This window comes from Azonexus sp. MM2026_4, from assembly GCF_055901855.1.
In genome coordinates this window covers 3,430,674-3,484,385 of sequence record NZ_CM148380.1, presented here as the reverse complement: position 1 = coordinate 3,484,385, position 53,712 = coordinate 3,430,674, and the positions used below count along the sequence as shown (strand labels likewise).

General features: G+C 63.1%; 66 protein-coding genes (2 of these 66 running past the window's edge). 15 read left to right on the top strand and 51 right to left on the bottom strand.

The window, feature by feature from the left end:
- Positions 1-634: the 3' end of a diguanylate cyclase gene (locus AC0KWY_RS16405; protein ID WP_474026544.1), read on the top strand. Its footprint begins 992 nt before the window's first position; 634 of the gene's 1,626 nt are visible here — the last part of the coding sequence; its start codon lies beyond the left edge, outside the window; it ends in the stop codon at positions 632-634.
- A 42-nt stretch (positions 635-676) separates the two neighbouring features.
- Here AC0KWY_RS16405 and hemA read toward each other — a convergent pair whose 3' ends face one another.
- Complete coding sequence (gene hemA / locus AC0KWY_RS16400; protein ID WP_474026543.1) at positions 677-1,927, bottom strand: glutamyl-tRNA reductase; 1,251 nt, start codon at positions 1,925-1,927, stop codon at positions 677-679.
- A 147-nt stretch (positions 1,928-2,074) separates the two neighbouring features.
- On the opposite strand from hemA, the gene AC0KWY_RS16395 reads away from it, so the two are divergent.
- From AC0KWY_RS16395 to AC0KWY_RS16380, 4 genes are all read left to right on the top strand, one after another.
- The gene (locus tag AC0KWY_RS16395) at positions 2,075-2,641 is read left to right on the top strand and encodes an OmpA family protein (protein WP_474026541.1); all 567 of its coding nucleotides are present in this window, start codon (positions 2,075-2,077) and stop codon (positions 2,639-2,641) included.
- Positions 2,642-2,809: 168 nt separating this feature from the next.
- Positions 2,810-4,894 carry a methyl-accepting chemotaxis protein gene (locus AC0KWY_RS16390; protein WP_474026540.1) on the top strand — a complete coding sequence of 695 codons (2,085 nt, stop codon included), beginning with the start codon at positions 2,810-2,812 and terminating at the stop codon, positions 4,892-4,894.
- A 62-nt stretch (positions 4,895-4,956) separates the two neighbouring features.
- A complete protein-coding gene (gene dacB / locus AC0KWY_RS16385; RefSeq protein ID WP_474026539.1) occupies positions 4,957-6,366 on the top strand; it encodes a D-alanyl-D-alanine carboxypeptidase/D-alanyl-D-alanine endopeptidase in 1,410 nt (469 codons plus the stop codon).
- Entirely contained in the window at positions 6,363-7,058 is a 696-nt protein-coding gene (locus tag AC0KWY_RS16380; protein ID WP_474026538.1) for a hypothetical protein, read from the top strand. Before dacB ends, AC0KWY_RS16380 begins: the two co-directional genes overlap by 4 nt.
- A gap of 13 nt (positions 7,059-7,071) precedes the next feature.
- Here the strand turns inward: AC0KWY_RS16380 and AC0KWY_RS16375 are convergent, their stop codons facing one another.
- The 10 genes from AC0KWY_RS16375 to AC0KWY_RS16330 form a co-directional block, all read right to left on the bottom strand.
- Positions 7,072-7,476, bottom strand: coding sequence for a DUF4870 family protein (locus AC0KWY_RS16375; protein WP_474026537.1), 405 nt, complete (start codon positions 7,474-7,476; stop codon positions 7,072-7,074).
- On the bottom strand, positions 7,473-7,970 hold the full coding sequence (locus tag AC0KWY_RS16370; protein ID WP_474026536.1) for a GNAT family N-acetyltransferase: 498 nt from the start codon (positions 7,968-7,970) through the stop codon (positions 7,473-7,475). Before AC0KWY_RS16370 ends, AC0KWY_RS16375 begins: the two co-directional genes overlap by 4 nt.
- Complete coding sequence (ubiD, locus tag AC0KWY_RS16365) at positions 7,967-9,442, bottom strand: 4-hydroxy-3-polyprenylbenzoate decarboxylase (RefSeq protein ID WP_474026535.1); 1,476 nt, start codon at positions 9,440-9,442, stop codon at positions 7,967-7,969. The genes AC0KWY_RS16370 and ubiD overlap by 4 nt, the downstream gene beginning before the upstream one ends.
- Positions 9,443-9,463: 21 nt before the next feature.
- Positions 9,464-10,312, bottom strand: coding sequence for a flagellar brake protein (locus tag AC0KWY_RS16360; RefSeq protein ID WP_474026534.1), 849 nt, complete (start codon positions 10,310-10,312; stop codon positions 9,464-9,466).
- Positions 10,313-10,320: 8 nt separating this feature from the next.
- On the bottom strand, positions 10,321-11,193 hold the full coding sequence (ubiA, locus tag AC0KWY_RS16355) for a 4-hydroxybenzoate octaprenyltransferase (RefSeq protein WP_474026533.1): 873 nt from the start codon (positions 11,191-11,193) through the stop codon (positions 10,321-10,323).
- A gap of 10 nt (positions 11,194-11,203) precedes the next feature.
- Positions 11,204-11,542: a hypothetical protein gene (locus AC0KWY_RS16350; protein ID WP_474026532.1), complete on the bottom strand. Its 339-nt coding sequence runs from the start codon at positions 11,540-11,542 to the stop codon at positions 11,204-11,206.
- A 460-nt stretch (positions 11,543-12,002) separates the two neighbouring features.
- Entirely contained in the window at positions 12,003-13,883 is a 1,881-nt protein-coding gene (locus tag AC0KWY_RS16345; protein ID WP_474026531.1) for an MFS transporter, read from the bottom strand.
- A complete protein-coding gene (locus tag AC0KWY_RS16340) occupies positions 13,880-15,112 on the bottom strand; it encodes an amidohydrolase family protein (protein ID WP_474026530.1) in 1,233 nt (410 codons plus the stop codon). The genes AC0KWY_RS16345 and AC0KWY_RS16340 overlap by 4 nt, the downstream gene beginning before the upstream one ends.
- Positions 15,112-17,253 carry a bifunctional acyl-ACP--phospholipid O-acyltransferase/long-chain-fatty-acid--ACP ligase gene (aas, locus tag AC0KWY_RS16335; RefSeq protein WP_474026529.1) on the bottom strand — a complete coding sequence of 714 codons (2,142 nt, stop codon included), beginning with the start codon at positions 17,251-17,253 and terminating at the stop codon, positions 15,112-15,114. The genes AC0KWY_RS16340 and aas overlap by 1 nt, the downstream gene beginning before the upstream one ends.
- On the bottom strand, positions 17,253-17,519 hold the full coding sequence (locus AC0KWY_RS16330; protein ID WP_474026528.1) for an ArsR/SmtB family transcription factor: 267 nt from the start codon (positions 17,517-17,519) through the stop codon (positions 17,253-17,255). The genes aas and AC0KWY_RS16330 overlap by 1 nt, the downstream gene beginning before the upstream one ends.
- Before the next feature lie 489 nt (positions 17,520-18,008).
- Here AC0KWY_RS16330 and AC0KWY_RS16325 point away from each other — a divergent pair, with 489 nt between their 5' ends.
- Genes AC0KWY_RS16325 through AC0KWY_RS16315 form a run of 3 tightly spaced genes read left to right on the top strand, consistent with a single transcriptional unit; the run spans position 18,009 to position 20,951 of the window.
- Entirely contained in the window at positions 18,009-18,968 is a 960-nt protein-coding gene (locus AC0KWY_RS16325; RefSeq protein ID WP_474026342.1) for a site-specific integrase, read from the top strand.
- Positions 18,965-19,939, top strand: coding sequence for a tyrosine-type recombinase/integrase (locus AC0KWY_RS16320; RefSeq protein WP_474026527.1), 975 nt, complete (start codon positions 18,965-18,967; stop codon positions 19,937-19,939). The genes AC0KWY_RS16325 and AC0KWY_RS16320 overlap by 4 nt, the downstream gene beginning before the upstream one ends.
- Positions 19,932-20,951, top strand: a complete 1,020-nt coding sequence (locus AC0KWY_RS16315) for a tyrosine-type recombinase/integrase (RefSeq protein WP_474026526.1) — start codon at positions 19,932-19,934, stop codon at positions 20,949-20,951. The genes AC0KWY_RS16320 and AC0KWY_RS16315 overlap by 8 nt, the downstream gene beginning before the upstream one ends.
- A 175-nt stretch (positions 20,952-21,126) precedes the next feature.
- Here the strand turns inward: AC0KWY_RS16315 and AC0KWY_RS16310 are convergent, their stop codons facing one another.
- The 3 genes from AC0KWY_RS16310 to AC0KWY_RS16300 are packed head-to-tail and all read right to left on the bottom strand — an operon-like array spanning position 21,127 to position 22,487.
- Entirely contained in the window at positions 21,127-21,444 is a 318-nt protein-coding gene (locus tag AC0KWY_RS16310) for a nucleotidyltransferase domain-containing protein (RefSeq protein WP_474026525.1), read from the bottom strand.
- A complete protein-coding gene (locus AC0KWY_RS16305) occupies positions 21,441-22,082 on the bottom strand; it encodes a hypothetical protein (protein ID WP_474026524.1) in 642 nt (213 codons plus the stop codon). Before AC0KWY_RS16305 ends, AC0KWY_RS16310 begins: the two co-directional genes overlap by 4 nt.
- Positions 22,083-22,085: 3 nt before the next feature.
- Entirely contained in the window at positions 22,086-22,487 is a 402-nt protein-coding gene (locus tag AC0KWY_RS16300) for a hypothetical protein (RefSeq protein WP_474026523.1), read from the bottom strand.
- A gap of 758 nt (positions 22,488-23,245) precedes the next feature.
- On the opposite strand from AC0KWY_RS16300, the gene AC0KWY_RS16295 reads away from it, so the two are divergent.
- The 3 genes from AC0KWY_RS16295 (at position 23,246) to AC0KWY_RS16285 (ending at position 27,384) form a co-directional block, all read left to right on the top strand.
- Positions 23,246-23,722 carry a DUF6933 domain-containing protein gene (locus AC0KWY_RS16295; RefSeq protein WP_474026522.1) on the top strand — a complete coding sequence of 159 codons (477 nt, stop codon included), beginning with the start codon at positions 23,246-23,248 and terminating at the stop codon, positions 23,720-23,722.
- An 84-nt stretch (positions 23,723-23,806) separates the two neighbouring features.
- Positions 23,807-24,865 carry a PDDEXK nuclease domain-containing protein gene (locus AC0KWY_RS16290; protein WP_474026521.1) on the top strand — a complete coding sequence of 353 codons (1,059 nt, stop codon included), beginning with the start codon at positions 23,807-23,809 and terminating at the stop codon, positions 24,863-24,865.
- A 185-nt stretch (positions 24,866-25,050) separates the two neighbouring features.
- Positions 25,051-27,384, top strand: coding sequence for a penicillin-binding protein 1A (locus AC0KWY_RS16285; protein WP_474026520.1), 2,334 nt, complete (start codon positions 25,051-25,053; stop codon positions 27,382-27,384).
- Between the two features lie 69 nt (positions 27,385-27,453).
- Here AC0KWY_RS16285 and AC0KWY_RS16280 read toward each other — a convergent pair whose 3' ends face one another.
- Entirely contained in the window at positions 27,454-28,200 is a 747-nt protein-coding gene (locus AC0KWY_RS16280; protein WP_474026519.1) for a M48 family metalloprotease, read from the bottom strand.
- A 131-nt stretch (positions 28,201-28,331) separates the two neighbouring features.
- On the opposite strand from AC0KWY_RS16280, the gene AC0KWY_RS16275 reads away from it, so the two are divergent.
- On the top strand, positions 28,332-29,222 hold the full coding sequence (locus AC0KWY_RS16275; protein WP_474026517.1) for an alpha/beta fold hydrolase: 891 nt from the start codon (positions 28,332-28,334) through the stop codon (positions 29,220-29,222).
- Here AC0KWY_RS16275 and recG read toward each other — a convergent pair.
- Together recG and AC0KWY_RS16265 are read right to left on the bottom strand one after the other, a co-directional pair.
- Entirely contained in the window at positions 29,212-31,239 is a 2,028-nt protein-coding gene (gene recG / locus AC0KWY_RS16270) for an ATP-dependent DNA helicase RecG (RefSeq protein ID WP_474026516.1), read from the bottom strand. The two genes, AC0KWY_RS16275 and recG, sit on opposite strands and share 11 nt — an antisense overlap.
- 5 nt (positions 31,240-31,244) lie before the next feature.
- Positions 31,245-31,625, bottom strand: a complete 381-nt coding sequence (locus tag AC0KWY_RS16265; RefSeq protein ID WP_474026515.1) for a RidA family protein — start codon at positions 31,623-31,625, stop codon at positions 31,245-31,247.
- A 53-nt stretch (positions 31,626-31,678) separates the two neighbouring features.
- Here AC0KWY_RS16265 and AC0KWY_RS16260 point away from each other — a divergent pair, with 53 nt between their 5' ends.
- Positions 31,679-31,999, top strand: coding sequence for a hypothetical protein (locus AC0KWY_RS16260; protein ID WP_474026514.1), 321 nt, complete (start codon positions 31,679-31,681; stop codon positions 31,997-31,999).
- Here AC0KWY_RS16260 and AC0KWY_RS16255 read toward each other — a convergent pair.
- From AC0KWY_RS16255 to AC0KWY_RS16240, 4 genes are all read right to left on the bottom strand, one after another.
- A complete protein-coding gene (locus tag AC0KWY_RS16255) occupies positions 31,996-32,835 on the bottom strand; it encodes an SPOR domain-containing protein (RefSeq protein WP_474026513.1) in 840 nt (279 codons plus the stop codon). The two genes, AC0KWY_RS16260 and AC0KWY_RS16255, sit on opposite strands and share 4 nt — an antisense overlap.
- Positions 32,836-32,843: 8 nt before the next feature.
- Positions 32,844-33,365 carry a DUF2802 domain-containing protein gene (locus AC0KWY_RS16250; RefSeq protein WP_474026512.1) on the bottom strand — a complete coding sequence of 174 codons (522 nt, stop codon included), beginning with the start codon at positions 33,363-33,365 and terminating at the stop codon, positions 32,844-32,846.
- A gap of 6 nt (positions 33,366-33,371) precedes the next feature.
- Positions 33,372-34,451 carry an OmpP1/FadL family transporter gene (locus AC0KWY_RS16245; protein WP_474026511.1) on the bottom strand — a complete coding sequence of 360 codons (1,080 nt, stop codon included), beginning with the start codon at positions 34,449-34,451 and terminating at the stop codon, positions 33,372-33,374.
- Between the two features lie 62 nt (positions 34,452-34,513).
- Positions 34,514-34,909 (bottom strand): acyl-CoA thioesterase, encoded by a 396-nt coding sequence (locus AC0KWY_RS16240; RefSeq protein WP_474026510.1) that lies wholly within the window; start codon positions 34,907-34,909, stop codon positions 34,514-34,516.
- A gap of 92 nt (positions 34,910-35,001) precedes the next feature.
- Between AC0KWY_RS16240 and AC0KWY_RS16235 the strand changes: the two genes are divergently transcribed.
- Together AC0KWY_RS16235 and AC0KWY_RS16230 are read left to right on the top strand one after the other, a co-directional pair.
- Positions 35,002-36,798, top strand: a complete 1,797-nt coding sequence (locus AC0KWY_RS16235) for an ABCB family ABC transporter ATP-binding protein/permease (RefSeq protein ID WP_474026509.1) — start codon at positions 35,002-35,004, stop codon at positions 36,796-36,798.
- A gap of 115 nt (positions 36,799-36,913) precedes the next feature.
- Complete coding sequence (locus AC0KWY_RS16230; protein ID WP_474026508.1) at positions 36,914-38,455, top strand: SpoIIE family protein phosphatase; 1,542 nt, start codon at positions 36,914-36,916, stop codon at positions 38,453-38,455.
- A 64-nt stretch (positions 38,456-38,519) separates the two neighbouring features.
- On the opposite strand, the gene rplQ is transcribed toward AC0KWY_RS16230, so the two are convergent.
- The 30 genes from rplQ to tuf form a co-directional block, all read right to left on the bottom strand.
- Complete coding sequence (rplQ, locus tag AC0KWY_RS16225) at positions 38,520-38,921, bottom strand: 50S ribosomal protein L17 (protein WP_474026507.1); 402 nt, start codon at positions 38,919-38,921, stop codon at positions 38,520-38,522.
- A 57-nt stretch (positions 38,922-38,978) separates the two neighbouring features.
- Positions 38,979-39,953, bottom strand: a complete 975-nt coding sequence (locus tag AC0KWY_RS16220) for a DNA-directed RNA polymerase subunit alpha (protein ID WP_416693816.1) — start codon at positions 39,951-39,953, stop codon at positions 38,979-38,981.
- A gap of 24 nt (positions 39,954-39,977) precedes the next feature.
- The gene (gene rpsD / locus AC0KWY_RS16215; RefSeq protein WP_474026506.1) at positions 39,978-40,607 is read right to left on the bottom strand and encodes a 30S ribosomal protein S4; all 630 of its coding nucleotides are present in this window, start codon (positions 40,605-40,607) and stop codon (positions 39,978-39,980) included.
- A 12-nt stretch (positions 40,608-40,619) separates the two neighbouring features.
- Complete coding sequence (rpsK, locus tag AC0KWY_RS16210; protein ID WP_374326186.1) at positions 40,620-41,009, bottom strand: 30S ribosomal protein S11; 390 nt, start codon at positions 41,007-41,009, stop codon at positions 40,620-40,622.
- Between the two features lie 12 nt (positions 41,010-41,021).
- Positions 41,022-41,384, bottom strand: coding sequence for a 30S ribosomal protein S13 (gene rpsM, locus AC0KWY_RS16205; RefSeq protein WP_474026505.1), 363 nt, complete (start codon positions 41,382-41,384; stop codon positions 41,022-41,024).
- A 50-nt stretch (positions 41,385-41,434) separates the two neighbouring features.
- Complete coding sequence (rpmJ, locus tag AC0KWY_RS16200) at positions 41,435-41,548, bottom strand: 50S ribosomal protein L36 (protein WP_121458103.1); 114 nt, start codon at positions 41,546-41,548, stop codon at positions 41,435-41,437.
- A 75-nt stretch (positions 41,549-41,623) separates the two neighbouring features.
- Positions 41,624-41,842 (bottom strand): translation initiation factor IF-1, encoded by a 219-nt coding sequence (infA, locus tag AC0KWY_RS16195; RefSeq protein WP_028994205.1) that lies wholly within the window; start codon positions 41,840-41,842, stop codon positions 41,624-41,626.
- A gap of 4 nt (positions 41,843-41,846) precedes the next feature.
- Positions 41,847-43,169: a preprotein translocase subunit SecY gene (gene secY, locus AC0KWY_RS16190; protein ID WP_474026504.1), complete on the bottom strand. Its 1,323-nt coding sequence runs from the start codon at positions 43,167-43,169 to the stop codon at positions 41,847-41,849.
- A 16-nt stretch (positions 43,170-43,185) separates the two neighbouring features.
- A complete protein-coding gene (gene rplO, locus AC0KWY_RS16185) occupies positions 43,186-43,620 on the bottom strand; it encodes a 50S ribosomal protein L15 (RefSeq protein WP_474026503.1) in 435 nt (144 codons plus the stop codon).
- Between the two features lie 3 nt (positions 43,621-43,623).
- A complete protein-coding gene (rpmD, locus tag AC0KWY_RS16180) occupies positions 43,624-43,806 on the bottom strand; it encodes a 50S ribosomal protein L30 (protein ID WP_121458100.1) in 183 nt (60 codons plus the stop codon).
- 3 nt (positions 43,807-43,809) lie between these two features.
- On the bottom strand, positions 43,810-44,337 hold the full coding sequence (gene rpsE, locus AC0KWY_RS16175; protein WP_374326182.1) for a 30S ribosomal protein S5: 528 nt from the start codon (positions 44,335-44,337) through the stop codon (positions 43,810-43,812).
- A 26-nt stretch (positions 44,338-44,363) separates the two neighbouring features.
- Entirely contained in the window at positions 44,364-44,717 is a 354-nt protein-coding gene (rplR, locus tag AC0KWY_RS16170) for a 50S ribosomal protein L18 (protein WP_474029745.1), read from the bottom strand.
- A 12-nt stretch (positions 44,718-44,729) separates the two neighbouring features.
- Positions 44,730-45,260 carry a 50S ribosomal protein L6 gene (rplF, locus tag AC0KWY_RS16165; protein WP_474026501.1) on the bottom strand — a complete coding sequence of 177 codons (531 nt, stop codon included), beginning with the start codon at positions 45,258-45,260 and terminating at the stop codon, positions 44,730-44,732.
- Between the two features lie 12 nt (positions 45,261-45,272).
- Complete coding sequence (rpsH, locus tag AC0KWY_RS16160) at positions 45,273-45,671, bottom strand: 30S ribosomal protein S8 (protein WP_474026500.1); 399 nt, start codon at positions 45,669-45,671, stop codon at positions 45,273-45,275.
- Between the two features lie 14 nt (positions 45,672-45,685).
- Positions 45,686-45,991 carry a 30S ribosomal protein S14 gene (gene rpsN / locus AC0KWY_RS16155; protein ID WP_474026499.1) on the bottom strand — a complete coding sequence of 102 codons (306 nt, stop codon included), beginning with the start codon at positions 45,989-45,991 and terminating at the stop codon, positions 45,686-45,688.
- Between the two features lie 7 nt (positions 45,992-45,998).
- Positions 45,999-46,538, bottom strand: coding sequence for a 50S ribosomal protein L5 (gene rplE / locus AC0KWY_RS16150; RefSeq protein ID WP_474026498.1), 540 nt, complete (start codon positions 46,536-46,538; stop codon positions 45,999-46,001).
- Between the two features lie 9 nt (positions 46,539-46,547).
- Positions 46,548-46,865, bottom strand: a complete 318-nt coding sequence (gene rplX / locus AC0KWY_RS16145; RefSeq protein ID WP_474026497.1) for a 50S ribosomal protein L24 — start codon at positions 46,863-46,865, stop codon at positions 46,548-46,550.
- Between the two features lie 11 nt (positions 46,866-46,876).
- Entirely contained in the window at positions 46,877-47,245 is a 369-nt protein-coding gene (rplN, locus tag AC0KWY_RS16140) for a 50S ribosomal protein L14 (protein ID WP_028994194.1), read from the bottom strand.
- Positions 47,246-47,396: 151 nt separating this feature from the next.
- Entirely contained in the window at positions 47,397-47,663 is a 267-nt protein-coding gene (gene rpsQ, locus AC0KWY_RS16135; RefSeq protein WP_374326176.1) for a 30S ribosomal protein S17, read from the bottom strand.
- Positions 47,660-47,854: a 50S ribosomal protein L29 gene (gene rpmC, locus AC0KWY_RS16130; protein WP_374326175.1), complete on the bottom strand. Its 195-nt coding sequence runs from the start codon at positions 47,852-47,854 to the stop codon at positions 47,660-47,662. The genes rpsQ and rpmC overlap by 4 nt, the downstream gene beginning before the upstream one ends.
- Positions 47,855-47,856: 2 nt before the next feature.
- Complete coding sequence (gene rplP, locus AC0KWY_RS16125; protein WP_374326174.1) at positions 47,857-48,270, bottom strand: 50S ribosomal protein L16; 414 nt, start codon at positions 48,268-48,270, stop codon at positions 47,857-47,859.
- Position 48,271: 1 nt separating this feature from the next.
- Positions 48,272-49,057 carry a 30S ribosomal protein S3 gene (rpsC, locus tag AC0KWY_RS16120; protein WP_474026496.1) on the bottom strand — a complete coding sequence of 262 codons (786 nt, stop codon included), beginning with the start codon at positions 49,055-49,057 and terminating at the stop codon, positions 48,272-48,274.
- A gap of 9 nt (positions 49,058-49,066) precedes the next feature.
- Positions 49,067-49,396: a 50S ribosomal protein L22 gene (gene rplV / locus AC0KWY_RS16115; protein WP_416693827.1), complete on the bottom strand. Its 330-nt coding sequence runs from the start codon at positions 49,394-49,396 to the stop codon at positions 49,067-49,069.
- Between the two features lie 9 nt (positions 49,397-49,405).
- The gene (rpsS, locus tag AC0KWY_RS16110) at positions 49,406-49,681 is read right to left on the bottom strand and encodes a 30S ribosomal protein S19 (RefSeq protein ID WP_028994188.1); all 276 of its coding nucleotides are present in this window, start codon (positions 49,679-49,681) and stop codon (positions 49,406-49,408) included.
- 10 nt (positions 49,682-49,691) lie between these two features.
- Complete coding sequence (rplB, locus tag AC0KWY_RS16105) at positions 49,692-50,519, bottom strand: 50S ribosomal protein L2 (RefSeq protein WP_474026494.1); 828 nt, start codon at positions 50,517-50,519, stop codon at positions 49,692-49,694.
- Positions 50,519-50,821 (bottom strand): 50S ribosomal protein L23, encoded by a 303-nt coding sequence (rplW, locus tag AC0KWY_RS16100; RefSeq protein WP_374326170.1) that lies wholly within the window; start codon positions 50,819-50,821, stop codon positions 50,519-50,521. Before rplW ends, rplB begins: the two co-directional genes overlap by 1 nt.
- Entirely contained in the window at positions 50,818-51,441 is a 624-nt protein-coding gene (gene rplD, locus AC0KWY_RS16095) for a 50S ribosomal protein L4 (protein ID WP_474026493.1), read from the bottom strand. The genes rplW and rplD overlap by 4 nt, the downstream gene beginning before the upstream one ends.
- 9 nt (positions 51,442-51,450) lie before the next feature.
- The gene (gene rplC, locus AC0KWY_RS16090) at positions 51,451-52,089 is read right to left on the bottom strand and encodes a 50S ribosomal protein L3 (protein ID WP_474026492.1); all 639 of its coding nucleotides are present in this window, start codon (positions 52,087-52,089) and stop codon (positions 51,451-51,453) included.
- 110 nt (positions 52,090-52,199) lie between these two features.
- A complete protein-coding gene (rpsJ, locus tag AC0KWY_RS16085; protein WP_028994183.1) occupies positions 52,200-52,511 on the bottom strand; it encodes a 30S ribosomal protein S10 in 312 nt (103 codons plus the stop codon).
- 65 nt (positions 52,512-52,576) lie between these two features.
- Positions 52,577-53,712, bottom strand: partial view of an elongation factor Tu gene (gene tuf / locus AC0KWY_RS16080; protein WP_474026483.1) — the 3' portion only. The gene runs 55 nt beyond the window's last position; the window shows 1,136 of its 1,191 coding nt (coding positions 56-1,191); the start codon falls outside the window, past its right edge; it ends in the stop codon at positions 52,577-52,579.

Here is a 53,712-nt window from a genome sequence, read left to right as displayed (position 1 = left end):
GAACGACATCGTGCAGCAGGTCGAAGCCTTGCGCCTGGGCGGCGACCAGTTTCTGACCAAGCCGGTCAACCCGATCATCCTCGCCTCGGTCGTCAAGACCAAGATCGAGCGCTACCGGGAAATGCTCTATTCCGGCCAGCACGACAGCCTGACCGGACTGTTCAACCACTCGACCTCCAAGCTCCAGGTCGAGCGCATGCTCAACGCTGCCCAGGCCGGCGGCGAACTGGTGGTGGCGATGATCGACATCGACCGCTTCAAGGTAATCAACGACACCTACGGCCATCCGGTCGGCGACCAGGTGATCCGCAGCCTGGCCTGGCTGCTCCGCGGCCGGCTGCGCAACACCGACCTGGTCGGCCGTTACGGTGGCGAGGAATTCCTGATCGCGCTGCCCGACATCGACCCGGAGCATGCGGTCCGCCTGATCGACCAGATTCGCCTGGATTTCGCGCAACTGCCGCACGCCCATGCCCAGGGCACGTTGCGTGTCACCTTCAGTTGCGGGGTCGCCGCGCTGCCCGATTACCTGACCACCTCGACCCTGATCGAAGCCGCCGACGACGCGCTGCTCGAAGCCAAGCGCAGCGGGCGTAACCGTATCGTCCTCAACCGGCCGCCGGCCAAGGCCTGAACGGCGGGTTCACCACCGCGGATGGCGGAGCGGGGTCCGCCCTCAGTCGTTGCCGTGCAGGTGGAAGAGCCGTGCCACCGACTGCTGCAGCAGCCGCCGATCCTCGCCTTCCGCCGCACCGAGCGCACTGGTCGGCGCATGCAGAAACTTGTTGCTCAGGCGCTGCGCCAGTTGCTCGACCACTTTCTCCGGCGCCTCGCCGCGCGCCAGCAGCTTCAGCGCGTGCTCGACTTCGTGGCGCCGCATGCGCTCGGCCGAATCGCGCAGGGCGCGGATCACCGGCACCGTGTCGCGGGCGCCCAGCCAGCCGAGGAACTCCTGCACCCGCTGGGCGATGATGCCCTCGGCCTCGACCACCGCCGCCTGCCGCGACTCCATGCCGCTCTCGACGATCTGCGCCAGGTCGTCGACGGTGTACAGGAAGACGTCGTCGAGTTCGCCGACCTCTTCCTCGACGTCGCGCGGCACCGCCAGATCGACGATGAAGATCGGCCGGTGGCGGCGTAGCTTGACCGCCCGCTCGGCCATACCGAGGCCGATGATCGGCAGCGGGCTGGCGGTACAGGAAACGACGATGTCGTGTTGCGGCAGCGCCTCGCCCAGTTCGTCGAGACGGATGGCGCGGCCGGCGAAACGTTCGGCCAGTTCGCGGCCGCGTTCGACGGTGCGGTTGGCAACCGTCACCTGGCGCGGCTTCTCGGCGCAGAAGTGGGCGGCGCACAACTCGATCATCTCGCCGGCACCGATGAACAGGATGCGCTGATCGGCCACCGAATCGAAGATGCGTTCGGCCAGATGCACGCCGGCCGCCGCCATCGACACAATGTTGGCGCCGATCGCGGTCGTGCTGCGCACTTCCTTGGCCACCGAGAATGCCCGCTGGAACAACTTGTGCAACTGACTGCCGAGGGTACCGACCTCTTCCGCGGCGCGCACCGCATCCTTGACCTGACCAAGAATCTGCGGCTCGCCGATGACCATCGAATCGAGCCCGCAGGCGACCCGGAAAGCATGGCGCACGGCGGCCGACTGGTCATGGACGTAGAGATAGGGCGCCAGATCCTCGTACGCCACCCGGTGGTAGGCGCTCAGCCAGTCGATCACCTGCTGCGCCGATTCGGCGGCGCAGTAGATCTCGGTCCGGTTGCAGGTAGACAGGATCGCCACCTCGCCCACCCCCTTGGCCTGCGCCAGTTCGGCCAGCGCGTGCTGCAGCCTGTCGGCGCCGAAAGCGACGCGTTCGCGGATGGCGAGCGGTGCCGAGTGGTGATTGATGCCTAGGGTGAAGATCACGGGAAGCTGGCGTAGCAAAATTTGGTCAGCGATTATACACCGCCCCGAAAGGCCGCCCTCCTCGCCCCTTGCCGGCCAAGCAAGGGAAACTGGTAGATCGGGCCGAGAGCGGATATCATCCTGCGATTGCTTAGCTGCCCGACCACCATGCGCCCGATTCCCCTCATCCTGTTGCTTGCCTCCCTGCTCAGCGCTTGCGCCACCAGCAACGATCCCTCGCGTTCCCGGCAGGTTGCGCAGAGCGGCGCGCTCAAGGTTCACCCCGGCCTGCTCGGCCAGGCGGTACCGTCGGAACTGCAACCGGCAGCACCGGTCGTCGCCGCCGCCGAAACCGGCGAAAAGCCGATGCGCATGGACGAGGAAGGCCTGCGCACACAGCGCAGCGTCTATTTCGACCTCGACCAGGCGGCAATCAAGGCCGACTACGACCCCATCCTGCAGGCGCATGCCCGTTACCTGGCGCGCAACCCGCAAACCCGGGTGCGCATCGAAGGCCACGCCGACGAGCGCGGCGGCAGCGGCTACAACGAACGTCTCGGCCTGAAGCGGGCGCAGAGCGTGCGCGCCACGCTGCTCGGCCACGGCGCCGGCAGCACCCAGGTGACGGTCAAGACCTGGGGTAAGCGCAAACCGAAGCTGCTCGGACGCAACGAGGAAGCCTGGGCGGAAAACCGGCGGGCCGACGTCATCTACGAGCAGGACGCAGGCAAGTAAGACAAGAAAAACCCGGCATTTGCCGGGTTTTTTTTCGCACAGTGTTTCCGGACGGAAAAGCTGCACACAGGCTATTACTAACGTTATATATTTCACCGCTATCTTCGATCGCGACGTATAAAACACGACGAAGCCCCCCGGCCAGCGCGTGCAGCTCCAGGAATAGCAATGAAAAACAACCAGCCTGTCACCCAGAACGAAATCCGCCTCCCGAGCAACACTTTCATTGTCTCCCGGACCGACCTCAAGGGCAGCATCACCTTCGTCAACGACACCTTTGTCGAAGTCAGCGGCTTCAGCCGCGAGGAGTTGCTCGGTCAGAACCACAACATCGTCCGCCACCCGGACATGCCGGAAGCGGCCTTCGCCGACTTGTGGAAGACGGTCAAGGCCGGATTGCCCTGGCGCGGCCTGGTCAAGAACCGTTGCAAGAACGGCGATTACTACTGGGTCGAGGCCTTCGTCGTGCCGATCAAGAAGGATGGCCAGCCGAGCGGCTACCTGTCGATACGCTCGCCGGCACCGGCCGACAAGCGGGCAGGCGCCGATGCCGCCTACCGGGCGGCCGGTCAGAAAGGCCCGCTGCCGGCCAGCGGGCGCAAGTCGCTTTCCCTGCGCAGCCGCATCTGGCTGGCGATGGGCGGGCTGGTCGCCCTGATGCTGACCATCGGCCTGGTCGGCCTGTCCAACCTGAAAAGCACCGATGAACAACTGAACGCGATGTATCGCGACAACCTGGTGCCGTCGAACCTGGTCAACCGCATGATGTTCCTGCTCTCCGACAATCGCTCGCAGATCATGCTCGCCCTGCAGCACGACCCGGGCAGCCCGTTCGCAAAACTGCACGACCACCCGCTCGACAACCACATCGAGGCAACCCTGAAGAATCGCCAGGAGATCAACGGCCTGCTCGAACAACTGCAAGGCATCAAGCTCAGCGACAAGGAAACGGCGCTACTACAGAAATTCGGCGAAGTCCGCGAGCGCTACTCCAAGGAAGGCATCAATCTCGCCCGCGAGCAGCTCAAGCAAGGGCAGTTCATGGACACCAACATCACCCTGCTGCGCAGCGTCAATCCGCTTTACGCCGAGATGCAACGGGAAGGCAACGCCCTGATCCAGGAAATCGCCAGCGCCGCCAACGCCCGCTACGAATCCGCGCTGGAGCATTACTACTGGGTACGCAACTTCAGCATCGGCCTCCTGCTGGGCGCCGTCCTGCTGACGCTGATCGGCGGCTCGCTGCTGGTCCGCAGCGTCGTCGGCCCGATCCGCAAGGCGATCCACCTGTTCGACCGGATCGCCGAAGGCAAGCTGACCGACGAGATCGACATCGACGGTCGCGACGAGCCCGGCCTCCTGCTGTGCAACCTGGGCATCATGCAGAACACACTGAAGGCGATGCTCGACGAAATCAACAGCGCGTCGCTGGCCATCGACACCCGCTGCCGGCTGCTGGAAAACCAGATGCGCCAGGTCTCGGTGCAATCGGAACAGCAACAGGCCAGCGTCGAGGGGGTTGCCGCGGCGACCGAGGAATTCAGCCAGTCGGTCCAGGAAGTTGCCGCCAACGCCCAGGATACCGCCAGCGCCGCCAGCCAGTCGCAACAACGGGTCAACGAGAGCAACGCCAACATCAGCCAGAGCATGGCGGCAACGTCGCGGGTGGTCGATGCGGTGACCGCCTCCAACCGGATCATCGACCAGCTCAACCAGTCGATCGCCAAGATCGGCGACATCACCGGCGTCATCGCCGAGATTGCCAACCAGACCAACCTGCTCGCCCTCAACGCCGCCATCGAAGCCGCCCGGGCCGGCGAACAGGGCCGCGGCTTCGCGGTCGTCGCCGACGAAGTGCGCAAGCTCGCCGAACGCACCACCAGTTCGACCGCCGACATCAACAAGACGGTCGGCGAAATCCAGTCGGTGACCGCGCGGGCCGTCGCCAGCATGGATGTCGCCTCGCAAGAAGTGGAAAACGGCATCGGCAAGCTGCGCGACAGCGTCGCCGGCCTCGAGGAAATCACCCATTCGTCGAGCCAGGTTTCGCAGATGGCCGGGCAGATTTCCGACGCCGCCCGCCAGCAGGGGGTTGCCAGCGAGGAAGTAGCGGTCAGCATGCAGCAGATCACCGACCTGATCGAGCAGAACACCAGCGCCGCCCGCCAGGCCAGCCAGGCTGCCGGCGAACTGATGCAGACCTCGCAGACCCTGGCGAAACTGATCGCCGATTTCGAATTTCACCGGCGCTGAATCCTTGCTGGCGGCGTAAAATCGGGGGCTCGACGGACCCCGATTCTCTTTCCGGAATAGCGATGCCACGCATCCTGCAAACGCTGTTTGCCCTCACCCTGCTACTGCTTGCCCCCGCCGCCAGCGCCCAGCTACCGCCGGGCGTCGCCCAGGCACTGCAGGCAGCCGGCATCCGCGACAGCGGCGTCGCCGTCATCGTCCAGCCGCTCGACGCCGCCGCCCCGCTGCTCGCCCACAACGCCGAGACGCCGATGAACCCGGCGTCGGTGATGAAGCTGGTCACCACCTACGCCGCGCTCGACCTGCTCGGCCCGGCCTACGTCTGGCAGACCGACGCCCTGGTCGAACGCGAACCGACGGCCGGCGTCCTTGCCGGCAACCTCTACCTGCGCGGCAGCGGCGACCCCAAACTGAGCAGCGACCAGCTCTGGTTCCTGTTGCGCCAGTTGCGCGTGCGCGGCATCAACCGCATCGCCGGCGACATCGTCCTCGACCGCAGCGCCTTCGCGCCGGTCGAATTCGACCCCGCCGCCTTCGACAACAAGCCGCAGCGCGCCTACAACGTCGGCCCCGACGCGCTGCTGCTCGACTTCCAGGCGCTGCGCTTCACCCTGCAACCCGACGTCGCCCGGCCGCGCATCCTGCTCGAATCGCCGAGCGCCGACCTGATCGTCGACAACGGCCTGCGCACCAGCAACGGCCCCTGCCCCGGCGACTGGCGCGACCGCATCCAGCTCAGCGTCAAGCCGCAAGCCGGCGGGCACCGCCTCGAAGTGCGCGGCAGCTATGCCAACCGCTGCGGCGAACGCGCGCTCAATCTCGCCCCGCTTTCCGCCGACGCCCACGCCGACGGCCTGTTGCGCGCGCTGTGGCGGGAACTCGGCGGCCGCCTCGACGGCCACGTCCGCAACGGCCGCACCCCGGCCGGGGCGATTCCGCTCGCCCACCAGGAATCGCCACCGCTCGCCGACCTCGTCCGCGACATCAACAAGTACAGCAACAATGTGATGGCCCGCCAGGTCTTCCTCAGCCTCGGCAACGACGGCGGCGCGGCCACTGCCGAACAGGCGCGGCGGCGCATCGCCGCCTGGCTGACCACGCGCGGCCTCGACTTCCCCGGACTGGTGCTCGACAACGGCTCCGGCCTGTCGCGCCAGGAGCGGATCAGCGCCGGCCAGCTCAACCAGCTTCTGCTCGATGCCTGGCGCAACCCGCTGATGCCGGAGTTCATCGCCAGCCTGCCGCTGGCCGGCGTCGACGGGACGATGAAGAAGCGTCTCAACGGCAGCCCGGTAGCCGGCCGCGCCCACATCAAGACCGGCACCCTCGACGGCGTGCGCAGCGCCGCCGGCTACGCCCTCGACGCCGCCGGCCGGCGCTACGCGCTGACCTTCCTGATCAACGACGCGCAGGCCCAGGAAGGCGGCGCCGCGATCGACGCCCTGCTCGACTGGATCGCCGCCCGGCAATGAGCCGCCCCGCGCTGCCGGCGGCCTGGCTCGACGCCGCCGGCCTCAACCGGCACTACGTCTTCGACCTCGCCACCCTGCCCGACGAACTGCTCGCCCCGCTGGCGATCGCTCCCGGCGAACGGCAACTGATCCTGCTCGGCCACGCCGGCCGACGCCTCTGGGAATGCGTGCAGGCCGCCGGCATCGGCGGCGATCACCCGATCGACGACTATACGGTGGCGACGGTCGATCGCTTCTTTGCCGGGCATTGCGCGGCTTGCCGCTACCGCACCGTCTATCCCGGCAGTGTCGCGATTGGCCTGCAGTCGCTCGGCAGCCTGGCCGGCTGGCATCACGCCTCGCCCTTCATGGTCGGCGTCGATGCCGTCTGGGGGAGCTGGCACGCCTACCGCGCCGCCATCGTCGCCGACAGCGATTTCCTGCCCGGCGGCAGCGCCGGCGGCGCCAATCCCTGCATCGACTGCGCCGGTCGCCCCTGCCTGGCCGCCTGCCCGGCCGGTGCTGCTGGCGAGCCCTTCCGGCTCGCCGCCTGCGGCGACGAACGCCTGCGCCCCGGCTCGCCCTGCGCGCGCAGTTGCCTGGCGCGCCTGGCCTGCCCGGTGGGCAGCGCTCATCGCTACGACGACGCGCAACTCAGTCACAGCTACGGGCAGTCGCTGGCGATGCTGGAAAGCTGGCGGCGGCAGCGCTGACCGCACGCTTGAATCAGGCGTTGATCGTCTCGCCGGCGTTGAGCGCCAGCCAGCCGCGAATGACGCGGTAGGCGACCCAGAAACCGAGGCCGAGGATGAGCAGGAAGGCGATCGGGATGCCGATGATGGTGATCACGAACAAGCCATAGACACCGAGCCACAGCACGGTGAACCAGAAGGTCCGGATCTGCCAGCGGAAATGGCTCTCCAGCCAGGTGCCGCGGACTTCGCTGCGCATCCAGTAGTTGAGGAAGACGGCGAGCAACGACGGCAACCCGAAGACGAAACCGCCAACGATGGTCGCCGACGAAGTGACCCCGATCAGTACGGCGATCGCGTGCAGGCCGTAGATCAGGTGGGTGACATTGACCAGCGACGGACGGACGCCGCCGGGGCCGGATTCGATCGGTGGGTTCATGGCTTCTCCTCGGCCAGCATCTTCTGCAGGAACAGCGCCTGGCCGGCGGCCGGGTCGAGCACGTAAGGCGCGAAACCGGCGAGCTGGTAGGAGGCCATCGCCTTGTGGTTGTTCGACAGCACTTCCAGCGTCAGCTTGCAGCAGCCGAGCGCGCGCGCCTTGGCTTCAGCCCAGGCCAGCAGCGCCTGGCCGATGCCCTGGCGGCGGCGCTCGCGGCGGACGACGATGTCGTGGATGTTGAGCAGCGGCTTGGCGGCGAAGGTCGAAAAGCCGGCGAAACAGTTGATCAGGCCGACCGCTTCGTCGCCGGCCAACGCCAACCCGCCGTGGAAGAAAGGCACGCCCTGCAGGCCGTCGACCAGCGTTGCCTTCACTGCCGGCTTGAGGCCGTTGCCGCCGCCCATCGGGTCCTGCGCATAGTGGTCGAGCAGGTCGAGCAAAGCCGCGGCGTGGGCGGCGTCGTTGAGGTCGAGATCGATGACGCGCAGGCTCATAGGCCGAGGCTCCCCCAGAGGTTGTCGATGCGTTGCTTGACGTCGGTGTCCATGACGATCGGCCGCCCCCATTCGCGGTTGGTTTCGCCCGGCCACTTGTTGGTCGCGTCGATCCCCATCTTCGAGCCGAGGCCGGCGACCGGGCTGGCGAAGTCGAGATAGTCGATCGGCGTGTTGTCGACCAGCGTTGTATCGCGCACCGCGTCGAAGCGCGTGGTCATCGCCCAGATCACTTCCTTCCAGTCGCGGATGTCGATGTCGTCGTCCACCACGACGATCGTCTTGGTGTACATGAACTGGCGCAGGAAGCTCCAGATGCCGAACATGATGCGCTTGGCGTGGCCGGGGTAAGCCTTCCTGATGCTGACGATGGCCATCCGGTACGAACAGCCCTCCGGCGGCAGGTAGAAATCGACGATCTCCGGGTACTGCTTCTGCAACAGCGGCACGAAGACTTCGTTGAGCGCGACGCCCAACACTGCCGGCTCGTCGGGCGGCTTGCCGGTGTAGGTGCTGTGGTAGATCGGGTTCCGGCGCATGGTGATGCGGTCGATGGTGAACACCGGGAAATCCGCCTGCTCGTTGTAGTAACCGGTGTGGTCACCGTAGGGCCCTTCGAGCGCCTTCTCGCCGGGATGGATATGGCCTTCCAGAACGATTTCGGCGGAAGCGGGCACTTGCAAACCGGAGCCCAGGCACTGCGTCAGCTCGGTCTTGCCGCCGCGCAGCAGGCCGGCGAACTGGTATTCGGAGAGGCTGTCCGGCACCGGCGTCACCGCGCCGAGGATGGTCGCCGGATCGCAGCCCAACACCACCGCCAGCGGGAAAGGCTGGCCCGGGTTGGCCTGCTGGTGGTCGCGGAAATCGAGCGCGCCGCCGCGATGCGCCAGCCAGCGCATGATCACCTTGTTCGGCCCGAGCACCTGCTGGCGATAGATGCCGAGGTTCTGCCGCGCCTTGTGCGGCCCCTTGGTGACGACCAGGCCCCAGGTGATCAGCGGCGCGACGTCGCCCGGCCAGCAATGCTGAATCGGCAGACGCGACAGATCGACATCCTTGCCCTCCCAGACGACTTCCTGGCAGGGCGCGTTGCTGATCTTCTTGGGCGCCATGTTGAGCACCTGCTTCAGCACCGGCAGCTTGTCCCAGGCGTCCTTCAGGCCTTTCGGCGGTTCCGGCTCCTTCAGGTAGGCGAGCAGCTTGCCGACCTCGCGCAGCGCCTGCACCGATTCCTCACCCATGCCCAGCGCCACCCGGCGCGGCGTGCCGAACAGGTTAGTGAGCACTGGCATCTCGTGCTGGCGCCCCCGGGTATGGGGCTTTTCGAAAAGCAGCGCCGGGCCGCCGGCGCGCAGCACGCGGTCGCCAATCTCGGTCATTTCCAGATGGGTGTCGACCGGCACGGCGATGCGCTTCAGTTCGCCGGTCTTTTCCAGTTGCGACAGGAAGTCGCGCAAGTCATGGTATTTCAAGAAGACTCCGTCGCCCGGGGGTCACACTTCGCCGAGCAGCATGCCGTAAACATAGGCCGACAGCGCGAAATGGGCGTGGCTGTCGGGCTCGACGAAACTCAGGCCCCACAGCACCGGCATCGCCGGATCGTCGCGGTTGTCGGCCAGCGAGCGGATTTCGCAGAGCACCGAGAGGTAGGTTTCCAGCCCCTGGATGGCGAGCTTGAACTTGAGGCGGACCTTCTCGCCGATCGGCGCCAGTCGGTGCTTGGTGCGCAACGCGGCGCCGGTGGCGCTGAGGTTGCAGATCTTGCCCGAGGCCTGCGGCGCCTCGCGGTCGACGAACTCGATGGCGGCGATCATCTGCACGTCGATGCGCGGGCTCTTGCGCACTTCCTGGACGCGCAGGTCGCGCGGGTAGGCCAGGTGCATGTGCGGGAACGGCACCGAGGTTTGCTTGACCAGCGTCGTCGAGAAGGCGAAGGCGCGCTGCCCGGAGAAGAAGCGGCCGACGAAGGATTGTCCGTCGCGCAGCATCATCAGGCCGCCGGCGCTTTCCGGCGGGGTGACGATGATTCCCTTGTTCTTCTGGTAGCCGATCAGGAAGACGACGTAACGCGGCTGCTCCGGCGAAACTTCGAGCTGGATTGCGTCGCCGACGCGGATGCGCGAGGTGTCGAAGGCGACATCGCGCGACTGCTTCTCGGCATTCGACAGCAGCCGGTAAACGCCGGGGGAAACCAGCGCGTCGATCGCCTCCAGCGAATCGAAAATCTCGCCCTGACGGCGAATCTGCTCGCGGCTCTCGTTGTAGAGATTCCAGCGTAACGGCTGGCCGACGACGATGTCGCCCAGCCCGACCCGGGCAAAATTCCCCTCACTCACTGCCATGCCTTACCTCATACCCAGTAACTGGCGACCAGCCCCGCGAAAATCGCGGCCCCTACCCGGTTGTTGTCGAGGAAGGCCCTGAAGCAGGGCATCCGTTCCCGAGCGCGAATCCAGAAGAAATGCCTGAGCATCATACCTGCGGCCAGCGCCAGCCCCAAGTAGTAGGGCCAGGCCAGAGCGCGCTGCACGCCGATGGCGGCGAGGATGGCCAGGGTCGCCGCATAGCAGGTCATGACGGCGGCGACGTCATAGCGGCCGAAGGTGATCGCCGAGGTCTTGATGCCGATCTTCAGGTCGTCGTTGCGGTCGACCATCGCGTATTCGGTGTCGTAGGCGACCGCCCAGAAGATGTTGGCGAGCAGCATCCACCAGGCCTCCGCCGGCACCGTCGCGAGTTGCGCGGCGTAGCCCATCGGGATGCCGAAACCGAAGGCGATGCCGAGGTAAGCCTGCGGGATGGCGAAGAAGCGCTTGGTGAAGGGATAGCTGGCGGCCAGGAAGACGGCGGGAATCGACAGCCAGATCACCAGCGGCCGGTCGAGCGCGACGACCAGCGCGAAACTCGCCAGGCAGAGCGCGGCGAACAGCGCCAGCGCTTCGCGCGTGCTGACCCGGCCGGCGGTCAGCGGCCTTTCCCGGGTGCGCTCGACATGCTTGTCGAAATCGCGGTCGGCGTAGTCGTTGATGACGCAGCCGGCGGAACGCATCAGCAAGGTACCGAGGGCGAAGACCCAGACGACGATCCAGTCCGGCCGCCCGTCGGCGGATAGCCACAGCGCCCAGAAGGTCGGCCAGAGCAGCAGCAGGGTGCCGATCGGCTTGTCCAGCCGCATCAGCTTTTCGTAGAGATCGAGCCGCTCGCGCAAAGCCTGCCAGTTCATGCCCTGCTCCTCAATGGACCGCCGGCCGCTGCGCGCGCTGCCAGGCGATCACTGCCTGCCCGGAATGCGCCAGGATGGCCTGGAAACGCTCGGCCGGCAGCGCCTGGCGCAGCGCGGCGAACAGGCTCTGCGTCGCTTCCTGTGCCACCATCGATGCCGAATTGTCCTGCAGCAGGCGGATCTGGATGCTGGCCAGCGCATCGGCGAGCAGGCGCCAGCCGAGTTCCGGCATGCGCTGGTCGAGCGCCAGCATCAGGCCACCCAGCGGGCGGACGATGTTTGCCGCCTGTTCGCCGGTCTCGCAGGCCGCCATGGCGTGCCACAAGGCGAGGTGGATGGCACGCCGCAATTCGATCTTGAAGTCGATCGCCGCCGCCTCGTCGCCGTCGAGTTGCGCGAAAAAGCGCTGGAAACGGGCGTCGACCTGGGCGTCGAGGGCGCTGCGCAGGGCGCCGACCAGCGCCGTCAGCGCCGGGATCGCCGTCGAACTGGAAGGCCTGGCTGTAGGCCAGGCCCCACTGGTCGAGGCCGCTGATCAGCAGGGCCAGGCGCAGGGCGCGCCCGTCGTCGCTGCCGGCGGCCCGGCACCAGTTGCTGCAGCGGCTGCCGAGATCGGCAAGACGCGCCGTGTCGTCGGCGTCGTCGCTACTCACCGCCTGCCGGAAAACGCCGGCAAACACATCCTGCGCCATGCGCGCCGCCTGGCGCTGCAAATCGGCATCGGCCAATCCCGCCAGGGAGTCGGCGGGAATCGACGGAGAAACACTCATCTTCAAATCCACGACATGAAAAGCGCCTATTCTAACCGCTCAACGGCGCTCGCCCCGGAGCGCCAGCACGCTTTCGAACAGTCGCTCCGGCGTCGCCGCCGCGGCATCCAGCGGCGCCCCGACCTTGAGCCCGATGGCCGAGAACATGCCGCGCCGGAACGGCGTCTTCATCGCCACCCCGTCGATGCGCGAGAAGAAGCTGCCCCACAGCCCGGACAGCGCCATCGGCACCACCGGCACCGGGTTGGCGGCGAGGATGCGGGCGGCGCCCGGCCGGAAAGGCTGCAATTCGCCGTCGGCGGTAATCCCACCTTCCGGGAAGATGCCGACCAGTTCGCCATTGGCCAGCGCATTCGAGACCTCGGCGAAGGCCTTCTCCATCAGCGCCGGGTCTTCCTTGGCCGGGGCAATCGGGATCGCTCCGCAATGGCGGAAGACGAAGCCGAGTAGCGGCGTGCGGAAGATGCGGTGATCCATGACGAAGCGGATCGGCCGCGGCGACGCCCCCATCAGGATCACCGCGTCGGCGAAGCTGACGTGGTTGGCGACGAGCAGCGCCGGGCCGTCCAGCGGAATGTGCTCGACGCCCTCGCTGCGCAGCCGATAGACCGCCTTGACCAGCAGCCAGGCAACGAAGCGGAGCAGGAATTCCGGCACCAGGCCGTAGATGTACACCGCCACGGCCGCGTTGAGCAGCGCCGCGATGCCGAACAGCGCCGGAATCGACAACCCGGCGCCGAGCGCCGCCGCCGCGCCGAGCGCGCCGACGACCATGAACAGCGCGTTGAGGATGTTGTTGGCGGCAATGATCCGCGCGCGATGCGCCGGCTCGCTGCGCGACTGCACCAGCGCGTACAGCGGGACGATGAAGAAGCCGCCGAACATGCCCAACATCAGGAGGTCGAACAGCACGCGCCAGACCGCCGGCAGACTGAGCAAGGCGGTCAGCTCGTGCGCCGTGGTACCGACCAGGCCGACCGGCGAGGCGAAGTAGAGGTCGATGCCGAACAGCGTCAGGCCGATCGAGCCGAAGGGCACCAGGCCGATCTCGACGTGCTTGCCGGACATCCGCTCGCAGAGCAGCGAGCCGACGCCGATGCCGACGGTGAAGATGGCGAGCAGCAGCGTCACCATCGTCTCGCCGCCGCCCAGCACGTTCTTCGTGTAGGCCGGGAACTGGGCCAGGAACAGCGCGCCGTAGAGCCAGAACCAGGAGGCGCCGAGGATGGAGAGGAAGACGCTGCGGTTGCCGCGGGCGAAGTTGATGCTGCGCCAGGTCTCGCTCAGCGGATTCCAGTTGATCCGCAGTTCCGGCGCCGGCGGCGGCGCCTCCGGGATGCCGCGGCTGTAGAAATAGCCGAGCACGGCGACCGCCAGCCCGCCGACGGCGATCCACATCGGCTGGGCGACGCTGCCGGCGAGCAGGCCACCGGCCAGGGTGCCGACCAGGATGGCGACGAAGGTACCGGCCTCGATCAGCGCGTTGCCGCCGACCAGCTCGTCGTCGTGCAGGTGCTGCGGCAGGATCGCGTACTTGACCGGCCCGAACTGCGTCGATTGCAGGCCGAGCAGGAACAGCGCGGCGAGCAGCCAGACCAGGCTGTGCAGCGCGAAACCGACGGCGGCGATGCCCATGATGAGGATTTCCAGCAACTTGGAAAAACGCGCCAGCGTCGCCTTGTCGTACTTGTCTGCCAGTTGCCCGGCGGTTGCCGAAAAGAGGAAGAAGGGCAGGATGAAGATGCCGGCCGCCAGGTTACCCAGGAGTTCCGGCGCGAGCGTGGTCCATTGCGCCGCCTGAAAAGTCAGCAGCACGACCAGCGCATTCTTGTACAGGTTGTCGTTGAAGGCGCCGAGGAACTGGGTGCCGAACAGCGGCCCGAAACGTTTTTCCTTGAGGAGTCCGAATTGTCCGCTCATGAGGGCTGGCCCGAAAAGATGCGGCGGGTATTGAAGACCGCCGGCGAGAAGGAATGTCCCTGCCAGTTGAGCAGGCGCTTGAGGACGAAATCGAAGAGTAGCGGATTGTGCTCGCGCAGCGCGTCGAGATCGGCGACGGCGGCTTTCGGCAGCAGCCCGGCGCGGGCCAGCGTCAACGCCGAAATCAGCGGCAGGATGCCGGGCAGCGGGTAGTCGGAACCGTGCAGCAGACGCTCGTGCAGATCGCCGCGTTCGAGCAGGGTACGGATCACCGCCGGCTGGCGATTGCGCAGCGCGATCGCCGAGATGTCGCCGTACAGCAAGTCCTTGGCGCGCGGCTCGGCCATCGCCTTGAGGAAGAGGTCGAAACTGGGGCGCACGCTGCCGTCGTCGTCGAGATCGCGGCCCATCGTCGCGCAATGGGCGACCACGACCTTGACGCCGAGATCGAGCGCCCGGCGCAGACGCAGCGGGTTGCCGAAGACCTGCGTGTCGCTGCCTCGCACCGCCTGCTCCTCGCCGCAATGGACGATCAGCGGCGTGCCGGACTCGGCCAGTACGCGGTAGAAGGCATCACACTTCGCGTCCGCCGGGTCCATGCCCTGCGCTGCCGGCAGCCACTTGACGGCGCGGGCGCCGCCGGCAATTGCCTGGCGCAGGTCGTCGACTGCCGTCGCGTGGTAGGGATGCAGCGACGCCACCCACTCGAAGCGGGCCGGGAATTCCTGCGCCAGCTTCGCCGCCCAGGCGTTCGGCACGTAGAAGGCCGAATGTTCCGGGTGCGCCTGGCCGGCCGCGTCGTGGAAACGTTCGAAGGCGAAGAGCATGACCTTGAAGCCTTCCGGCATCGCCTCGCACAGGTTGAGCAGGCGCGCCGTGTAGGCGGCATCGACGGCACCCGGCGCATCGTGGGCGCAACCGGCGTTCATGTAGAACAAGCGCTGCGCGTAGTGCAGCGGGTGCAAAGGCGAGGACAGTTGCGGCCCGACCTCGATGCCGCTGCCGCCGTCGCCCAGCCCGGCGAGATGGACGTGGCAGTCCCACAGCCCGGCCGGATCGATGCCGGCCCAGGCCTGCTTCAGCCAGGGACTGTCGAGCAGGCGGACGGGAATCGCCGCGCGACAGGGATTGACCACCACCGGTTTGGCCAGGCTGGCACCGGCGGCGACCAGGGCACCGCCGGCCGCCAGCAGGCCGAGCCAACGGCGGCGTTGTGGATTGAATTGCATCAGGCGGCCTCCGCCATCTGTTTCAGCGTCACGTAATCGATCTTGCCGGTGCCGAGCAGCGGCAGCGCCTCGACCACCAGGATCTTGCGCGGCACCGCCAGTTCCGGCAGGCCGAGTTCGCGCGCCTTGCCGGCCAGCATGTCGCGACTCAGCGCCGGGTCGGTGGTGAACAGCACCAGCGCCTCGCCCTTGCTCTCGTCGGGCTGGCTCGACACCGCGTGCGGCTTGTCCGGCGCAGTGGCGACGGCGAGTTTCTCGACCACTTCCAGGCTGACCATCTCGCCGGCGATCTTGGCAAAGCGCTTGACCCGGCCGACGATCCTGACGAAGCCCTCGTCGTCGATGTCGACCACGTCGCCGGTGTCGTACCAGCCGTCGCCGGCATCGGAAACCGGCGGCTGCAGCACGCCCGGCTGTTCGGCCTTGAGGTAGCCGGCCATCACATTGGGGCCACGCACGTGCAGGATGCCGCCGTTGACGATGCCCGGCACCGGCACCAGCTTGTGCTCGATGCCCGGCAGCAGGTTGCCGACGGTGCCGGTCCGGTAAGCCATCGGCGTGTTAACCGCCAGCACCGGCGCGGTTTCAGTGGCGCCGTAACCTTCGAAGATGCGCACGCCGAACTTTTCGAACCACTGGCTGCGCACCGCTTCCGACAGTTTTTCGGCGCCGGCGACGACGTAGCGCAGGCGATAGAAATCGTAGGGATGGGCGAACTTGGCGTAGTTGCCGAGGAAGGTCGAGGTACCGAAGAGCACGGTGCAGTTGCGGTCGTAGGCGACTTCCGGGATCACCCGGTAATGCAGCGGCGACGGGTAGAGGAAGAGGTTGGCGCCGGTCAGCACCGGCAGCAGCGCGCCGGCGGTGAGGCCGAAGCTGTGGAAGATGGGCAGCGCGTTCAGCACCTTGTCGTCGACCGAGAAGTCGATCACCGCGCGAATCTGCGCGATGTTGGCGAGGATCGCCCGGTGCGGCAGCACGACGCCCTTCGGCTTGCCTTCGGAGCCCGAGGTGAACAGCACCACCGCCGCATCCTCCGGCGAAGCGTGCAGTTCGAAGGCGTGCGGGAAACGGATCGCCCACAGCACCAGCCACAGCTTGTCGGCGAGGCCGATGCGCTCGCGGATGTCCTCAAGATAGAGCAATTCGACGCCCTGCAATCCGGCCAGCTTGTCGCCGAGCTTGGCCTGCTCGACGAAGGCGCGCGAAGTGACCACCGTCTTCACCTCGGCGGCGGTGCAGGCGGCCTGCATGGCGTCGGTACCGGCGGTGTAGTTGAGCATCGCCGGCACGCGCTTCCGGGCGGTAAGGCCGAAGATCAGGCCGATGGTCGGCACCAGGTTGGGCAGCAGCAGGCCGACCTTCTCGCCCGGCCGCGACACGCGCTCGATCTGCCGGCCAAGAATCAGCGCCATCTTCAACAGGTCGTTGTACGAATACTCGATCTGCTTCACATCCTCCAGCAAGCGCCGGCCGCGCCCGTACACCCGGGCCGCGTCGCACAGCGCGCCGTACAGCGTCTGGTTCGGGCGCGAAGCGAAGATCATCTCCTGCATCAGCTTGCGCATCTGCTCGCCGGACTTGCGCCGGCGCTGCTTGGCGGTGGGCGCCTCGGGCATCGGGAAATGCGCTTCCGGCAGCACGGTCAGGCAAATTTTCGGGAACATCACCTTCGGGTAACTGCCCGACAGGCGCGAGAAGTAGGAGCGCGAGGCGCCATCGACGCGCACCGGGATCACCGTCGCGCCGGTCTTGGCGGCGACGAAGGCGGGGCCGTCGTAGACCTTCATCAGCGAACCGGTGCGGGTGATCCGCCCTTCCGGGAAAATGACCACCGGCCGCCCAGATTCGATCAACCGGATCACCTTCTTCATCGCCATCGGGCTGGTCGGATCGACCGCCAGGTAATCGACCTGCGACAGCAGCAGGCGGAACCAGAAATTGTTGGCGACGCCGGTATGCACGACGAAAACCGGATCGAGCGGCAGAAACAGGCCGAGCAGCAGGCCATCGAGGAAGGACTCGTGGTTGGCGACGATCAACAGCTTGCGCTGCGAGAAATCGGACTGCCGGAAGCGCACGTCAACGCGAAACAGCAGGCCGACCAGCAGCCGCAGGAAAGGACGCAACAAGGCACGCATCAGGTGGACTCCCGGAGGTAATCGAGCACGTTGGTGAAAGTGGTTTCCAGCGCCTGGCGGTCGATCCAGAACCACACCTCCTTGCCGATCTTCTCCGAAGCCAGCACCCCGGCCTCATGCAAGACCTTCAGGTGATGCGAAACGGTCAACCGCGCCAGCGTCGACACATCGGCAATCTGCCCGACATTGAGCCGCTCACCCGGCTCGAACAGCAGCAGGATGCGCTGCCGATGCTCGTCGCCCAGGGCAACGAAAATCTTGGACATGACGGCCCACTGGGGGGGAATGGTTTGGCTGTAGTCGGTTTTCATGTCGATAAGTTTAGTTATATCGACATGATGGAGTCAAGGGGAATTTCGAGAAGTGCTCTCGTCCGCAGCTTAAGTTGAGACTTTCGCAGCTTAGGTCGAGATAGCAAACATCGGCGTCACAATGGTTTCCAAGGGTTCTCAGCAGCTGAGAGCCTCAGAATCACGTAAATCTGGGAACTTGAGTTTTGCGAACACGTTTGAGAAGTCCCACCTTTCCAGCCGACTAGAATCCAATCAAGAATGGCACTCTCTTAGGCTGGATATCGGCCTTATGTAGAACTCTACATAAGGCCGATTATGCAGAGCCCCCGATTATGTGGACTTGCCAGAGAGTGAAGCCGCGAAAGCGGCGCCATTTGGGGCTTGGCGGCGACTGATATCGCTGAGAGGTCAACATAATTTTCGCGGTCGTCTGAAGTGGTAATTCCACTTCAGGAGGCCGTTATGAACCAAGTCACTCTGTCACCAGCGGCGCCAAGCGCCCGCCAATCCGCTGCGCAGTCGGAACAAATTTCCGAGGAGTTGCGCCGCTACGACGAACACCTACGCAATGTACGAGGGCTGGCGGCGGCAACGCGTGTCGATTTGATTCGCGTCGCAGGCTGGCTGCTGCGGCAACAGTTCGAGGAAGGTGCCGTCGATATGGCCAAGCTACAGCCCGACGATGTTCGCCGATTCCTCGCCAGCCAACTCGACGCCCATCGAACTGCCTCCAACGCATCGCGGTTGGCGGCGGCGCTTCGAAGTTACTTCCGATATCGGACCACCTGCGGCGACCCGGTCGGCAGACTGACAGCTGTCATCACGAACCCGGTTCACTGGAAGCTGGCGTCCTTGCCACGCGCCCTCAAGCCGGACGAAGTCGAGCGCCTGCTGAACTCGTTCACCGCCGATCGTCGTTGGCCGAAGCGGGGCTATGCCATCGTCCGTTGCGCCCTGGACATGGGGCTGCGCTCCTGCGAAATCGCGCATCTCATGTTGGCCGACATTGACTGGCATGCCGGCACGGTGACGCTGCGCGGCACGAAGTCGCTGCGGCAGGACATCCTGCCCTTGCCGATGGAGACCGGCCAAGCCTTGGTCGACTACCTGCAACACGAGCGACCCACCGCAGTCAATCCGGCCGTCTTCGTCCGGCACGGGGCGCCGTACGATCAACCCATCACTCCGAATGCCATTCGGAACGTAATTCGCCGTGCCTACCACCGCATCGGCCTTACCCATTCCCGCTCGCATGCCCTGCGCCATACCCTGGCATGTCGCCTGGTGGAGAGCGGCAGCTCGCTCAAGGAAGTGGCCGATGTCCTGCGCCACCGTTCACTGAGCACGACGCTGATCTACGCCAAGCTCGACACGCCGAAGCTGTCCGCCGTGCCGCTGCCCTGGCCGGGGAGCGGATCATGAGCCGGCGCATCAGCCTGCAGGCGAGAATCAACGACTACCTTGCCGAGCGCCGTCGCCTGGGCTTCGAGTTGCACTCGCGGGACACGCTCCTGGCAAGTTTCGCCCGCTACGTCGCCGGTCAACATCACCGAGGGCCACTGACCGTCGATCTCATGGCGGATTGGGCACGGCGCGACAAAGGAAACCGGGGAACACCAGGCACCTGGGCGCATCGCTTGGCGTTGCTGCGGCCCTTTGCCCGCTACCTGAAACAGTTCGAGCCCGATACCGAGGTGCCGGATGAGTTGATCTTCGGTCCGGAGCCGGGACGGGTTGCGCCCCACATTTACCGCGAGGACGAGATCGTCGAATTGCTGGCGGCGGCTCGCCAGCTCGGGCCTCGCGGCAGTTTGCGCCCGATGGCCTTCGAGACGTTGTTCGGACTGATGGCTTCGACCGGACTGCGGGTCTCCGAGGCCCTTCACCTGCGCGACGCCGATGTCGATCTCAAACGCGGGATGCTGACCATCCGGCAAACCAAGTTCGCAAAGTCCCGGCAATTGCCGCTGCACCCGAGCACGGTCGAGGCATTGGCGCACTACCGGTGGCAACGCACCCGGCATGTTCCGAGCACCGGCGACACCCCGTTCCTGATCAGCAGCCGTGGCCGGCGGCTGGGGCAGCCGCTCGGCGACCGGCAGGCCCACCGGGTCTTCAATGCCTTGCGGGACAGCCTCGGCTGGGTCAATCGCGGGGCGCATGAAGCGCCACGGCTTCATGACCTGCGCCACACCTTTGCCGTCCGGCGCCTGATGCGCTGGCATGCCGAGGGAACCGATATCGATCAGATGATGCTGGCGCTGTCAACCTACCTGGGCCACGCCGAGATCTTCTACACCTACTGGTATCTGACGGCCGTTCCCGAATTGATGGCGCTGGCCGGCGGCAAGTTCGAGCACTTCGTCGATTTCCCGGGAGACGGCGATGAGTAAGGCCAAGCCCCAAAAATCGCCGCCGTCATTTGCCGCGCTCGTCCAAACCTACTTCACCGAGCATCTGACGCAGCACCGGGCGTTGAGCCCGCAAACGATCGCTGCCTACCGCGATGCCTTCATGCTGTTTCTTGGGTTTGCCGAGTCCCGTCTCGGCAAGACGCCGACCACGATGGCGCTGGCCGACATCACGCCGGATCTGATCATGGCCTTCCTCGATCATCTGGAATGCCAACGACACAATTCCGTGCGTAGCCGCAATGCCCGTCTGGCGGCGCTGCGGTCGTTTCTGAAATTCGCCGCCCACCGGGACGTGTCGTCGTTGCAAGTGATTGAACGCGCCCTCGGCGTTCCCGTGAAACGCTTCGAGCGACCGATGTTCGGCTACCTGTCTCGCGAGGAAATGCTGGCGGTGATCGGCACGTCGGACGGAACCTGGACCGGCCAACGCGATCAGCTGCTGTTCCTGCTGCTCTACAACGTCGGCGCACGCGTTTCGGAAATCACCGCGGTCAAGGTCGGCGATGTGGTGCTCGAGGCGGGCGCGGCTTGCGTTCATCTGCATGGCAAGGGCCGCAAGCAGCGCAGCGTTCCACTGTGGCGCTCGACCATCAAATCAATCCGGGCCTGGCTGAAAGTGAATCCGCAGTTCGATGCAGCGTCAGCGCTGCTGCCCAATCGCGATGGCCAAGCGATGTCACGATCCAACGTAGCGAAGCGTTTGGCGCTGGCGGTACAAGCCACCGCTGAAACTCTCCCCAACTTGGCAAAGCGGCACATCTCGCCTCATTCCATTCGCCACACGACGGCCATGCATCTATTGCAGGCCGGCGTCAACATGAGTGTGATCGCACTTTGGCTCGGCCATGAAAGCCCGGAAACAACCCACCAATACGTCGAGGCTGATCTGGCGATGAAGGAACGCGCTCTGGCTCGGCTGCAGGAACCCAAAGCAAAAATCTGCCGCTACCGTGCACCTGACTCGTTGACCGACTTCCTGAAAACGCTTTGATTATGTGGAGATCGGAATTCGCGCCTGCCGCTGCCATCCAGCGGTTGGCGAGTGATCCAACTCGAAGCTCCACATAATCGGGGGCTCTGCATAATCGGCCAAAGCTGACCTTGGATTGCAGGCTGGAATCAGGCTGCAAGTTACCGCTGACCGGCCGGTCAGCGGCTAATGGCGTTCAATGACCTCTCGTCGTCGTAGGAGGGCATCGGAAGATGGCGGTGCTCTGTTGTAGTTTGATTGCATTGATCGCCGCAGCCTCGTCAAAGGTCAAAAGAGCCAGATGAAGCGGCAACATAAGTGAGTCTGGGTCAATTGCCTTCCGAAGAGCATCAGCCTGAGCGTCGCTGTTACAGAGAATCATCAAATCGATGTCCGCTGCGTCAAGCTTGTCACGATTGACTGAGCCAAACAGATGCCATTCGGTTCCGTGAGTTGCTGCCCCAAGTGAAACAGCGAGCTGCTTAAGGCTTGCAACGACTCTGGTACGAATCATTTGGCTAGATGCTGCATGAGCGCACTAAACGTAAGAGCCTGTGCACCTATCGATTCAGCGGCTGTCTTCGCCTGGTCGGTTATCGAGCCGTAGCTTGATGACTTTACTACGACATCAAAGTTGCCGATGCGAGCTCTGGCATTGCGTACGTCTTCGGCGCTCATGTTGTATGTATCGATGACCGCTACGGTGACGCTTGTGCCATTTCTACTGCGGACCGCAAAAACACTGTCGTAGACGTATGAGACCGATGCCACATTCTTGTGCTGCTCCATGGCGTTTATGAAGAACCCCATGTTCTTGTCGCGAAAGAGATTGGCAGCTTTTGTATCTGCTGCACGGGCTATGTCACCCAGCGTGCCAAATGCGGCAGGAACGTTATGAATGAAGTCAATGGCTTCTCCACTCCATAATGTCGCTGAGGGGACGTTTACCACCAAGTCGGGCTTGGTAGCACCTGAAAAGAGAGCCTGTGCATCCGAGAGTTGAATCACGTTCTTGACGCCCAGCACAGCGACCAAGAACGTGTATTCGTCCTTTGCCCTAACGACCAAGAAATCCTCCGGAGTTCGATCTACGACCTTTACGCGCTCCTCTGTAGCAAGCTTATTCACCACCCAATCGGATACGGTGCCCATACGTCAGTTCTCCAGAATCGTAGACAAGTCTTCAGGGAAGCGAGATGCATCCTGTCTGTTGTCCTCAATGTGGAAGGCCTCGAGGTCATCAACATGCTGACGAAATAACTCCAACGTTGATTTCTCATTGTCGTTAAGTAGATGGCGGTTAGCATCGAGAACCGCGAGTAGTCGCCGGTTGTTGGGCAGAATGCACGAAATCATTTTCCGCTTCCATCGCTCAGCGGCGCCGCTCTCCGGATTACGAGCGGCTTCAATGTGTGGTCCATACTGTTGAAAGATAACAAGGTTCTGGGCAAGGAGAGGTTCCACGACTTGGCGAGCATCAGCGCGGTCTCCAAACTTCACAGCACCGAACAGTCCTTGAAGCTTATTCGCGTGTTCGCGCTTCCATTCGAGCATCATCGTGTCTGGGAACGCATCTGGTGCCTTATCCACCATCGTGTGACAGTTTGCGCAGAGCACTACCAAATTCTCGAAGGCCCCTCGTTCCTCCACGCTGAGATTTGGGTTGCCTCTGGGCCCGCCATCGTTTGCAGCAAATACATGAGCCATCTCGGCAACGTGGACGGATTCACCCGCTGCATCGACAAAAAGCTCTTTTAAGCAACTAGGGTTCTGACAATAGCCGGCTGAGGCGGCAAATAGTTGAACGCTGCGTATGTGCGTCTGGGGAAGCAGCCCCCCTGGAGCAAGCCATCTCGATTTCCTTTCCCATCTGGCATTGCTGACATTCTATTCGAGCAATGCTGGCAGTGACTAAGGTAGGGTGCCGTCCTACGCCACAGTCGAAAACAGTGATTTGCGATTTTGCGGCTGAACGGCAAGTGACCAGCGCATTGCCGTCCGATTCAGGCCAGAAGATCAAGGTCTGCTTTGGCCGATCAGCGGAAGCTGGTTAATCAGCTATGCATCCGACGAAATCCCCAATGTTTGAGGCGAGTACAGGGTGGCTAAACAAACCGAGGCTCAAGTTGAGTTGCGGAGAACCGGAAAAATCTCAACTTAAAGTGCAAAAGCGTGATGACCTAGGTTTGCGAGACTCAACAGCGGACACCGGAATACAAGGAGCCTCTATCTCGATTTAAGCTGCGGACAAGAAGTGCTTCATCCCCGCGACAACTCGGCTAGACTGGAGTCCTGGCGAACACCGCAACCACGCCATGTACTATCTTCACTGCACCAAGAAACTGCTTGACCGCACCAAGCCCACACCGCCCACTGCCGACGCGAGCACGACGCAATTGGGCAACTGGTACGCCACGGCATTGTTCTCCCGCCCGCAACTTGCCCTGCTGGTCAACGAACAAACCCTGCTCCCCGTCCTGCTACCACTGGCCCCGGCGGCAACGCTAACTGACCGCTTTCCCCTGCAACTCGCGCAAATCCTCGCCGCACATGGGATCGCCGAAATATTCATTGAAACCGAAATGGCACTGATGCAGGAAGTCAGCCACGCAAAAACCAGCAACCGCAGCGTGCTCGGCATCATGAACCAGTTCGCCTACCAGATCGAAAGCCAAACTGACCGCGACGATCTCCTGGCGCTCTCGCTCAAACTATCGAAAACACCCTGCGGTCCGCTCTACAAGGGGGCAGTCTTCCCGGACAAGGCGCTGAAGGAACTGGTGCTGCGATGAAAATGCAGAACCCGGAAGACTCCGTGACTGGCACCTCCCTCTGCTGATGAACGGCCAGGTCACGCTGACGTAAAGGAGACCCGCATGAGCGATCAACCCAGCCTGCCGCAACCCCTGCTCGCCGCGCTGCGCGAGTTGATCGCACAGGGCCGCCGGCGCGCCCTGCGGGCGGTGGACACGGTGCAGGTGCAGACCTGCTGGGAAATCGGCCGGCATATCGTCGAATTCGAACAGGGCGGCGAGCATCGTGCCGCCTACGGCAAAAAGCTGCTGTCCAGTCTGGCGGAAAACCTGACCCGCGAATTCGGCAAAGGCTTCGATGCCTCGAATTTGCGTTACATGCGGCTGTTTTATCAGGCCTTCCCGATCTGTGACGCACTGCGTCACGAATTGAGCTGGACCCACTACCGCACGCTATTACGCGTCGAGAGCGCGGATGCCCGGCAGTGGTACATGAACGAAGCCGTCACGCAAAACTGGAGTTCCCGCGCACTGGAACGCCAGATCGGCACCTTGTATTACGAACGCCTGCTGCTGAGCGACGACAAGCCGGCGCTGGTAGCCGAAGCCGATGCCAAGCTGCAAGCCCTGAAACAAGCGCCGCGCGAATTCATCCGCGACCCGGTGATGCTCGAATTCCTCGGCTTCCCGGGCAGCGGCAGGCTGCTGGAATCGACGCTGGAACAGGCGTTGATGGATAAGTTGCAGGCTTTCCTGCTCGAACTGGGCAAGGGCTTTGCCTTTGTCGCCCGCCAGCAACGCATCAGCACCGAAAGCAAGGATTTCTACATTGATCTGGTGTTCTACAACTACCTGCTCAAGTGTTTTGTGCTGATCGACCTGAAAACCCATGAGCTGACGCATCAGGACATCGGGCAGATGGATATGTATGTCCGCATGTACGACGAGCTTAAACGCGGCCCGGATGACAACCCCACCGTCGGCATCCTGCTCTGCGAGCACAAGGATCATTCCGTGGTGCGCTACTCGGTGCTGCACGACAGCGAGCAGCTGTTCGCCAGCAAATATCGCCTGATCCTGCCCAGTGAAGAAGAGCTGCGCTGCGAGATCGAACGCGAGCGGGCGATTCTGGACGAAGCCCAAAATACTGGACAGAACACTCCTGGAGAAGGGCTGGCATGAGCATGGGCGCTGTGCCAGGGATTTTCCGACGCAATGCGCCCCCCATCGTCCGCTCTTCGGGCGCTCAAGGCGTTTGGTCAATGCCCCCCCAAAACGACCACGCAGCCAATCCCATTCCCGCCCCGCTTGTCCTAAACTGCGCCCTCGGCTGACTGCTTTGCCGCTTTCTCGATCAGGATCAACGCGTGAATTTCTTCTCGACCGCCGTCAAGTTTCTTGCCCTCCCCTTTGCCCAGGCCAATTACCGCACCGATTTGCGGCGCACCTTGCTGGCGCTGGCCGCCGTTGGCTTCCTGGCGATGTTCGTGCTGATCGGCGGCATGCTGCTGAGCATCCTGCCCCGTTTGCCGTCGCTCGACCTGGTAACTGATTACCGGCCGAAGATCCCCTTGCGCATCTACACGGCCGACGGCGCGCTGCTGGGGGAGTTCGGCGAGGAGCGCCGCGACTTCACGCCGATCCAGGAGATTCCGCCGCTGATGAAGGACGCCTTGCTGGCGATTGAAGATGCGCGTTTCTACGAACACGGCGGGGTCGATTACCACGGCGTGGCGCGAGCGGTGGCGGCGGGGCTGACCGGCGGCATGCGCCAGGGCGCGTTGACGATCACCATGCAGGTGGCGCGCAACTTCTTCCTGACGCCGGAGAAGACCCTGCGCCGCAAGCTGACCGAGGTGATGCTGTCCTACCGCATCGAATCGGCCTTGAGCAAGGACCAGATCCTTGAGCTGTACATGAACCAGATTTACCTCGGCCAGCGCTCCTACGGTTTTTCCAGCGCCGCCCGCACCTACTTCCGCAAGCGCCTGCCCGAGCTGACGCTGGCCGAGGCGGCGATGCTCGCCGGCATTCCGCAGAACCCGGCCAAGCACAACCCGGCAGTCAATCCGGCGCGCGCCAAGGCGCGCCAGGAGCTGGTGCTGAAGCGCATGCTGCAACTGGAGAAGATCACCCAGGCGCAGTTCGCCGAGGCCGTCGCCCAGCCGCTGGCGGTCAGCCAGAGCCTGCAGTTCGAGGCACACGCCGACCACGTCGCCGAACTGGTGCGCCAGGAGCTTTTTGCGCGCTACCAGGGCGCCGCCTACACCCAGGGTTTCAATGTCTACACCACGCTCGACAAGGCCGGGCAGAACGCCGCCTACGAATCGCTGCGGCGCAACGTGCTGGCTTACGACCAGCGTCACGGCTACCGCGGCCCGGAAGGTTTCGTCGAGCTGCCAGCCGACGCCGACGAGCGCGAGGAAGCGATCGACCAGGCGCTGGCCAAGCATCCCGGCAGCGACAAGCTGATCGCCGCCGTCGTCACCGAAGTCTCGGCCAAGCGCGTGCGCGCCGAACCGGCCTTCGGCGACACGCTGGAGATCACCGGCAACGGCCTGCGCTTCGCCGCCCGCGCGCTGCAGCCGAAAGCTTCACTGGCAGAGCGTATCCGCGTCGGTTCGGTGATCCGCGTCAGCCAGGACAGCAAGGGCCACTGGGCGATCGCCCAGATGCCGGAGGTGGAAGCGGCCTTCGTCGCCCTCGACGCCGAGGACGGTTCCTACCGGGCGCTGGTCGGCGGCTTCGATTTCTACCGCAAGCAGTTCAACCACGTCACCAGCGCCTGGCGCCAGCCGGGGTTGACGATCAAGCCTTTCGTCTATTCGGCGGCGCTGGAAAAAGGCTTCTCGCCGGCCACGCTGATGAACGATGCGCCACTCTCGCTGCCCGGCGGCGCCGACGGCCAGCCGTGGGAGCCGCGCAACGACGACGGCTACGACGGCACGCTGACGCTGCGCCGGGCGCTGGCCCGCTCGAAGAACGTGGTCGCCGTGCGCCTGCTGCAGGCGATCACGCCGCAGTATGCGCGCGACTACCTGACGCACTTCGGTTTCGACGCCGCCAAACACCCGGACAACCTGACGCTGACGCTGGGCAGCGGTTCGGTGACGCCGCTGCAGATGGCCCAGGCCTATGCGGTGTTTGCCAACGGCGGCCACACGGTCAGCCCGCGCCTGATCGAGAAGATCACCGACGCCCGCGGCCAGGTGCTGTGGGAAGCCCCGGCGCCGTCGAAGGAAGAGAGGCAGCCGGTGATCGATCCGCGCAACGCCTTCATCATCGACAGCATGCTGCGCGAAGTGGTGAGCAGCGGCACCGGCGCCGCCGCCAGCCAGCGCCTGGGGCGCAGCGACTTGGCCGGCAAGACCGGCACCACCAGCGACGCGGTCGACGGCTGGTTTGCCGGCTACGCCGCCAAGGTGGTGGCGGTGGCGTGGATGGGTTACGACCAGCCGAAATCGCTCGGCGCCCGGGAATTCGGCGCCACGCTGGCGCTGCCGATCTGGGCCGACTACATGCGCCAGGCGCTGGCCGGCAAGCCCATCACCGAGCGGACGGCGCCGCCGGGCGTCTCCTACGTCGATGGCGACTGGGTGTACGACGAGTTTGCCGGCGACGCCGGGGTCAAGGCGCTGGACGTCGAAGTCTCGCCCATCGACAGCATCCTGGACGCGATGCGTAAGCTGTTCGGCGAGTGATCGCACCGGCCGCGGCGCGGAGTTTGCGCCCCGGGCCGGCCGGCCAACCCGGGCGAAGTGAGTGCCAGCTTAGATCTGGGCGCGGATGCGGTCGGCGCGCTCGCGCGGGCTGGGGTGGGTGGACAGCCAGGAGGCGTTGTTGCCGCCCAGTCCTTCCAGCTTTTCCAGCGCACTGACGCAGGCCTGCAGCGGATACTGCTTTTCGCGCATGAAGGCGAGCGCGCGGTCGTCGGCTTCGTTCTCGTTGGTCTGCGAATGCTTGGAGCGGACCACCTGCTCGAACAGGCTGCCCAGCGCGGAATCGGCGACCCCGGCGGCGGTACCGCCGGTCGAGGCGACGGCACTGCGCAGCGCGCTGGTGCGCAGCGCGGTCTGGATGCGCGCCTTGGTGTGACCGGCCTGGATATGGCCGATTTCGTGGCCGATCACGTAGCGGATTTCGTCGTCGCTGAAACGGTCCATCAAACCGCTATAGACGCGGATGACGCCGTTGGCCATGGCGAAGGCGTTCACTTCGGAAGACAGGTAAGCCTTGATGTTGAGCGTCAGCCCATCGTAGCTGCTCAGCCCTTCCGACAACTTGGTGATGCGTTGGCCGTAGGGCGAGAAGGAACCGGCAAGCTGGTTCTGGCGATCGGAATTGGCGGCCAGACGGTCGAAGTAGACGCGCAACTCGGAATCGGAAATGGTTTCCGACTGCAGGAGACTGCGACCGGCGTCCAGCGCCCGCCCCCAATTGAACTGCGCGCTGGCTTGATTGACGAAGCTGACGCCGGAAAACATGGTGGCCAGCAGGACAAAATCGCGACGTTTCATGAATGCTCCCTGACTTTTGCTTGGTTTGGTATGCCGGCATTATATGCCTTTGGCAATACCAGGGCATCGCCTGCTGACGTATTTGCCACATCGGCTAGAATCGGCGGCTCGATCCCGTGATTTCACCAAGCATGCAGCCTTCCCGATCCGAATTCCTCGACGTCAACGGCGTCCGCCTGCACATCCGCCGCTGGGGTCGTGCCGACGCCCCGACGCTGTTCCTGCTGCACGGCTGGATGGACGTTTCCGCCTCCTGGCAGTTCGTCGTCGACGAACTGGCGCAGGAGTGGAACATCGTTGCCCCCGACTGGCGCGGCTTCGGCCAGTCGCAGTGGCTGAACCGGCCGTATTTCTTCGCCGAGCACATGGGCGACTTGGCGGCGATCATCGACCGCTACGCCCCGGACCAGGCGGTACGCATCGCCGGCCACAGCATGGGCGGCATCCTCGGCACGCTGTACGCCGGCATCCGGCCGCAGCGCGTGCAGCGGCTGGTGTCGCTGGAAGGCATCGGCATCGCGCCGACCACCGCCGACATGGCGCCGGCCCGCTACCGGCAGTGGCTGGAGCAACTGGAAGAACCGCCGCGCATGCACGCCTATCCCGACCGCCAGGCCTTCGCCCGCCGGCTGCTGAAAAGCGACCCTTACCTGACTGAGGAACGCGCCGAGTTTCTTTCCCGCCACCTGGCGTGCATCGGCGACGGCACCAACCGCCAGGGCGAATTCCGCCACGGCGAGATCTGGAACGGCGACCCCTGGCACAAGGCGACCTCGCCCTACCTGTTCCGCCTTGAGGAATCGATGGCGATCTGGCGCGAAGTGAACTGCCCGGTGCTCTGGATCAGCGGCCGCCAGTCCTGGGTCGTGCGCGATTTCGCCGCCCGCCCGGGCGACTGGGAAGCGCGCCGCGCCTGCTTCGCCGACATCCGCGAAAGCTGGATCGACGACGCCGACCACATGCTGCACCACGACCAGCCGGCACAGGTGGCGGCGCTGATCGAGGACTGGTTCAGGACTTGAGCAGTTCCTCGCGGGCGCCGAGCCAGCGCTGCAGGTGTTTTTCGGCCAGCGCCGGGTGGCCGGTGAGCATTTCCTCAGCGATCTGGCGCGCCATTTCGACCAGGTCGGCGTCCATTTCCAGGTCGGCGTAGCGCAGCAGCGGCACGCCGCTCTGGCGGGCGCCGACGAATTCGCCGGGACCACGAATCTGCAGGTCCTGGCGGGCAATCTCGAAACCGTCGGTATTCTCGAAGATGATCTTCAGCCGCTGGCGGGCGATTTCGCCGAGCGGCCCGGCGTAGATCAGCACGCAGCTCGACTCGTACTGACCACGGCCGACCCGACCGCGCAACTGGTGCAGTTGCGACAGGCCGAAGCGTTCGGCGTGCTCGATGACCATCAGGCTGGCGTTGGGCACATCGACGCCGACTTCGATCACCGTCGTCGCCACCAGCACGTCAATGTCGCCAGCAGCGAAGGCGCTCATCACCGCCTGCTTCTCGTCGGCCTTCAGGCGGCCGTGTACCAGGCCGACGGTCAAGCCCGGCAAATCGGCGGAAAGTTGCGCGTAGGTTTCCTCCGCCGTCTGCAACTGCAGCGCCTCCGACTCCTCGATCAGCGGACACACCCAGTAGGCCTGGCGACCTTCCTCGACGTGTTTCTTGACGAAGCCGACGACATCCTGACGGCGGTTGTCGGCGACCAGCCGCGTCTTGATCGGCGTCCGACCGGGCGGCAGTTCGTCGAGCACGGTGACGTCGAGGTCGGCGTAGTAGCTCATCGCCAGCGTGCGCGGGATCGGCGTCGCCGACATCATCAACTGGTGCGGGTTGCTGCCCTTCTTGCGCAGCGCCAGGCGCTGGGCAACGCCGAAGCGGTGCTGCTCGTCGACGATGGCCAGGCCCAGCTTAGCGAAGTCGACACCGTCCTGGATCAGCGCGTGCGTGCCGACCACCAGTTGCGCGTCGGCCGCCGTCGCCGCCAGTTGCGCGCGCTTGGCCTTGGACTTCAGGCTGCCGGACAGCCAGGCGACGCGCACGCCGAGCGGCTCCAGCCAGTCCTTGAGTTTCAGGTAATGCTGCTCGGCGAGGATTTCGGTCGGCGCCATGAACGCCGCCTGCCAGCCGGCAGAAATCGCCTGGCAGGCCGCCAGCGCGGCGACAATGGTCTTGCCGGCGCCGACGTCGCCCTGCAGCAGGCGCTGCATCGGGTAAGGCTGGGCGAGGTCGCCGGCGATCTCGGCCATCGCCCGCAACTGCGCGCCGGTCAAGCCGAAGGGCAGGCGGTCGAGTAGGCGGGCGCCGAGGTCGTCCCGCGCCACCAGCACCGGCGCGCCCTGCTCGCGGCGGGCGAGGTAGGCGCGGCGCAGCGACAGTTGCTGGGCCAGCACCTCGTCGAACTTGACCCGGCGCCAGGCCGGGTGATTGCGCGCGTGCAGCGTATCGACGTCGGTGCCCGGCGGCGGCCGGTGCAGGAAGTGCAGGCTGCGCGCCAAGCCGGGCAGTTTCAGCCGCTGGCGAATCTCGTCGGGCAGCGTCTCGGAGAGGTCGCCATCGGCCAAGGCGCGGCCGATCAGCTTTTGCAGCGCCGAGTTGGCAAGCCCGGCGGTGGACGGGTAGATCGGCGTCATCTCGCTCGGCAGCGGCTCGCCTTCGGCGATCTTGCGAAAACGCGGATGCACCATCTCCAGCCCGAAGAAGCCGCCGCGCACCTCGCCGAAAGCCCGCACCCGCGCACCGGCGCTGAACGCCGCCTGATGGTTCGGGTGGAAGCTGAAGAAGCGCAGCGTGATCTCGCCGCTCTCGTCGTAGGCGCGGACGACCAGTTGGCGGCGCGGCTTGAACTGGATTTCGCTGTCGGCGACGCTGACCTCGATCTGCACCGGTTCGCCGGCAAAGGCGCGGGCAATCGGGGTGACCCGGGTTTCGTCCTCGTAGCGCAGCGGCAGATGGACCAGCAAATCGGCCTCCGTGTGGAGGCCGATCTTGGCCAGCTTCTTCTTCAGCGCGTCGGAGGCGCGGATCGGCGCCTGGGACATGCGGATCAGCCGAGGAACATCACCGCGTCGGCTTCGACCAATGCGCCACGCGGCAATTCCTTGACGCCGACGGCGGCGCGCGCCGGGAAGGGCTCGCTGAAATAACGGGCCATGGTTTCATTGACCTTGGCGAAGTTGCCGAGGTCGGTCAGGAAGACGTTGAGCTTGACCACGTCGGCGAGCGTCCCGCCGGCCGCTTCGGCAACCGCCTTGAGGTTTTCGAAGACGCGAACGATTTGCCCGTCGATGCCGTCTACCATCTGCATGGTCGCCGGATCGAGACCGATCTGCCCGGACAGGTAAACGGTGTCGCCGACACGCACGGCTTGCGAATAGGTGCCGATGGCGGCCGGCGCATGCGGCGTGGCGATGATGGTCTTGGCCATGTTGCGTTCCTCTTGGTGATTTTGCAAAACCGTTATTCTAGACCCGAGCTTCCATGAACCCACGCATCGAATCCCTGGAAAAACTGCTTGGCGGCCCGCGCGATGGCGCGCTGCTGCGCTTCTCGCTGGGCAACGAGTACCTGAAGGCGGACGCGCCGCGCCAGGCGGCGGACTGCTTCCGCGCCGCCGTCGACCGCGACCCCAATTATTCCGCGGCGTGGAAGGCGCTGGGCAAGGCGCTGGCCCAGGCTGGCGAGAGCGCCGCGGCGGCGAACGCCTACAGCGACGGCATCCGGGTGGCGGAAGCGCGCGGTGACATCCAGGCGGCCAAGGAGATGAAAGTCTTCCTGCGCCGGCTGCAAAAAAGCGCCTAGCGATTGCCCTTCGGCTCGACGAGCAGGCTTTCGATCCCCAGTTCGCGCAGCTTCGCCTGCGCCTCGGCGGCTTCGCGGCGGGTCCGGAAAGGACCGACCTGGACCCTCGCTTCGATCTGCGACGGCACGCCATTCAAGGTCAGCCGGGCGTGCAGTTCCTCGGCGCGCTGGGCGCTGGCGAAAACGCCGGCCTGCAGGACGAAGCCGGAGAACAGGCGGGGTGCCGCCGGCGCTTCACCAGCCAGCGGTCGCGCGGCGGCGGGCGTGGTCTTCAGTACCTTGGCTGCCGGCACCGTCGTCGGCGCCGACTGCGGCGCGGCTGACGTCGGCGGGGCGGTTGGCCGCGCCGTCGGCAGCGGTTGCGCGGGCTGTGTGGCCGGCGCGACTGGCAGCAATTGGGGCGGCGCCGTCATTTCCGGGACGACTTCAGGTTCCGCCGGGGCGACGTTGCGCCGCACCGTCTTTGTTGCCGCGGGGGCTGCCGGCTGCGCCACCGGTTGCGACGGCGTGGCCGCCACTTCGGGCGGCGGCGGTGTCTCGCTGGCGCCGGCGGTCGCCGGCTCCGGGGTTTCCGGTACAGCGGCCTCGGCGGGTGGCGCTGCCTCGGATTCGGCCGGGGTCACCGGCTGGGTCAGGATTTTTGGCGGCGCCACCGGCACCGGCCGGGTGTAGACCGCCACTTCTTCCTCTTCGGCCGGCTGCGAGAAGCGGTCGAAGATGGCCAGCACGCCGAGCAGGACCGCCACCAGGGTACCGGCAACAGCCAGCCGGCGGGCCAGTTGCGCCCGCAATTCCGGTTCGACCTGCGGCGCCGTTTCTGCGCGTTTTTCCGTCATCATCTTCCTCACTCGACCCGGCTGCGCGCCAGAGCCACGACCAGTTCCGCCTCGGCACGGGCAATGCCGCAGCGCTCGGCAATCATCGAGGCATCGTAACCGGCTGCCGCCATCTGCATCGCGTCGCCATAGATCGGGGCCACCGTCTGGGTCGCCCGCAGGTGGGCCAGTTCCTGTTGCATGTCCTCGCGCAGCGCGGCCAGTTCGCCGCGCATGACCTCGACTTCGTCACGCAACTGGGCGAGTTCCCGCTCCAGGCCTTCGGCCAGCAGTTCGCTGGCGAGATGGGAGGCGGTCTCGGCATAGGCCGGCAACGCCGGCTCTTCGGGTGCTGCCGAGATCGTCGCCACGGCAGGCGGAACGACCGCCGGCTCGGCCTGTATCGCCGTCTGGCGTGGCGGCGGCCGGCGGAAGCGGAGCAGCACGAAGCCGATGTACAGCGCAACCAGAATCAGCAGAACGAGGACGCCTTCGCGCACGCCGATCGTCAGACCGGCGATTTCCAGCGAAGGCAGCCCGCTTCCCTGCACGACCCCTTAGAACCCGACGGTGTATTGAACGCCGAGGACGTGCGCGCCGTTTTCGTACTTGCCGACGGCGCCGCCGTCGTTGATCTTGGCGTCGCGCATGTAGCGATAGGCGTAACCGACATCGACCAGGCTGGCGCGGCCGAGCTTCCACTGGCCGCCCAGCGACAGCCACAGGCGGTTGCTGTCAGGCATCTGGACCGGGCGATTGCTGGTGCCGACCGGGCTGCGCTCGTAGGCGACGCCGAACTTGAGCTTGGTCACCTCGGAGAGCTTGTAGGCCGTACCCCAGGCAATACGCCAGGAGTTGTCGAAGTCGGTGTCGTCTACGCCGCTCCAGTGGGTATAGGAGAGGTCGCCCATCGCTTCCCAATGGTCGGACACCTGCTGCCAGACGGACAGGGTGACGCTGGCCGGGGTATCGACATCGAGGCCGGCAACGTCGTGGTCGATCTTCGAGCGGTAGGCAACGCCGACGCGCATCGCCGGCGACAGCGTGAACAGGGCTCCGGCATTCCAGCCGAGCGCGCTGTCGTCACCCTTGAAGGCACCGCCGGTGGCGGTCATGTGCATGTCCAGCTGCTGGTAGTTCAGGCCCAGGCCGAGCGAAACCTTGTCGTTGACCCGGTAGGCAACGGCCGGGTTGAGATTGAGCGTGGTGATTTCCGACTTGATCCCGTCGTCCTTACCATCCCAGCCGGCGTTGTACTGGATGTCGTTGAGGAAGGGACGGGAGATGCCGAGACCGAAGCTGAGACCCGGCACCGCCTGCCAGCTGATGTAGGCGTTCGGCAGCACGTTGGTGCTGCCGGCATCGCCGCCCGACGAGACGCCGGCCGCATTCTGGAACTTGTAGCTTTCGGCGACACCGACGGCGCCCAGCGAGACATTGATGCCGGCCAGACGGGTGAGGCCGGCCGGATTGGCGAACATCGTCGCCGCGCTGTCGGCAATTGCCGCCGAACCTGCATAGGCAGTTCCCAGCCCGCTGGCATTCTGTTCGAGGGCCTGAAAACCCGCCGCCGGCGCCAGGCCGGCATAGGCCAGCAGCATCATGGCTGGCAGGAGACGCATCGTGTGCTTGTGCATTGCTTCGTTCCTCGAAGGCTTCCGATTAATTCAATCGCGCGATTTTATTCCATTTCCGTGTTTCATTCGGCAGAAAGTTCGCGCTTGGCGCCGGATTCATCGATCGCGACGTAGGTCAGCTCGGCCTGCGTGACGCGGACGACGATCGGCCGGTCGTGATGACGTTCGGCAAATACCTCGACGCGGACGGTGATCGAGGTGCGGCCGACGCGGACGATTTCCGAGTAGAGACTGACGATGTCACCGACCGAGATCGCCTGCCGGAACTGGAAGGAATTGACCGAGACCGTCGCCACCCGGCCGCGCGCCCGGCGCATCGCCGGAATGGCGCCGGCGACGTTGACCTGGGCCATGACCCAGCCGCCGAAGACGTCGCCGTTCTGGTTGAGGTCGGCCGGCATCGGCACGACGCGCAGCGTGGGTTGACGATCGGGAAGCTGGAGGGTTTCGGTTTGCATGGTTCGTTGGCCGGTTTCTGGATGGTCGGGATTTTCCCGGAAAGGCGGCGGATTTCATATACTCGCCTTCCTTTCTTCTCGCGCCCCCAGCCATGCGTCGCGCCTCCGCCCTGCCCAAACCGCCCGCCGGCCAGCCGCTGCCGGATCTGCACGTGTGGCAGACGCTGCGCCTGCTCTTTCCCTACCTCTGGCAATACCGCGTCCGCGTCGTCGGCGCCCTGTTCTGCCTGGTCGCCGCCAAGCTGGCCAATGTCGGCGTACCGCTGATCTTCAAGGAGATGATCGACGGCCTCTCCGGCGAAGTGCTGGCGTTGCCGGTGATGTTGCTCGCGCTCTACGGCAGTTTGCGGTTCAGCAACTCGCTGTTTACCGAACTGCGCGAAATCCTTTTCGCCCGGGTTACCCAGCGCGCGATCCGCAAGGTGGCGCTGGAGGTCTTCCTGCATCTGCACGCGCTATCGCTGCGCTTTCACCTGGAGCGGCAGACCGGCGGCATTTCCCGCGACATCGAGCGCGGTACCCGCTCGATTTCCAGCCTGATCTCGTATTCGCTCTATTCGATCCTGCCGACGCTGGTCGAGATCGCGCTCGTCCTGGGCATTCTCTTCGTCCGCTACGACGCTGGTTTCGTCGTCATCACCGTGCTTTCGCTGGTCGCCTACGTGTTGTTCACGATCAAGGTCAGCAACTGGCGGATCGCCATCCGGCGCGCCGTCAACGAGAGCGATTCGGCGGCCAATACGCGCGCCGTGGACAGCCTGCTGAATTACGAGACGGTCAAGTATTTCAATAACGAGCGCTGGGAAGCGGACCGCTACGACGAGCAGTTGCGCCAGCTGGAGAACGCCAGCACCCGCAGCCAGACCACGCTGGCCTGTCTCAATCTCGGTCAGCAGGCGATCATTGCCCTCGGCGTGACGGCGATGATGTGGCGCGCCGCGAGCGGCGTCGTCGCTGGCAGCATGACGATCGGCGATCTGGTGCTGGTCAATGCCTTCCTGATCCAGCTCTACCTGCCGCTCAATTTCCTCGGCATCGTCTATCGCGAACTGCGGCAAGCGCTCACCGACATCGAGCGGATGTTCGGCTTGCTCAACGAACACCGCGAAATTGCCGACGCGCCCGACGCCCAGACTCTGCCCGGCGGGCAGGCGGTGACGATCGAGTTCGCCGGCGTCAACTTCGCCTACGAGCCGAACCGGGAAATCCTCCGCGATGTCAGTTTCAACGTGCCCGCCGGCAGTACCGTCGCCGTCGTCGGCCATAGTGGCGCCGGCAAGTCGACGCTGGCCCGCCTGCTCTTCCGTTTCTACGATGTCACCGGCGGCAGCATCCGCATCAACGGTCACGACCTGCGCCAGCTCACCCAGCACAGCCTGCGCTCGGCGATCGGCATCGTGCCGCAGGACACGGTGCTGTTCAACGACTCCATTCTTTACAACATCCGCTACGGGCGCGCCACTGCCAGCGACGAGGAGGTGATCGCCGCCGCCCGCGCCGCCAGCCTGCACGATTTCGTCAGCGGCCTGCCCGAAGGTTACGCGACCCGGGTCGGCGAGCGCGGCCTGAAGCTCTCCGGTGGCGAGAAGCAGCGCGTCGCGATCGCCCGTGCCCTGCTCAAGAATCCGCCGATCCTGATCTTCGATGAAGCGACTTCCGCCCTCGACTCGGCGACCGAAAAGGCGATCCAGGCCCAGCTTGAGCTTGCCGCGCGCGGACGAACGACGCTGGTGATCGCCCATCGCCTATCGACGATCATGAACGCCGATCGCATCCTGGTCATGGATGCCGGCCGCATCGTCGAAAGCGGCACGCATGGCGAACTGGTTGCAAAAAATGGAAAATATGCCAACATGTGGCTGCTGCAGCAACGGGAGAGCGCCATTTGATGGGCATCACCCGCGACATGGTAGGATGTCGCCCTAGCCGGCATCTGCCAGTCATCAATGTTTCGATCAGACTATCGAACAACGGCTTTCCATCGGTGAGTACAGGCCTGCAAAAATGAGCAACGCATTCGACAAGATGAGCGTTCTGGCGGTCGACGACAATCGCACGAATCTGCATATTCTCCAGGTCTTCCTGAAGAAGCTCGGGCACGATGTCATCCTCGCCGAGAATGGCGAACAGGCGGTGCAGCGGTTCCAAAAGGATCGCCCGGACCTGATCCTGCTCGACATCATGATGCCGGTCATGGACGGCTTCGAGGCGGCCCGCCGCATCAAGGCGGCAAGCAAGGACAAGTGGGTGCCGATCATTTTCCTGTCGGCACTCAACCGCGATGAGAACCTGGTCGAGGGCCTGGAGGCCGGCGCCGACGACTACCTGACGAAACCGATTAATTTCGTCGTCCTTGAAGCAAAATTGCGCTCGATGCAGCGTTCGCTGGCCCTGCAACGGAATGCTGCGGTCTCGCTGGAACGCCTGCAGGCCATTTCCGATAACGTCCTCGACGCCATCATCACGGTCGACTGCAAGGGCGAAATCCTGAGTTTGAATCGCGCCACCGAGCGTATCTTTGGCCGGCGCATCCGCGACCTGCTGGGGCAACCGGTCAGCACGCTGTTGCCCGAATTGCCATCCACCAGCACCGCCATCGACCGCCATGGGCGCCCGGTCTGCGCGCTCAGCGCCTTCAAGGGGCGCGACCGCGAAGCGGTCGGGCGACGTGGAGACCTGAGCGACTTCCCTGTCGAAATCGGTATCTCCGAAGTATCGATCGACCAGGAAGGTCTCTACGTCTGCGTCATCCGCGACATTTCGGAACGCCAGAAGGCGGCCCGACAACTGCAGGAAAACGCGGCGTTGCTGCAGACCTACTACGACCACAGCCAGAGCGAACAGCAACTGGCGGTCCGCCTGATGGAAAAGCTGCTGCACCGCCCGGGCCTGAGCGACCCCAGGCTGCGTTACAAGGTCACCGCCACCGAGAATTTCAGTGGCGATATCGTTGCCGCCGCGCGCTCCGCCGAGGGACGCTTCTACGCACTGCTGGCCGACGCCACCGGACACGGCCTGCCGGCGGCGATCAGCGTGCTGCCGGTACTGGCGCTGTTCTACCGGATGACCCGCCTGAACGTGAATATCTCCGAACTGGTGTTCGAGCTCAATCAGCAGTTGAAGGAGTCGATGCCGATCGGCCGGTTCGTCGCGGCGACGCTGATCTGCCTCGACGAAAAGGGCATGACCGGCGAAATCTGGATCGGCGGCACGCCGGAAGCTTTCCTGCTCGATCCGGACGGCAATCCGGCACTGCGTTTCGCCTCGGAGAATCTGGCGCTGGGCATTCTGGAGAGCGAGGGGATCAATTGTTCGCCTCGCTGCTTTACCTGGAACCCGGGGAGTCAGTTACTGTTCTATTCCGATGGATTGCTTGAAGCGATCGATGGCGAAGGTCGGCAGTTTGGCAGCGAAGGCGTTCTTGCTGCCTTACAAGGCCAACCGCGCGAAAACCGCTTCGCTTGCCTGGAAACCGCGTTGGCTGCACATCTGGGAGAAAACGCGGCCGCCGACGACGTTTCGCTGATGTTCGTCGATTGCCCCTGAGCAAACGCCGCCACCATGAAAAAAGGCCGGAACACTCCGGCCTTTTTTTGATGCTTTGACAGTCTTACTCGCCAGACTCGTCTGCGACTTCAACCGCTTCCGTCGGTTCCGGGCGATCCAGCAGTTCGACAAACGCCATCGGCGCATTGTCGCCGACGCGGAAGCCGCACTTCAGGATGCGCAGGTAACCACCCGGACGGGTAGCGTAGCGCGGACCGATTTCGGCGAACAGTTTGACGACGATCTCACGATCACGCAGGCGGTCAAAGGCCAGACGCTTGTTGGCCAGCGTCGGGTTCTTGCCCAGGGTGATCATCGGTTCGACGACGCGACGCAGTTCCTTGGCCTTCGGCAACGTGGTCTTGATGGCCTCGTGGCGGAGCAGGGAAACGGTCATGTTGCGCAGCATCGCCAGGCGATGGCTGCTGGTACGGTTCAGTTTGCGAAGTCCATTGCGGTGACGCATGGTTAATCCTTTCTATGTTCTGCAGGCGTCCCTTGACTGCCCGGATCGGGAAAAGGCTTACGCCTTCTCCAGACCGGCGGGCGGCCAGTTTTCCAGTTTCATGCCGAGCGTGAGACCACGTGCGGCAAGAACTTCCTTGATTTCATTGAGCGACTTGCGACCCAGGTTCGGCGTCTTGAGCAACTCGTTTTCGGTGCGCTGGATGAGATCGCCGATGTAGTAGATGTTCTCGGCCTTGAGGCAGTTCGCGGAGCGAACCGTCAGTTCGAGATCATCGACCGGACGCAGCAGCACCGGGTCGACCTGGGCCGGCTTGGAAGCCTCGGCAACCGGAGCGGTGCCTTCCAGATCGGCGAACACCGAGAGTTGCTCGATCAGTACGCGGGCAGCGTAGCGGATCGCTTCTTCCGGCTCGACGACACCGTTGGTTTCGATATCGACGATCAGCTTGTCCAGATCGGTACGCTGCTCGACACGAGCATTTTCGACCGCGTAGGCAACGCGGCGCACCGGGCTGAACGAAGCGTCCAGGACCAGTTGGCCGATCGTCTTCGAATCGCCAAGATTGCGCACGTTGCCGGGCACGTAACCGCGACCGCGTTCCACCTTGATTTCCATCGCCAGCTTGCCGGCAGCGGAGAGATGGGCGATCACATGTTCCGGATTGATGATCTCGACGTCGTGCGGCAACTCGATGTCACCAGCGCGAATCACGCCCTCGCCTTCCTTGGCCAGCTTGAGGGTGACAACTTCACGGTTGTGCAACTTGAAAACGACGCCCTTCAGATTCAGGAGGATGTCGACGACATCTTCCTGAACACCGTCGATGGTCGAATACTCGTGCAACACGCCGTCGATCGACACTTCCGTCGGCGCGTAGCCCGGCATCGACGACAACAGGATGCGGCGCAGGGCGTTGCCGAGGGTGTGACCGAAACCGCGTTCGAACGGTTCCATGACCACCTTGGCTTCGACCGGCGAGACACTCTGCACGTCGATGATGCGGGGCTTGAGAAGTCCACTGCTTTGCATGGGCTAGATTCCTCTGCTTGCGGGTTACTTCGAATAAAGTTCGATGACCAGACCTTCGTTCAGCGTCGCCGGAAGCTCCGAGCGCTGCGGCATGGCCTTGAACGTGCCTTTGCCTTCCTTGACATCGACGGAAATCCACTCCGGGAAACCGCGGGATTCGGCAGCTTCGAGCGCAGCCTTGCAACGCAGCGAGGCGCGGGCACGGGCGGTCAGTTGCACGACATCACCCGGCTTGACCAGGTAGGACGGAATGTTGACGCGCTTGCCGTTAACCAGGACGCCGTTGTGGCGAACGACCTGACGGGATTCGGTGCGCGAGGCGCCGAAACCCATGCGGTAGGCGACGGAATCCAGGCGGGCTTCCAGCAACTGCAGCAGGTTTTCACCGGTCTGGCCCTTGCGGCGCTCGGCTTCGGCGAAGGTCTTGCGGAACTGGCCTTCAAGCACGCCGTAGACGCGACGGATCTTCTGCTTGGCACGCAGGTGGACGCCGTAGTCGGACAGACGGGCACCGGACTTCTGGCCGTGTTGGCCAGGTGCGTACGAGCGACGCTCGATGGCACACTTGTCGGTGAAGCACTTTTCGCCCTTCAGGAACAGCTTTTCGCCTTCGCGGCGGCACTGACGGCATTTCGGATCGAGATTACGAGCCACTTGTCTTTCTCCTTAGATGCGGCGCTTCTTGGGCGGACGGCAGCCGTTATGCGGCACCGGCGTCACGTCGGAAATCGCGGTGATCTTCATGCCCAGCGCGTTCAGCGCGCGGACGGAAGATTCGCGGCCGGGGCCGGGGCCCTTGATGCGCACTTCAAGATTCTTCACGCCGCATTCCTGAGCCGCCTTGCCAGCAGCCTCGGCAGCGACCTGGGCCGCGAACGGGGTGGACTTGCGCGAACCGCGGAAGCCGGCACCGCCGGAAGTCGCCCACGACAGGGCATTGCCCTGGCGGTCGGTGATGGTAATGATGGTGTTGTTGAACGAAGCGTGAATGTGGGCGATGCCCTCGGCGACGTTCTTCTTGACCTTCTTGCGAACTTTGGTAACAGTCTTGGCCATGTTAGGTCCCTATCACTTCTTGCCAGCAATGGCCTTGCGCGGCCCCTTGCGGGTACGAGCATTGGTCTTCGTGCGTTGACCGCGGCAGGGCAGGCCCTTGCGGTGACGCAACCCACGGTAGCAACCAAGATCCATCAGGCGCTTGATGCTCATCGTAACTTCGCGACGCAGGTCACCTTCAACGGTGAACTTGCCCACTTCGTCACGCAAACGGTCCATATCCGAATCGGACAGGTCCTTCATTTTGGTCGTACGAGCCACGCCGGCCGCATCGCAAATCTTTTGCGCACGGGTGCGGCCAATGCCGAAAATCGCCGTCAGGGCGATCTCGGCATGCTGGTGGTTCGGAATGTTTACCCCTGCAATACGGGCCATTGACTCACTCCAATATTTCTAAAATTAACGAATGCCGAATTCGTCAGGAATTAACCCTGGCGCTGCTTGTGACGGGGATCCTTGCAAATGATGCGCACGACACCCTTGCGACGGATCACCTTGCAATTGCGACAAACGCGCTTCACTGAAGGTTGCACTTTCATGTTTCACTCCTCGTCTGCGAGGGCTCGGAAGCAGCCGTGATTCCTTGCCCTGCGGTTTATTGCGTAGAGAACTGGTTACTTTGCCCGGAAAACGATCCGGGCCTTGCTTAAATCATATGGGGTCAGTTGTACGGTGACCTTGTCGCCGGGGAGGATGCGGATATAGTGCATACGCATCTTCCCGGAAATGAAGCCAAGTACAACATGCCCATTTTCCAACTTGACCTTGAATGTTGCGTTGGGGAGGTTCTCGATGACCTCGCCCTGCATCTCGATGTAGTCTTCTTTAGCCATCGCTTTACTTGATCAACGGAGAACCCTTGAAATTTGCCTTCTTCAGAAGGCTTTCATATTGGTGCGACATCACGTAAGCCTGGACCTGCGACATGAAGTCCATGGTGACGACGACGATGATCAACAGCGAGGTGCCACCGAAATAGAACGGTACGTTCCATTTCAGGATGAGGAACTCCGGCAGCAGGCAGACCAGCGTGATGTAGGCCGCACCGATCAAGGTAAGCCGCATCAGGATCTTGTCGATGTAACGGGCAGTTTGCTCACCGGGACGGATACCCGGGACAAAGGCACCGCTCTTCTTCAGATTGTCAGCCGTTTCCTTCGAGTTGAAGACCAAGGCGGTATAGAAGAAGCAGAAGAAGATGATGGCAGCAGCGTAGAGCATCACGTAGATCGGCTGCCCGGGCGACAGCACGGAGGCCATGTCCTTGAGCCAGTACATCGATTCGCTGGAGCCGAACCAGCCAGCCAGGGTGGCCGGGAACAGGATGATCGACGAGGCGAAGATCGGCGGAATGACGCCGGACATGTTCAGCTTGAGCGGCAGATGCGAGCTCTGACCGCCGTAAATCTTGTTGCCGACCTGGCGCTTGGCGTAGTTCACCAAAATCTTCCGCTGGCCGCGCTCGACGAAAACCACGAAGGCGGTGACGACGACGACCAGCAGGCAGATGACGATCGCGGTCAGCGGATGCATGCCGCCGGTACGCACCAGTTCGAGCAGGCCGCCGATCGCGTTGGGCAAGCCCGCGGCAATGCCGGCGAAGATGATGATGGAAATACCATTACCCAGGCCACGTTCGGTGATCTGCTCACCGAGCCACATCAGGAACATCGTGCCGGTCAGCAGGGTGGACACCGTGGTCAACCGGAACATGAAGCCCGGATCGTTGACCAGGCCTTGCTGCGCCTCAAGGGCGACGGCGATGCCGATGCCCTGGAAAAGGGCAAGGAAAACGGTCCCATAACGGGTGTACTGAGTGATCTTGCGCCGGCCAGCCTCGCCTTCCTTCTTCAGGGCTTCGAGTTGCGGGCTGGCGACGCTCATCAGTTGCATGATGATCGATGCCGAGATGTACGGCATGATCCCCAGTGCGAAAATGGTGAATCGCGACAGGGCGCCACCCGAGAACATGTTGAACATGCCCAGGATGCCGCCCTTTTGCGAATTGAAGAGATCGGCCAGAACGTTGGGGTCGATACCGGGAACCGGAATATGCGCGCCAATGCGATAAACCACCAAGGCGCCCAGCAGGAACCACAGCCGGCGCTTGAGATCGCCAAACTTGCCACCCTTGCCAACGGTATTCGGATTTGCAGCCAACGTTCAGCCCTCTCTCTTACTCGGCGATGGAGCCGCCGGCTGCTTCGATCGCAGCCTTGGCACCCTTGGTGGCGCCAACACCCTTGAGCACGACCTTGCGGGTAATCGCGCCGGAGAGGATGACTTTTGCGGAAAGCGCATCACCAGGAACGACACCGGCGACCTGCAGGACGAGCAGATCGATTTCCTCGACCGGCAGGGCGTCCAGTTCGCTCAGGCGAACTTCGTAATTGCGAGCACGCGTCAGCGAGTTGAAGCCACGCTTCGGCAGGCGACGCTGCAGCGGCATTTGACCGCCCTCGAAACCGACCTTGTGGAAACCGCCGGAGCGGGACTTCTGACCCTTGTGACCACGACCACAGGTCTTGCCCAGACCGGAACCGATGCCACGACCGACGCGCTTGGCGTCTTTCTTGGAACCTTCCGCCGGCTTGATGGTGTTCAAACGCATGGCTTAACCCTCAACCTTGACGAGATACTGAACCTTCTGGATCATGCCGCGCACTTGCGGCGTATCCAGCAGCTCGGCAGAGCTGTTCAGCTTGCGCAGGCCCAGACCGCGCACGGTGGCGCGATGGTCCTGCTTGGTGCCGATGATGCTCTTGACGAGCGTCACTTTGATCTTCTTGTCGGACATGACTTACCCCAGGATCTGTTCAACCGACTTGCCGCGCTTGGCAGCAATTTCGGCCGGCGTATTCACCTTCATCAGACCGTCGATGGTGGCACGCACGATGTTGTAGGGATTGGTGGAACCATGAGCCTTGGCCACCACGTTGGTCACACCGACCACTTCGAAGACGGCGCGCATGGCACCGCCGGCGATGATGCCGGTACCTTCCGGTGCCGGCTGGATCATCACGGTGGTGGCGCCATGGCGGCCCATCACGGTGTGATGCACGGTACCGTTCTTCAGGCTGACCTTGGCCATCTTGCGACGCGCCTCATCCATTGCCTTCTGGGCGGCAACCGGCACTTCGCGGGACTTGCCCTTGCCCATGCCGATGCTGCCGTCGCCGTCACCGACCACGGTCAACGCTGCGAAACCGAGGATGCGACCACCCTTCACCACCTTGGTGACGCGGTTGACCGCAACCATCTTCTCGCGCATGCCGTCGTCGCGCTCTTCAGCCTGCTGCGGCTTCTTGTTTCTTTCGGGTTTAGCCATTTTCTAACCTATTCCTTTCGCGCCGATCAGAACTTCAGACCGGCTTCACGCGCGGCTTCGGCCAGCGCCTGGACACGGCCGTGGTAACGCAGGCCGGAACGATCAAAGGCAACCTGTTCGATACCGGCGGCCTTGGCGCGCTCGGCGATCAGCTTGCCGATCATCGCGGCAGCAGCCTTGTTGCCACCGTTGGCAACGTCACCGCGCACGCTCTTGTCGAGCGACGAAGCAGAAGCCAGCACTTTCCCGCCGCAAGGCGAGATGATCTGGGCGTAAATGTGGCAGTTGGTGCGATTGACGCACAGACGAACAGCCTTCAGCTCGGCGATCTTGGCCCGGGTTTTGCGGGCACGACGCAGACGCGCTTCCTTCTTGTTAATCATATGCCACCCTTACTTCTTCTTGGTTTCCTTGATAACCACCACCTCGTCGGAGTACCGAACGCCCTTGCCCTTATAGGGTTCCGGCTTGCGGTACGCACGAATTTCGGCGGCGACCTGGCCGACTTGCTGCTTGTCGGCTCCCTTGATCAGAATTTCAGTCTGAGTCGGGCACTCAACCTTGATGCCGGCGGGCATCTTGTGAGCAACCGGATGCGAGAAACCGAGGGAGAGATTGAGCAAATCGCCCTGGGCCTGGGCGCGATAACCAACGCCGACCAGTTGCAGCTTGCGCTCAAAACCCTTGGAAACACCGACAACCATGTTGTTCAGGTTGGCGCGCATCGTGCCCCACATGGCGGCGCCGTTCTCGACACCGTCAACCTTGGTCACGACAAGGCTCTGGCCTTCCTGGCTAACCTTGACTGCCGGATTGGCGGCAGCCTTCAGGGTACCCAGCGGCCCTTTGACTAGGATCTGCTCACCGATAGCCACTTCGACACCGGCCGGCAGAACAATGGGATTCTTACCTACACGAGACATTTGTATCGCTCCTTATGCCACGATGCAGAGAACTTCGCCACCGACGCGGGAGGCGCGTGCCTTGCGATCAGTCATCACACCCTTGGGCGTGGAGACAATGGCAACACCCAGACCGTTCATGACGCGCGGGATGTCTTCGGCGCCCTTGTAGATCCGCAGACCAGGCTTGGAAACACGCTCGATGCGCTCGATGACCGGACGACCGGCGTAGTACTTGAGACCGATTTCCAGCGTCGCCTTGCCATCGTCGGACTGGCGCACTGCGAAATCTTCAACGTAACCTTCATCCTTGAGCACAGCGGCGATAGCCACCTTGAGCTTGGAAGAAGGCATGGACACAGACGCCTTTTCGGCGAGCTGGGCGTTGCGGATGCGGGTCAGCATATCCGCGATAGGATCGCTCATAGCCATTTCTGTATCTCCTATTACCAGCTAGCCTTGATCACACCCGGGATTTCGCCATTGAAAGCGAGCTCACGGATCTTGTGACGACAAAGGCCGAATTTACGAAACACGCCACGCGGACGACCGGTCATCTGGCAGCGATTGCGCAGACGCGAAGGACTCGAGTTGCGGGGCATCGCCTGCAGCTTCAGACGCGCTTCGTAGCGCTCCTCGTCCGAAAGGGCGGCGTTGTTGATGATCGCGTCAAGGGCTGCGCGCTTCTTGGCGAACTGTGCCACCAGCTTGCGACGCTTCTCTTCACGATTGATCAGAGAAAGTTTTGCCATGATTGCCTCAATTCTTGAACGGGAACTTGAACGCGGCGAGCAGGGCTTTCGCTTCTGCATCGGTCTTCGCGGTCGTCGTAATGCTGATGTTCATGCCACGCAGCGCATCAATCTTGTCGTACTCGATTTCCGGAAAGATGATTTGCTCTTTGACACCCATGTTGTAGTTACCCTGACCGTCGAAGCCCTTGCCCGCCACCCCACGGAAGTCGCGAACACGCGGCAGGGCGATGGTGACCAGACGATCCAGGAATTCAAACATACGGGGACCACGCAGGGTCAGCATGCAACCGATCGGATAACCGTCACGAATCTTGAAGCCGGCAATCGACTTGCGAGCCTTCGTGGTGACCGGCTTCTGACCGGCGATCTTCTGCATGTCGCCAACGGCGTTCTCAAGAACCTTCTTGTCGGCAACCGCCTCACCAACACCCATGTTCAGGGTGACCTTGGTGATGCGCGGCACTTCCATGACGGACTTGTAACCGAACTGCTTGGTCAATTCGGCAACCACGGTGTCCTTGTAATATTGCTGCAAACGCGCCATGACTACCCCTTAAGCATTCACCAGTTCGCCGTTCGACTTGAACACGCGAACCTTGCGACCATCTTCCAGCACCCGAATACCGACACGGTCGGCCTTCTTGGTTGCCGGATTGAACAGCGCAACGTTGGAGATATGGATCGGCATGTCCTTGTCGACAATACCGCCCTGAACACCCTTGATCGGATTCGGCTTGACGTGCTTCTTGGCACGATTGACACCCTCGACGACCAAATGCTCAGCATCAAGACGACGCGCCACGGTACCGCGCTTGCCCTTGTCCTTGCCCGTCACGACGATAACTTCGTCGCCTTTGCGAATTTTTTCCATCTCCAGCCTCCTTACAGCACTTCCGGCGCCAGCGACACGATCTTCATGAAACGCTCGGTACGCAGTTCGCGGGTCACCGGGCCAAAGATGCGCGTGCCGATCGGCTCGAGCTTGTTGTTGAGAAGAACCGCGGCATTGCCATCGAAGCGCACCAGGGAACCGTCCGGACGACGAACACCCTTGGCGGTACGAACCACCACGGCGTTGTAAACATCACCCTTCTTGACCCGACCACGCGGGGCAGCATCCTTGATGCTGACCTTGATGATGTCGCCAATACCGGCGTAGCGGCGCTTGGACCCGCCCAGCACCTTGATACACATTACCGAACGCGCGCCAGTGTTATCGGCGACGTCCAGTGTCGTCTGCATCTGAATCATTTAATTTAACTCCAACTTAATCCGCTGCGCGGTCAGTCTTGGAACCCGTAAGGGTCTGACAGATTCACAACCCGGATTAACCAGGTCGCAAAAAAGAAGCCGGATTTTACCGGCTTCTTTTATTTCACGCAAGCGGTTTTGAAAAAAAGCATCAAATAACGACTGCCTTTTCCAGAACGCTGGTCACCGCCCAAGACTTGGTCTTCGACAGCGGACGGGTTTCGACGATCTCAACGAGGTCGCCGGCCCGGGCCAGGTTGTCCTGGTTATGCGCCGCATACTTCTTCGAACGGATCATGACCTTACCGTAAACGGGGTGCTTGACCTTGCGCTCAACCAGCACGGTCACCGTCTTTTCCATCTTGTCGCTGACCACACGACCAATCAGGGTACGCTTGACGCTGTTGTTTTCGCTCATTGCTGCACCGCCTTTTCACGAATAAGGGTACGCACACGAGCGATGTCGCGACGCACCTTTGCCATTTGGCTGGTATTGGAGAGCTGCTGCGTCGCCAGTTGCATGCGCAGGCCGAATTGGGCCTTCAGCAGTTCAAGCAATTCCGCCTTGAGCTCGTCCACGCTCTTGGTTCTCAGTTCACTAGCTTTCATGATTACCCCAGATGACGCGTCACGAAGGTGGTGGAAATCGGCAGCTTGGCGGCGGCGAGAGCAAAAGCTTCGCGCGCCAGCGCTTCATTGACACCGTCCATCTCGTACAGCACCTTGCCCGGCTGGATTTCGGCAACCCAGTATTCCGGATTACCCTTGCCGTTACCCATACGGACTTCGGCCGGCTTCTTCGAAATCGGCTTGTCCGGGAAGATACGGATCCAGATGCGACCACCGCGCTTGATGTGGCGGGTCATCGCACGACGGGCGGCTTCGATCTGGCGCGCAGTCAGGCGACCGCGACCGGTAGCCTTCAGACCCCATTCGCCGAACGAAACTTCGGTGCCGCGGGTGGCGAGGCCTTCGTTACGCCCCTTGTGTTCCTTGCGGAACTTGCGACGATTCGGTTGCAACATGTTAAGCACCTGCCTTTCTTACGCGCTTGGCCGGGTCACCAGCACCGTCGGCCTTCTTGACCGTACGGGTGCGCGGCTTGTCGCCTTCCGGCTTGCCCGGGGCGCGGCGCGGGCGACGCTCTTCGGCTGCCGGCTCTTCAGCCACCGGCTGCTCGTTACGATCGAGCATCTCGCCCTTGTAAACCCAGACCTTGATCCCGATGATGCCGTAGGTGGTCAGCGCTTCCGAGGTAGCGTAGTCGATGTCCGCGCGCAGCGTATGCAGGGGCACGCGACCTTCGCGGTACCACTCGCTACGGGCGATTTCGGCACCGTTCAGACGACCGGCGCTCATCACCTTGATACCCTGGGCACCGAGACGCATCGCGTTCTGCATGGCGCGCTTCATCGCGCGGCGGAACATGATGCGCTTCTCGAGCTGCTGGGCGATCGAATCGGCGATCAACTGGGCATCGATTTCCGGCTTGCGGATTTCTTCGATCGACACATGGACGGGAACGCCCATGATGCGCTGAAGATCCGTACGCAGCTGTTCGATATCCTCACCCTTCTTGCCGATCACCACACCCGGACGGGCGGAGTAAACGGTGACGCGGGCGTTCTTGGCCGGACGCTCGATCAGGACGCGGCCGACGGAAGCGTGAGCCAGCTTGCGCTTGAGATACTCACGAACCTTGACGTCTTCCTGGAGCATGCCAGGGAAGTCCTTGCTGTTGGCGAACCAGCGCGAACTCCAGTTTTTGGTAACGGCGAGGCGGAAGCCTACCGGATGAATTTTCTGTCCCATGGCTCTTCCTTAGTTACCAACGGTCAGATAGATATGGCAGGTCGGCTTGCTGATCCGATTGCCACGACCCTTGGCGCGCGCGGTAAAGCGCTTGAGCACCATGCCTTTTTCGACGTAGATGGTCTTCACCGTCAATTCGTCGATATCGGCACCATCGTTGTGTTCCGCGTTGGCGATCGCCGACTCGAGAACCTTCTTGAGGATACCAGCGCCCTTGGTCGGGCTGAAGGCCAGGATATTGAGAGCCTGACCAACCGGCTTGCCACGCACCAGATCCGCCACCAGGCGGCCTTTTTGCGCGGAGAGGCGTACGCCTCGCAAACTTGCACGAGTTTCCATGTCAGCTCCTTACTTCTTGGCCTTCTTGCCAGCGGTGTGACCCTTGAACGTCCGGGTCAGCGAAAACTCGCCGAGCTTGTGACCGACCATATTCTCGGTGACGAACACCGGAATATGCTGCTTGCCATTGTGAACCGCAATCGTCAGGCCGATGAACTCGGGGAGGATCGTCGAACGACGCGACCAGGTCTTGATCGGGCGCTTGTCGTTGGTGGCGCGAACTGCTTCGACCTTGTCGATCAGGTGCGCATCAACAAACGGGCCCTTTTTGAGAGAACGTCCCATTTCCTACCCCTTAACGCTTATGACGGCGCTGAACGATCATGCTGTTCGTGCGCTTGTTGCTGCGAGTACGATAGCCCTTCGTCGGTTGACCCCACGGGTTAACCGGCACACGGCCTTCACCGGTCTTGCCTTCGCCGCCACCGTGCGGGTGGTCGATCGGGTTCATCGCAGTACCACGGACCGTCGGACGAATACCACGCCAACGCTGCGCACCGGCCTTGCCGATCTTGCGCAGGTTGTTTTCTTCGTTGCCAACTTCGCCAATCGTGGCGCGGCATTCGACATGAACGCGACGCACTTCACCCGAGCGCAGACGAATCTGGGCATAGGTGCCTTCACGCGCCAGCAACTGGACCGACGTACCGGCGGAGCGGGCGATTTGCGCCCCCTTGCCTGGCAGCATCTCGACGCAGCAGATGGTTGAACCGACCGGAATATTGCGGATCGGCAACGCGTTGCCGGACTTGATCGGCGCTTCGGAGCCACTGATCACCTGCTGGCCAACCACCATGCCCTTGTTGGCAATGATGTAACGGCGCTCGCCATCGGCGTAGCAGACGAGAGCAATGTTGGCGGTACGGTTGGGATCGTATTCGAGACGCTCGACCTTGCCCGGAATGCCATCCTTGTTGCGCTTGAAGTCGATCACGCGATAGGCCTGCTTGTGACCGCCGCCTTGATGGCGAACGGTGATGCGACCATTGTTGTTGCGACCGGAATTCTTGGACTGGGACTCGACCAGGCCGGCGAACGGCTTACCTTTGTGCAGGTTGGCATTGACCACCTGAACGACGGCACGACGCCCCGGGGAAGTCGGCTTGACTTTAACGAGCGCCATTACGCGTTACCCCCTTCGACAAAATTGATTTCCTGGCCAGCCTTGAGGCAGACAAAAGCCTTTTTCCAGCCCTTGCGACGACCGGTCGCGCCCTTGAAGCGCTTGACCTTGCCCTTGACGTTCAAGGTTTGCACGGACTCGACTTCGACCTTGAAAAGCAACTCGACGGCAGCCTTGATTTCCGGCTTGGTCGCATCGGACGCGACACGGAAAATCACTTGCTCGTTCTTTTCAGCAACAAAGGTCGCCTTTTCGGAGATTTGCGGTGCCAGCAGCACCTGCATCAGACGTTCCTGGTTCATCCCCACATCTCCTCGAATTTGGCCACAGCATTCTTGGTGACCAACACCTTGGCAAAGCGAATCAGGGAAACCGGATCAGCTTCCTGCGCTTCGAGCACCAGCACGTTGGGCAGATTGCGCGACGACAGATAGAGGTTTTCGTTCAGTTCGCCGGTAACCACCAGCAGATTGCCTTCCAGCCCCATATCCTTCAGCTTTTTGGCAAACAGCTTGGTCTTCGGCGCTTCGACCGCAATGTCGTCAACCACGACGATGCGATCCTGACGAGCCAACTCGGAGAGAATCGCTGACATACCGGCGCGGAACATCTTCTTGTTGACCTTCTGGCCGTAATTCTGGTCCGGAGAATTCGGGAAAATCCGACCGCCCCCACGCCACAGCGGGGAACCGTTCGAGCCGGCACGAGCACGACCCGTACCCTTCTGGCGCCACGGCTTGGTGGTGGTGTGCCGAACTTCGGAGCGATCCTTCTGCTTGCTATCAGCAGAACGTGCGTTCGCCTGATAGGCGACGACGATCTGGTGAACCAGCGCCTCGTTGTAATCGCGACCGAACAGCACGTCGGAAGCTTGCAGCGCTGCCGCTTCCTGACCTTGTTCGTTGATAACCTTCAGTTCCATGACGCCCCCTTAAGCCTTGACTGCCGGACGCACGACGACGTCGGAACCCTTGGCGCCAGGTACAGCGCCCTTGACCAGCAACAATTGCCGCTCGACATCGACGCGAACAACAGTCAGACCCTGGGTCGTCGACTGCTCGTCACCCAGATGCCCAGCCATGCGCTTACCCGGGAAAACACGACCCGGATCCTGCGCCATACCGATGGAACCCGGCGCATTGTGCGACACCGAGTTACCGTGGGACGCCCGGTTGGAAGAGAAGTTGTGACGCTTGATGCCGCCCTGGAAACCCTTACCGATCGAGGTACCGGTCACATCAACCTTCTGCCCTTCGGCAAAGATCGTGACAGCAACCTGATCACCCGCCTTGAAGCTGGCGAGTTGCTCGGCGTTCACCGGGAATTCCTTGAGCACGTGCCCGGCTTCGACACCCGCCTTGGCCAGATGGCCAGCAAGGGGCTTCGAAACACGGGAGGCACGGCGCTGACCGAAAGCGACCTGGACGGCTGCATAGCCATCGACTTCCGGCGTTTTGACTTGGGTCACGCGATTGTTGGACACGTCAAGCACAGTTACCGGAATGGACGCACCATCCTCGGCAAAAATGCGAGTCATGCCAACCTTGCGACCAACAAGGCCTAGACTCATGGTTATTCTCCTCATCGCCGGCTGCGATTGGCCGGTCGATGTAAAACAACAAATGGGCAGCCGTTGCTGGCCACCCCCGAAAACAGCGGATTATATCCGCAAGACAACAGTTACTGCAACTTGATTTCGACGTCAACGCCAGCCGGCAGATCCAGCTTCATCAGCGCATCAACCGTCTTGTCGGTCGGATCGACGATATCCATCAGACGCAGATGAGTACGGATTTCGAGCTGATCGCGCGAGGCCTTGTTGACGTGCGGCGAGCGCAGGATGTCGAAACGCTGCTTGCGAGTCGGCAGCGGGACGGGGCCACGAACAACGGCGCCGGTGCGCTTGGCGGTCTCGACGATTTCCTGGGCGGATTGATCGATCAGGCGATAGTCGAAGGCTTTCAGGCGGATACGGATTTTCTGGCTTTGCATTTTTTGCTTTCAAAAAGAACAATGGGGCAGCGACTAGCACCGCCCCGGATTGGACAAAAGAACGATTACTCGATGATCTTGGAGACGACACCGGCACCGACGGTACGACCGCCTTCGCGAATGGCGAAACGCAGGCCTTCTTCCATGGCGATCGGCGCAATCAGCTTGACCGTCATCGCCACGTTGTCACCCGGCATGACCATTTCCGTACCTTCCGGCAGCGAGATCGCGCCGGTCACATCGGTCGTACGGAAGTAGAACTGCGGACGGTAGTTGTTGAAGAACGGGGTGTGACGACCACCTTCATCCTTCGACAGAACGTACACTTCGCCCGTGAAGTGGGTGTGCGGCTTGACCGAACCCGGCTTGCACAGAATCTGGCCACGCTCGACGTCTTCACGCTTCGTGCCGCGCAGCAGGGCGCCGATGTTGTCGCCGGCCTGACCTTGATCGAGCAGCTTGCGGAACATTTCAACGCCGGTACAGATGGTCTTGACCGTCGGACGAATACCGACGATTTCGATTTCTTCACCAACCTTGACGATGCCGCGCTCGACACGACCGGTCACAACCGTACCGCGACCCGAGATCGAGAACACGTCTTCGACCGGCATCAGGAACGGCTGATCAACAGCGCGCTCCGGCGTCGGGATGTAGGAATCCAGCGCGTCGGCCAGACGGAAGATCGACGGCTCGCCGATTTCGGACTGGTCGCCTTCCAGCGCCTTCAGCGCCGAACCGTGAATGATCGGCGTGTCGTCGCCCGGGAAGTCGTACTTGGAGAGCAGCTCGCGCAGTTCCATTTCGACCAGCTCGAGCAGCTCGGCGTCGTCAACCATGTCGCACTTGTTCATGAACACCAGAACGTACGGCACACCAACCTGGCGAGCCAGCAGGATGTGCTCGCGCGTCTGCGGCATCGGGCCGTCAGCAGCGGAACAGACCAGGATCGCGCCGTCCATCTGGGCGGCACCGGTAATCATGTTCTTGACGTAGTCGGCGTGGCCCGGGCAATCAACGTGGGCGTAGTGACGATTGGCGGTTTCGTATTCGACGTGCGCGGTGTTGATCGTGATACCACGGGCCTTTTCTTCCGGCGCCGCATCGATTTCGTCGTATTTCTTCGCCGAACCGCCGAACTTGGCGGACAGCACCGTCGTGATCGCAGCGGTCAGCGTCGTCTTGCCGTGGTCAACGTGAC

Bases quoted from the DNA above. Each gene is read 5' to 3' on its own strand.
- rpmD (WP_121458100.1), bottom strand. From the start codon at position 43,806: ATGTCCGACAAGAAGATCAAAGTGACGCTCGTCAAGAGCATCATCGGC.
- AC0KWY_RS16290 (WP_474026521.1), top strand. From the start codon at position 23,807: ATGAGCGATCAACCCAGCCTGCCGCAACCCCTGCTCGCCGCGCTGCGC.
- rplE (WP_474026498.1), bottom strand. From the start codon at position 46,538: ATGGCGCGTTTGCAGCAATATTACAAGGACACCGTGGTTGCCGAATTG.
- AC0KWY_RS16380 (WP_474026538.1), top strand. From the start codon at position 6,363: ATGAGCCGCCCCGCGCTGCCGGCGGCCTGGCTCGACGCCGCCGGCCTC.
- AC0KWY_RS16220 (WP_416693816.1), bottom strand. From the start codon at position 39,953: ATGCAAAGCAGTGGACTTCTCAAGCCCCGCATCATCGACGTGCAGAGT.
- AC0KWY_RS16310 (WP_474026525.1), bottom strand. From the start codon at position 21,444: ATGATTCGTACCAGAGTCGTTGCAAGCCTTAAGCAGCTCGCTGTTTCA.
- AC0KWY_RS16295 (WP_474026522.1), top strand. From the start codon at position 23,246: ATGTACTATCTTCACTGCACCAAGAAACTGCTTGACCGCACCAAGCCC.
- infA (WP_028994205.1), bottom strand. From the start codon at position 41,842: ATGGCTAAAGAAGACTACATCGAGATGCAGGGCGAGGTCATCGAGAAC.
- AC0KWY_RS16320 (WP_474026527.1), top strand. From the start codon at position 18,965: ATGAGCCGGCGCATCAGCCTGCAGGCGAGAATCAACGACTACCTTGCC.
- AC0KWY_RS16275 (WP_474026517.1), top strand. From the start codon at position 28,332: ATGCAGCCTTCCCGATCCGAATTCCTCGACGTCAACGGCGTCCGCCTG.
- rplQ (WP_474026507.1), bottom strand. From the start codon at position 38,921: ATGCGTCACCGCAATGGACTTCGCAAACTGAACCGTACCAGCAGCCAT.
- rplW (WP_374326170.1), bottom strand. From the start codon at position 50,821: ATGAACCAGGAACGTCTGATGCAGGTGCTGCTGGCACCGCAAATCTCC.
- AC0KWY_RS16240 (WP_474026510.1), bottom strand. From the start codon at position 34,909: ATGCAAACCGAAACCCTCCAGCTTCCCGATCGTCAACCCACGCTGCGC.
- AC0KWY_RS16325 (WP_474026342.1), top strand. From the start codon at position 18,009: ATGAACCAAGTCACTCTGTCACCAGCGGCGCCAAGCGCCCGCCAATCC.
- AC0KWY_RS16280 (WP_474026519.1), bottom strand. From the start codon at position 28,200: ATGAAACGTCGCGATTTTGTCCTGCTGGCCACCATGTTTTCCGGCGTC.
- rpsK (WP_374326186.1), bottom strand. From the start codon at position 41,009: ATGGCCAAGACTGTTACCAAAGTTCGCAAGAAGGTCAAGAAGAACGTC.
- AC0KWY_RS16265 (WP_474026515.1), bottom strand. From the start codon at position 31,625: ATGGCCAAGACCATCATCGCCACGCCGCATGCGCCGGCCGCCATCGGC.
- rpsQ (WP_374326176.1), bottom strand. From the start codon at position 47,663: ATGAGCGAAAACAACAGCGTCAAGCGTACCCTGATTGGTCGTGTGGTC.
- rpmC (WP_374326175.1), bottom strand. From the start codon at position 47,854: ATGAAAGCTAGTGAACTGAGAACCAAGAGCGTGGACGAGCTCAAGGCG.
- AC0KWY_RS16340 (WP_474026530.1), bottom strand. From the start codon at position 15,112: ATGCAATTCAATCCACAACGCCGCCGTTGGCTCGGCCTGCTGGCGGCC.
- rpsH (WP_474026500.1), bottom strand. From the start codon at position 45,671: ATGGCTATGAGCGATCCTATCGCGGATATGCTGACCCGCATCCGCAAC.
- rplX (WP_474026497.1), bottom strand. From the start codon at position 46,865: ATGGAAAAAATTCGCAAAGGCGACGAAGTTATCGTCGTGACGGGCAAG.
- rplO (WP_474026503.1), bottom strand. From the start codon at position 43,620: ATGCGTTTGAACACCATCAAGCCGGCGGAAGGTTCCAAGAAAGACGCC.
- rplN (WP_028994194.1), bottom strand. From the start codon at position 47,245: ATGATTCAGATGCAGACGACACTGGACGTCGCCGATAACACTGGCGCG.
- AC0KWY_RS16370 (WP_474026536.1), bottom strand. From the start codon at position 7,970: ATGAGCCTGCGCGTCATCGATCTCGACCTCAACGACGCCGCCCACGCC.
- rplV (WP_416693827.1), bottom strand. From the start codon at position 49,396: ATGGAAACTCGTGCAAGTTTGCGAGGCGTACGCCTCTCCGCGCAAAAA.
- rplF (WP_474026501.1), bottom strand. From the start codon at position 45,260: ATGTCTCGTGTAGGTAAGAATCCCATTGTTCTGCCGGCCGGTGTCGAA.
- AC0KWY_RS16315 (WP_474026526.1), top strand. From the start codon at position 19,932: ATGAGTAAGGCCAAGCCCCAAAAATCGCCGCCGTCATTTGCCGCGCTC.
- rpsN (WP_474026499.1), bottom strand. From the start codon at position 45,991: ATGGCAAAACTTTCTCTGATCAATCGTGAAGAGAAGCGTCGCAAGCTG.
- AC0KWY_RS16260 (WP_474026514.1), top strand. From the start codon at position 31,679: ATGAACCCACGCATCGAATCCCTGGAAAAACTGCTTGGCGGCCCGCGC.
- AC0KWY_RS16300 (WP_474026523.1), bottom strand. From the start codon at position 22,487: ATGATGCTCGAATGGAAGCGCGAACACGCGAATAAGCTTCAAGGACTG.
- ubiA (WP_474026533.1), bottom strand. From the start codon at position 11,193: ATGAACTGGCAGGCTTTGCGCGAGCGGCTCGATCTCTACGAAAAGCTG.
- rpmJ (WP_121458103.1), bottom strand. From the start codon at position 41,548: ATGAAAGTGCAACCTTCAGTGAAGCGCGTTTGTCGCAATTGCAAGGTG.
- rpsS (WP_028994188.1), bottom strand. From the start codon at position 49,681: ATGGGACGTTCTCTCAAAAAGGGCCCGTTTGTTGATGCGCACCTGATC.
- rpsJ (WP_028994183.1), bottom strand. From the start codon at position 52,511: ATGCAAAGCCAGAAAATCCGTATCCGCCTGAAAGCCTTCGACTATCGC.
- AC0KWY_RS16395 (WP_474026541.1), top strand. From the start codon at position 2,075: ATGCGCCCGATTCCCCTCATCCTGTTGCTTGCCTCCCTGCTCAGCGCT.
- AC0KWY_RS16330 (WP_474026528.1), bottom strand. From the start codon at position 17,519: ATGTCCAAGATTTTCGTTGCCCTGGGCGACGAGCATCGGCAGCGCATC.
- rpsE (WP_374326182.1), bottom strand. From the start codon at position 44,337: ATGGCTAAACCCGAAAGAAACAAGAAGCCGCAGCAGGCTGAAGAGCGC.
- AC0KWY_RS16245 (WP_474026511.1), bottom strand. From the start codon at position 34,451: ATGCACAAGCACACGATGCGTCTCCTGCCAGCCATGATGCTGCTGGCC.
- AC0KWY_RS16235 (WP_474026509.1), top strand. From the start codon at position 35,002: ATGCGTCGCGCCTCCGCCCTGCCCAAACCGCCCGCCGGCCAGCCGCTG.
- rplB (WP_474026494.1), bottom strand. From the start codon at position 50,519: ATGGCGCTCGTTAAAGTCAAGCCGACTTCCCCGGGGCGTCGTGCCGTC.
- AC0KWY_RS16345 (WP_474026531.1), bottom strand. From the start codon at position 13,883: ATGAGCGGACAATTCGGACTCCTCAAGGAAAAACGTTTCGGGCCGCTG.
- aas (WP_474026529.1), bottom strand. From the start codon at position 17,253: ATGCGTGCCTTGTTGCGTCCTTTCCTGCGGCTGCTGGTCGGCCTGCTG.
- rplP (WP_374326174.1), bottom strand. From the start codon at position 48,270: ATGTTGCAACCGAATCGTCGCAAGTTCCGCAAGGAACACAAGGGGCGT.
- AC0KWY_RS16375 (WP_474026537.1), bottom strand. From the start codon at position 7,476: ATGAACCCACCGATCGAATCCGGCCCCGGCGGCGTCCGTCCGTCGCTG.
- AC0KWY_RS16255 (WP_474026513.1), bottom strand. From the start codon at position 32,835: ATGACGGAAAAACGCGCAGAAACGGCGCCGCAGGTCGAACCGGAATTG.
- rplC (WP_474026492.1), bottom strand. From the start codon at position 52,089: ATGAGTCTAGGCCTTGTTGGTCGCAAGGTTGGCATGACTCGCATTTTT.
- AC0KWY_RS16230 (WP_474026508.1), top strand. From the start codon at position 36,914: ATGAGCAACGCATTCGACAAGATGAGCGTTCTGGCGGTCGACGACAAT.
- dacB (WP_474026539.1), top strand. From the start codon at position 4,957: ATGCCACGCATCCTGCAAACGCTGTTTGCCCTCACCCTGCTACTGCTT.
- recG (WP_474026516.1), bottom strand. From the start codon at position 31,239: ATGTCCCAGGCGCCGATCCGCGCCTCCGACGCGCTGAAGAAGAAGCTG.
- AC0KWY_RS16360 (WP_474026534.1), bottom strand. From the start codon at position 10,312: ATGGCAGTGAGTGAGGGGAATTTTGCCCGGGTCGGGCTGGGCGACATC.
- AC0KWY_RS16305 (WP_474026524.1), bottom strand. From the start codon at position 22,082: ATGGGCACCGTATCCGATTGGGTGGTGAATAAGCTTGCTACAGAGGAG.
- rpsM (WP_474026505.1), bottom strand. From the start codon at position 41,384: ATGGCCCGTATTGCAGGGGTAAACATTCCGAACCACCAGCATGCCGAG.
- rpsC (WP_474026496.1), bottom strand. From the start codon at position 49,057: ATGGGACAGAAAATTCATCCGGTAGGCTTCCGCCTCGCCGTTACCAAA.
- rplD (WP_474026493.1), bottom strand. From the start codon at position 51,441: ATGGAACTGAAGGTTATCAACGAACAAGGTCAGGAAGCGGCAGCGCTG.
- AC0KWY_RS16390 (WP_474026540.1), top strand. From the start codon at position 2,810: ATGAAAAACAACCAGCCTGTCACCCAGAACGAAATCCGCCTCCCGAGC.